The 56,024-nt window shown below is 68.7% G+C and carries 59 protein-coding genes and 1 tRNA gene (2 of these 60 cut by a window edge); 53 read left to right on the top strand and 7 right to left on the bottom strand.

Annotated elements, in window-relative coordinates; genetic code table 11:
• Nucleotides 1-444, bottom strand: partial view of a pyridoxal phosphate-dependent aminotransferase gene (locus KME66_RS12580; protein ID WP_216321907.1) — the beginning only. The gene continues 783 nt to the left of window position 1, outside the view; the window shows 444 of its 1,227 coding nt (coding positions 1-444); it begins with the start codon at nt 442-444; the stop codon falls past the left edge of the window.
• Between the two features lie 212 nt (nt 445-656).
• Here KME66_RS12580 and KME66_RS12575 point away from each other — a divergent pair.
• From KME66_RS12575 to KME66_RS12530, 10 genes are all read left to right on the top strand, one after another.
• A tRNA-Trp gene (locus tag KME66_RS12575) sits at nt 657-729 on the top strand.
• Between the two features lie 106 nt (nt 730-835).
• On the top strand, nt 836-1,123 hold the full coding sequence (secE, locus tag KME66_RS12570; protein WP_073220151.1) for a preprotein translocase subunit SecE: 288 nt from the start codon (nt 836-838) through the stop codon (nt 1,121-1,123).
• A 73-nt stretch (nt 1,124-1,196) separates the two neighbouring features.
• A complete protein-coding gene (gene nusG / locus KME66_RS12565; protein ID WP_073220154.1) occupies nt 1,197-2,033 on the top strand; it encodes a transcription termination/antitermination protein NusG in 837 nt (278 codons plus the stop codon).
• Nucleotides 2,034-2,209: 176 nt separating this feature from the next.
• A complete protein-coding gene (gene rplK / locus KME66_RS12560) occupies nt 2,210-2,644 on the top strand; it encodes a 50S ribosomal protein L11 (RefSeq protein ID WP_073220156.1) in 435 nt (144 codons plus the stop codon).
• Nucleotides 2,645-2,724: 80 nt separating this feature from the next.
• On the top strand, nt 2,725-3,447 hold the full coding sequence (gene rplA, locus KME66_RS12555) for a 50S ribosomal protein L1 (RefSeq protein WP_065485002.1): 723 nt from the start codon (nt 2,725-2,727) through the stop codon (nt 3,445-3,447).
• A gap of 172 nt (nt 3,448-3,619) precedes the next feature.
• Nucleotides 3,620-4,534, top strand: coding sequence for a hypothetical protein (locus KME66_RS12550; RefSeq protein WP_216321906.1), 915 nt, complete (start codon nt 3,620-3,622; stop codon nt 4,532-4,534).
• 274 nt (nt 4,535-4,808) lie between these two features.
• Nucleotides 4,809-5,366: a 50S ribosomal protein L10 gene (gene rplJ / locus KME66_RS12545; protein WP_073220162.1), complete on the top strand. Its 558-nt coding sequence runs from the start codon at nt 4,809-4,811 to the stop codon at nt 5,364-5,366.
• 84 nt (nt 5,367-5,450) lie between these two features.
• Nucleotides 5,451-5,834: a 50S ribosomal protein L7/L12 gene (gene rplL / locus KME66_RS12540; protein WP_006126876.1), complete on the top strand. Its 384-nt coding sequence runs from the start codon at nt 5,451-5,453 to the stop codon at nt 5,832-5,834.
• Nucleotides 5,835-6,452: 618 nt separating this feature from the next.
• On the top strand, nt 6,453-9,938 hold the full coding sequence (rpoB, locus tag KME66_RS12535) for a DNA-directed RNA polymerase subunit beta (RefSeq protein ID WP_073220166.1): 3,486 nt from the start codon (nt 6,453-6,455) through the stop codon (nt 9,936-9,938).
• Nucleotides 9,939-10,036: 98 nt separating this feature from the next.
• A complete protein-coding gene (locus KME66_RS12530; RefSeq protein WP_073220168.1) occupies nt 10,037-13,936 on the top strand; it encodes a DNA-directed RNA polymerase subunit beta' in 3,900 nt (1,299 codons plus the stop codon).
• Nucleotides 13,937-14,035: 99 nt separating this feature from the next.
• Here the strand turns inward: KME66_RS12530 and KME66_RS12525 are convergent, their stop codons facing one another.
• On the bottom strand, nt 14,036-14,308 hold the full coding sequence (locus KME66_RS12525) for a hypothetical protein (RefSeq protein ID WP_216321905.1): 273 nt from the start codon (nt 14,306-14,308) through the stop codon (nt 14,036-14,038).
• 444 nt (nt 14,309-14,752) lie between these two features.
• Between KME66_RS12525 and rpsL the strand changes: the two genes are divergently transcribed.
• The 4 genes from rpsL to tuf all read left to right on the top strand — a co-directional run bounded on the left by rpsL (nt 14,753) and on the right by tuf (nt 19,116).
• Entirely contained in the window at nt 14,753-15,124 is a 372-nt protein-coding gene (gene rpsL, locus KME66_RS12520) for a 30S ribosomal protein S12 (protein ID WP_003948652.1), read from the top strand.
• 2 nt (nt 15,125-15,126) lie between these two features.
• Nucleotides 15,127-15,597: a 30S ribosomal protein S7 gene (rpsG, locus tag KME66_RS12515; RefSeq protein ID WP_003966970.1), complete on the top strand. Its 471-nt coding sequence runs from the start codon at nt 15,127-15,129 to the stop codon at nt 15,595-15,597.
• Between the two features lie 38 nt (nt 15,598-15,635).
• A complete protein-coding gene (gene fusA / locus KME66_RS12510; protein ID WP_073220173.1) occupies nt 15,636-17,765 on the top strand; it encodes an elongation factor G in 2,130 nt (709 codons plus the stop codon).
• Between the two features lie 157 nt (nt 17,766-17,922).
• The gene (tuf, locus tag KME66_RS12505) at nt 17,923-19,116 is read left to right on the top strand and encodes an elongation factor Tu (protein ID WP_073220176.1); all 1,194 of its coding nucleotides are present in this window, start codon (nt 17,923-17,925) and stop codon (nt 19,114-19,116) included.
• 159 nt (nt 19,117-19,275) lie between these two features.
• On the opposite strand, the gene KME66_RS12500 is transcribed toward tuf, so the two are convergent.
• A complete protein-coding gene (locus KME66_RS12500; RefSeq protein ID WP_216321904.1) occupies nt 19,276-20,436 on the bottom strand; it encodes a sensor histidine kinase in 1,161 nt (386 codons plus the stop codon).
• 219 nt (nt 20,437-20,655) lie between these two features.
• Between KME66_RS12500 and KME66_RS12495 the strand changes: the two genes are divergently transcribed.
• The 4 genes from KME66_RS12495 to KME66_RS12480 all read left to right on the top strand — a co-directional run bounded on the left by KME66_RS12495 (nt 20,656) and on the right by KME66_RS12480 (nt 28,416).
• The gene (locus tag KME66_RS12495; RefSeq protein ID WP_253208582.1) at nt 20,656-26,823 is read left to right on the top strand and encodes a DNRLRE domain-containing protein; all 6,168 of its coding nucleotides are present in this window, start codon (nt 20,656-20,658) and stop codon (nt 26,821-26,823) included.
• 130 nt (nt 26,824-26,953) lie between these two features.
• Nucleotides 26,954-27,454: a hypothetical protein gene (locus KME66_RS12490; protein ID WP_216321903.1), complete on the top strand. Its 501-nt coding sequence runs from the start codon at nt 26,954-26,956 to the stop codon at nt 27,452-27,454.
• A 136-nt stretch (nt 27,455-27,590) separates the two neighbouring features.
• Entirely contained in the window at nt 27,591-27,845 is a 255-nt protein-coding gene (locus tag KME66_RS12485) for a hypothetical protein (protein WP_216321902.1), read from the top strand.
• Entirely contained in the window at nt 27,814-28,416 is a 603-nt protein-coding gene (locus tag KME66_RS12480; RefSeq protein ID WP_216321891.1) for a response regulator transcription factor, read from the top strand. Before KME66_RS12485 ends, KME66_RS12480 begins: the two co-directional genes overlap by 32 nt.
• Nucleotides 28,417-28,544: 128 nt before the next feature.
• Here the strand turns inward: KME66_RS12480 and KME66_RS12475 are convergent, their stop codons facing one another.
• Together KME66_RS12475 and KME66_RS12470 are read right to left on the bottom strand one after the other, a co-directional pair.
• On the bottom strand, nt 28,545-29,270 hold the full coding sequence (locus KME66_RS12475; RefSeq protein ID WP_073220187.1) for a trypsin-like serine protease: 726 nt from the start codon (nt 29,268-29,270) through the stop codon (nt 28,545-28,547).
• A gap of 147 nt (nt 29,271-29,417) precedes the next feature.
• Complete coding sequence (locus KME66_RS12470; RefSeq protein WP_216329283.1) at nt 29,418-31,439, bottom strand: PIG-L family deacetylase; 2,022 nt, start codon at nt 31,437-31,439, stop codon at nt 29,418-29,420.
• A gap of 669 nt (nt 31,440-32,108) precedes the next feature.
• On the opposite strand from KME66_RS12470, the gene rpsJ reads away from it, so the two are divergent.
• The 31 genes from rpsJ to truA all read left to right on the top strand — a co-directional run bounded on the left by rpsJ (nt 32,109) and on the right by truA (nt 49,589).
• Nucleotides 32,109-32,417 carry a 30S ribosomal protein S10 gene (gene rpsJ, locus KME66_RS12465; RefSeq protein WP_003948644.1) on the top strand — a complete coding sequence of 103 codons (309 nt, stop codon included), beginning with the start codon at nt 32,109-32,111 and terminating at the stop codon, nt 32,415-32,417.
• Between the two features lie 14 nt (nt 32,418-32,431).
• Nucleotides 32,432-33,076, top strand: a complete 645-nt coding sequence (gene rplC / locus KME66_RS12460) for a 50S ribosomal protein L3 (RefSeq protein ID WP_073220194.1) — start codon at nt 32,432-32,434, stop codon at nt 33,074-33,076.
• Nucleotides 33,077-33,080: 4 nt separating this feature from the next.
• A complete protein-coding gene (gene rplD, locus KME66_RS12455) occupies nt 33,081-33,731 on the top strand; it encodes a 50S ribosomal protein L4 (protein WP_073220197.1) in 651 nt (216 codons plus the stop codon).
• Nucleotides 33,731-34,054, top strand: a complete 324-nt coding sequence (rplW, locus tag KME66_RS12450) for a 50S ribosomal protein L23 (RefSeq protein ID WP_003966958.1) — start codon at nt 33,731-33,733, stop codon at nt 34,052-34,054. Before rplD ends, rplW begins: the two co-directional genes overlap by 1 nt.
• Before the next feature lie 38 nt (nt 34,055-34,092).
• The gene (gene rplB / locus KME66_RS12445; RefSeq protein WP_073220200.1) at nt 34,093-34,929 is read left to right on the top strand and encodes a 50S ribosomal protein L2; all 837 of its coding nucleotides are present in this window, start codon (nt 34,093-34,095) and stop codon (nt 34,927-34,929) included.
• 14 nt (nt 34,930-34,943) lie between these two features.
• Entirely contained in the window at nt 34,944-35,225 is a 282-nt protein-coding gene (gene rpsS / locus KME66_RS12440; protein WP_003966956.1) for a 30S ribosomal protein S19, read from the top strand.
• Nucleotides 35,226-35,268: 43 nt separating this feature from the next.
• Nucleotides 35,269-35,616: a 50S ribosomal protein L22 gene (gene rplV / locus KME66_RS12435; protein WP_004571827.1), complete on the top strand. Its 348-nt coding sequence runs from the start codon at nt 35,269-35,271 to the stop codon at nt 35,614-35,616.
• A complete protein-coding gene (rpsC, locus tag KME66_RS12430) occupies nt 35,616-36,452 on the top strand; it encodes a 30S ribosomal protein S3 (protein WP_073220204.1) in 837 nt (278 codons plus the stop codon). The genes rplV and rpsC overlap by 1 nt, the downstream gene beginning before the upstream one ends.
• A gap of 5 nt (nt 36,453-36,457) precedes the next feature.
• A complete protein-coding gene (gene rplP / locus KME66_RS12425; protein WP_073220207.1) occupies nt 36,458-36,877 on the top strand; it encodes a 50S ribosomal protein L16 in 420 nt (139 codons plus the stop codon).
• Nucleotides 36,877-37,101, top strand: coding sequence for a 50S ribosomal protein L29 (rpmC, locus tag KME66_RS12420; RefSeq protein ID WP_003966952.1), 225 nt, complete (start codon nt 36,877-36,879; stop codon nt 37,099-37,101). The genes rplP and rpmC overlap by 1 nt, the downstream gene beginning before the upstream one ends.
• Nucleotides 37,101-37,385 (top strand): 30S ribosomal protein S17, encoded by a 285-nt coding sequence (gene rpsQ, locus KME66_RS12415; RefSeq protein WP_018490820.1) that lies wholly within the window; start codon nt 37,101-37,103, stop codon nt 37,383-37,385. Before rpmC ends, rpsQ begins: the two co-directional genes overlap by 1 nt.
• Nucleotides 37,386-37,494: 109 nt before the next feature.
• A complete protein-coding gene (gene rplN / locus KME66_RS12410) occupies nt 37,495-37,863 on the top strand; it encodes a 50S ribosomal protein L14 (RefSeq protein WP_003966950.1) in 369 nt (122 codons plus the stop codon).
• Between the two features lie 2 nt (nt 37,864-37,865).
• Nucleotides 37,866-38,189 (top strand): 50S ribosomal protein L24, encoded by a 324-nt coding sequence (gene rplX / locus KME66_RS12405; RefSeq protein WP_003966949.1) that lies wholly within the window; start codon nt 37,866-37,868, stop codon nt 38,187-38,189.
• Nucleotides 38,189-38,746 carry a 50S ribosomal protein L5 gene (gene rplE / locus KME66_RS12400; RefSeq protein WP_003966948.1) on the top strand — a complete coding sequence of 186 codons (558 nt, stop codon included), beginning with the start codon at nt 38,189-38,191 and terminating at the stop codon, nt 38,744-38,746. Before rplX ends, rplE begins: the two co-directional genes overlap by 1 nt.
• Before the next feature lie 2 nt (nt 38,747-38,748).
• Nucleotides 38,749-38,934: a type Z 30S ribosomal protein S14 gene (locus KME66_RS12395; protein ID WP_003948630.1), complete on the top strand. Its 186-nt coding sequence runs from the start codon at nt 38,749-38,751 to the stop codon at nt 38,932-38,934.
• Between the two features lie 224 nt (nt 38,935-39,158).
• Nucleotides 39,159-39,557, top strand: a complete 399-nt coding sequence (gene rpsH, locus KME66_RS12390; RefSeq protein WP_003966947.1) for a 30S ribosomal protein S8 — start codon at nt 39,159-39,161, stop codon at nt 39,555-39,557.
• Between the two features lie 21 nt (nt 39,558-39,578).
• A complete protein-coding gene (rplF, locus tag KME66_RS12385; RefSeq protein ID WP_073220210.1) occupies nt 39,579-40,118 on the top strand; it encodes a 50S ribosomal protein L6 in 540 nt (179 codons plus the stop codon).
• A gap of 2 nt (nt 40,119-40,120) precedes the next feature.
• Nucleotides 40,121-40,504: a 50S ribosomal protein L18 gene (gene rplR / locus KME66_RS12380; protein WP_018490822.1), complete on the top strand. Its 384-nt coding sequence runs from the start codon at nt 40,121-40,123 to the stop codon at nt 40,502-40,504.
• A gap of 47 nt (nt 40,505-40,551) precedes the next feature.
• Nucleotides 40,552-41,154: a 30S ribosomal protein S5 gene (gene rpsE / locus KME66_RS12375; protein WP_006126891.1), complete on the top strand. Its 603-nt coding sequence runs from the start codon at nt 40,552-40,554 to the stop codon at nt 41,152-41,154.
• Nucleotides 41,154-41,336 carry a 50S ribosomal protein L30 gene (gene rpmD / locus KME66_RS12370; protein ID WP_003966943.1) on the top strand — a complete coding sequence of 61 codons (183 nt, stop codon included), beginning with the start codon at nt 41,154-41,156 and terminating at the stop codon, nt 41,334-41,336. The genes rpsE and rpmD overlap by 1 nt, the downstream gene beginning before the upstream one ends.
• Before the next feature lies 1 nt (nt 41,337).
• Complete coding sequence (gene rplO, locus KME66_RS12365) at nt 41,338-41,793, top strand: 50S ribosomal protein L15 (protein ID WP_003966942.1); 456 nt, start codon at nt 41,338-41,340, stop codon at nt 41,791-41,793.
• A gap of 391 nt (nt 41,794-42,184) precedes the next feature.
• Nucleotides 42,185-43,498: a preprotein translocase subunit SecY gene (gene secY / locus KME66_RS12360; protein WP_216321888.1), complete on the top strand. Its 1,314-nt coding sequence runs from the start codon at nt 42,185-42,187 to the stop codon at nt 43,496-43,498.
• Nucleotides 43,498-44,157: an adenylate kinase gene (locus KME66_RS12355; protein WP_216321885.1), complete on the top strand. Its 660-nt coding sequence runs from the start codon at nt 43,498-43,500 to the stop codon at nt 44,155-44,157. Before secY ends, KME66_RS12355 begins: the two co-directional genes overlap by 1 nt.
• Nucleotides 44,158-44,289: 132 nt before the next feature.
• Nucleotides 44,290-45,126, top strand: a complete 837-nt coding sequence (gene map, locus KME66_RS12350) for a type I methionyl aminopeptidase (protein ID WP_216321882.1) — start codon at nt 44,290-44,292, stop codon at nt 45,124-45,126.
• 192 nt (nt 45,127-45,318) lie between these two features.
• Nucleotides 45,319-45,540, top strand: a complete 222-nt coding sequence (gene infA / locus KME66_RS12345; protein ID WP_003956442.1) for a translation initiation factor IF-1 — start codon at nt 45,319-45,321, stop codon at nt 45,538-45,540.
• Between the two features lie 59 nt (nt 45,541-45,599).
• Nucleotides 45,600-45,713: a 50S ribosomal protein L36 gene (gene rpmJ, locus KME66_RS12340; RefSeq protein WP_003956441.1), complete on the top strand. Its 114-nt coding sequence runs from the start codon at nt 45,600-45,602 to the stop codon at nt 45,711-45,713.
• A 194-nt stretch (nt 45,714-45,907) separates the two neighbouring features.
• Nucleotides 45,908-46,288 carry a 30S ribosomal protein S13 gene (gene rpsM / locus KME66_RS12335; RefSeq protein ID WP_006126897.1) on the top strand — a complete coding sequence of 127 codons (381 nt, stop codon included), beginning with the start codon at nt 45,908-45,910 and terminating at the stop codon, nt 46,286-46,288.
• 104 nt (nt 46,289-46,392) lie between these two features.
• Entirely contained in the window at nt 46,393-46,797 is a 405-nt protein-coding gene (gene rpsK, locus KME66_RS12330; RefSeq protein ID WP_003948617.1) for a 30S ribosomal protein S11, read from the top strand.
• A gap of 137 nt (nt 46,798-46,934) precedes the next feature.
• Nucleotides 46,935-47,957 carry a DNA-directed RNA polymerase subunit alpha gene (locus KME66_RS12325; RefSeq protein WP_003966937.1) on the top strand — a complete coding sequence of 341 codons (1,023 nt, stop codon included), beginning with the start codon at nt 46,935-46,937 and terminating at the stop codon, nt 47,955-47,957.
• 181 nt (nt 47,958-48,138) lie between these two features.
• Nucleotides 48,139-48,642, top strand: coding sequence for a 50S ribosomal protein L17 (gene rplQ / locus KME66_RS12320; RefSeq protein WP_073220224.1), 504 nt, complete (start codon nt 48,139-48,141; stop codon nt 48,640-48,642).
• 92 nt (nt 48,643-48,734) lie between these two features.
• Complete coding sequence (gene truA, locus KME66_RS12315; RefSeq protein ID WP_073220226.1) at nt 48,735-49,589, top strand: tRNA pseudouridine(38-40) synthase TruA; 855 nt, start codon at nt 48,735-48,737, stop codon at nt 49,587-49,589.
• A gap of 31 nt (nt 49,590-49,620) precedes the next feature.
• Here truA and KME66_RS12310 read toward each other — a convergent pair whose 3' ends face one another.
• A complete protein-coding gene (locus KME66_RS12310; protein ID WP_073220229.1) occupies nt 49,621-50,472 on the bottom strand; it encodes a hypothetical protein in 852 nt (283 codons plus the stop codon).
• Nucleotides 50,473-50,539: 67 nt separating this feature from the next.
• Between KME66_RS12310 and KME66_RS12305 the strand changes: the two genes are divergently transcribed.
• The 4 genes from KME66_RS12305 (at nt 50,540) to glmM (ending at nt 55,151) form a co-directional block, all read left to right on the top strand.
• Complete coding sequence (locus tag KME66_RS12305; protein ID WP_216321878.1) at nt 50,540-52,159, top strand: ABC-F family ATP-binding cassette domain-containing protein; 1,620 nt, start codon at nt 50,540-50,542, stop codon at nt 52,157-52,159.
• A gap of 340 nt (nt 52,160-52,499) precedes the next feature.
• Complete coding sequence (gene rplM / locus KME66_RS12300; protein ID WP_073220235.1) at nt 52,500-52,943, top strand: 50S ribosomal protein L13; 444 nt, start codon at nt 52,500-52,502, stop codon at nt 52,941-52,943.
• A gap of 44 nt (nt 52,944-52,987) precedes the next feature.
• A complete protein-coding gene (rpsI, locus tag KME66_RS12295) occupies nt 52,988-53,515 on the top strand; it encodes a 30S ribosomal protein S9 (RefSeq protein ID WP_010058767.1) in 528 nt (175 codons plus the stop codon).
• A 277-nt stretch (nt 53,516-53,792) separates the two neighbouring features.
• On the top strand, nt 53,793-55,151 hold the full coding sequence (gene glmM / locus KME66_RS12290; protein ID WP_073220237.1) for a phosphoglucosamine mutase: 1,359 nt from the start codon (nt 53,793-53,795) through the stop codon (nt 55,149-55,151).
• Nucleotides 55,152-55,646: 495 nt separating this feature from the next.
• Here glmM and KME66_RS12285 read toward each other — a convergent pair whose 3' ends face one another.
• A protein-coding gene (locus tag KME66_RS12285; protein ID WP_216321875.1) for a PP2C family protein-serine/threonine phosphatase crosses the window boundary here: on the bottom strand, nt 55,647-56,024 show its 3' portion. The gene runs 726 nt beyond the window's last position; 378 of the gene's 1,104 nt are visible here — the last part of the coding sequence; its start codon lies off the right edge, out of view; the stop codon is at nt 55,647-55,649.

Here is a 56,024-nt window from a genome sequence, read left to right as displayed (position 1 = left end):
CGGGACACCGCCGGCGAGCCGGATCGACTCGGGGTAGGTGGTCCAGTAGGGAGCGGGCACGATGACCTCGTCGCCCGGGTCGAGGATCGCGGCGAAGGCCTCGTAGATGGCCTGCTTGCCGCCGTTGGTGACCAAAATCTGGCTGGCGTCGACCTCGTAGCCGGAGTCGCGCAGCGTCTTCTCCGCGATGGCGGTCTTGAGCTCGGGGAGCCCGCCCGCGGGGGTGTAGCGGTGGTACTTCGGGTTGCGGCAGGCCTCGACCGCGGCGTCGACGATGTAGTCGGGTGTCGGGAAGTCGGGTTCTCCGGCCCCGAAACCGATCACCGGACGCCCGGCGGCCTTGAGGGCCTTGGCCTTGGCGTCGACGGCGAGGGTCGCGGACTCGGAGATCGCGCCGATGCGGGCGGAGACCCGGCGCTCGGACGGTGAAGTTGCAGCGCTCATGGCCCCATGTTTGCAGACCGCGAAAGCCGTCGGTGCAGGGGTTTCGGAGACCGGACAGGACCGGGACAGCATCCGGACAGGACCGGTCGGCCGTTGTCTGTTCGACGCGGAGGCCCTGAGCACGTACACTCACCTGTCGTTGGCCTTCACCAGCCACACCGTTCCTGCACCCGGTCACCGGGGAAGATGCGGTAGGTTGGTGGAAACCACCAAGGGTCGTAGCTCAATTGGTAGAGCACTGGTCTCCAAAACCAGCGGTTGGGGGTTCAAGTCCCTCCGGCCCTGCTACACACTCCTTCGCCAGGATGTGTGCGCATGTACGTACTTCATTGCACAGCCGTGCGGCTCCACCGGGCGCGGCACGGCCACGACCCGGAATCAGGTGAGTAGCGTGACGGACGCCGTGGGCTCCATCGACATGCCTGATGCCGATGATGAAGCTCCCGAGTCGAAGAAGAAGACTCGGAAGGGCGGCAAGCGCGGCAAGAAGGGCCCTCTGGGCCGTCTCGCGCTGTTCTACCGCCAGATCGTCGCCGAACTCCGTAAGGTTGTCTGGCCGACGCGTAGCCAGCTCACGACGTACACCTCCGTGGTGATCGTGTTCGTCGTCGTCATGATCGGTCTTGTTACCGTTCTCGACATGGGCTTCGCCCGAATCGTCAAGTACGTCTTCGGCTGATCACGCGGAAGGCGTCGGACCCGGCGTCCCTTTCGCACGTTCCACCCTTTGTATCCAGGAAGAAGCAGCCATCGTGTCTGACCCGAACCTGAACGACGCCGTCGAGCCCGAGGCCGGCGCCTCGGAGTCCGCCAAGGACGAGCTCGACATCGTTGAGGCTGCTGACTCCGTGGACCCGGACCAGGCCGAGGCCGCCGAGGGCGAGGACGCGGCAGCCGACGAGGCGGCCGAGGCCGTCGAGACCGTCGAGGAAGAGGCCGCCGACGAGGAGGAGGCCGAGCCGGCCGCCCCCGTCGACCCCATCGCCGCCCTGCGCGACGAGCTGCGCACCCTCCCCGGCGAGTGGTACGTCATCCACACGTACGCCGGGTACGAGAAGCGCGTGAAGGCCAACCTGGAGCAGCGCGCCGTCTCGCTGAACGTGGAGGAGTTCATCTATCAGGCCGAGGTGCCTGAAGAGGAAATCGTCCAGATCAAGAACGGCGAGCGCAAGAACGTCCGGCAGAACAAGCTCCCCGGCTACGTGCTGGTGCGCATGGATCTGACGAACGAGTCCTGGGGCGTCGTGCGGAACACGCCGGGCGTCACCGGCTTCGTGGGCAACGCCTACGACCCCTACCCGCTGACCCTGGACGAGATCGTCAAGATGCTCGCCCCGGAGGCCGAGGAGAAGGCCGCCCGCGAGGCCGCTGAGGCCGAGGGCAAGCCGGCTCCGGCCCGCAAGGTCGAGGTCCAGGTGCTGGACTTCGAGGTCGGCGACTCGGTCACCGTCACCGACGGCCCGTTCGCCACGCTGCAGGCCACGATCAACGAGATCAACGCCGACTCGAAGAAGGTCAAGGGCCTCGTCGAGATCTTCGGCCGCGAGACCCCGGTCGAGCTCAGCTTCGACCAGATCCAGAAGAACTAGCGCTTCCCGCCGGTCTCTGGAACACACGCCTACCCAACAGGTCAGACGGGCTTCGCAGCCTGTCTGACCTGTTGGTTTTTGGTCGCGCAGCTATACCCGTTATCGTTGTGCGGTATGCCTCCATCCGGATGACCGGAATGGCGGCGAAACACTCTCACTAGGACCCGGAGAGAGCAATGCCTCCCAAGAAGAAGAAGGTCACGGGGCTTATCAAGCTCCAGATCAACGCCGGTGCGGCGAACCCGGCCCCGCCGGTCGGCCCCGCGCTCGGTCAGCACGGCGTCAACATCATGGAGTTCTGCAAGGCCTACAACGCCGCGACCGAGTCGCAGCGTGGCATGGTCGTGCCGGTGGAGATCACGGTCTACGAGGACCGCTCCTTCACCTTCATCACGAAGACTCCGCCGGCCGCCAAGCTGATCCTCAAGGCCGCGGGTGTGGAGAAGGGCTCCGGCGAGCCGCACAAGACCAAGGTCGCCAAGCTGACGGCCGACCAGGTCCGCGAGATCGCCACGACGAAGCTCCCCGACCTGAACGCCAATGACCTCGACGCCGCGTCGAAGATCATCGCCGGCACCGCCCGTTCCATGGGCATCACGGTCGAAGGCTGACTCAGCCCCGTCACCCCCAGTGGTAGGGCCAAGCGCTGGTCCGCACCACGACTCCACACTCGGAAACCACAGGAGTAGAAGTGAAGCGCAGCAAGAACCTCCGCGCTGCGGACGCCAAGATCGACCGGGAGCGCGTGTACGCCCCGCTCGAGGCCGTCCGTCTCGCCAAGGACACCGCCACCACGAAGTTCGACGGCACCGTCGAGGTCGCCTTCCGCCTGGGTGTCGACCCGCGCAAGGCCGACCAGATGGTCCGCGGCACCGTGAACCTCCCGCACGGCACCGGCAAGACCGCCCGGGTCCTGGTCTTCGCGACCGGTGACCGTGCTGCGGCCGCGGAAGCCGCCGGAGCCGACATCGTCGGCGCCGACGAGCTGATCGACGAGGTGGCGAAGGGCCGTCTGGACTTCGACGCCGTCGTCGCCACCCCGGACCTCATGGGCAAGGTCGGCCGCCTGGGCCGCGTGCTCGGTCCGCGTGGTCTGATGCCGAACCCGAAGACCGGCACCGTCACCCCCGATGTCGTCAAGGCTGTCAACGACATCAAGGGCGGAAAGATCGAGTTCCGCGTCGACAAGCACTCCAACCTGCACTTCATCATCGGCAAGGTCTCGTTCGACGAGACCAAGCTGGTGGAGAACTACGCAGCGGCGCTGGAGGAAGTCCTCCGTCTGAAGCCGTCCGCCGCCAAGGGCCGCTACATCAAGAAGGCCGCTCTGACGACCACGATGGGCCCCGGCATCCCGCTGGACGCCAACCGCACCCGCAACCTCCTCGTTGAGGAGGACCCGGCCGCCGTCTGAGCCCCCGCGCTCACCCGGTAGCCGCGTCGCAGGCGCGCACTGTGTGAACGGGCCCCGCAACCTTTCGAGGTGCGGGGCCCGTCCTCGTATCCGTAAGTCCTCCATGCCTGTCAGTGCCCTGTGACACTGTGGAGCGGGGGACGACGGACGAAACGAGGGGTGGACCGGCAACATGAGGACGAGCACGGCACGACGCATGGGTACGGCTCTCGCCGCCGCGGCGGCACTGACGTCGATGGCGGCCTGCAGTGGCTCCGACGGCTCGGAAGGCTCCAGCGGCTCCGGCAAGGGCGAGGCGGACGCCGTCGCCAAGGCGAGCCCCGTGGCGGCCCTGAAGCAGGTGCGGCAGAAGACCGGTGGTGCCCAGTCGGCGAAGGTCGAGGGCACCACGGAGATGGGCGGCGCGATCTCCATGAAGCAGTCCGGGGTCGTCGGCTGGGCCGACGGTCTCTCCGGCACCCTCACCATCACTTACACCGGCGGCACCATGGGCGAAGCCCTGAAGCAGGCCGGCGGAGACGGATCGGTCGAGGCGCGCTACTTCAAGGACGCGTACTACGCCAACATGGGCGCCGGCCCGGCGGCCGAAACCGGCGGCAAGAACTGGATCCGGTACGCCTTCAAGGACCTCGCCGAGCTGGGCGGGGCCGCCGGCGACGTCATGAAGGACCAGGTACAGAACAGCACGCCCGACCAGGGCGTGAAGGCGCTCCTGGCCTCCGGCGACGTCGAGAAGGTCGGCCAGGAGGAGGTCCGCGGGGTCCCGGCCACGCACTACTCCGGCACGATCGACGTGGCCGAGCTGACCGCGAAGAACAGCGACCTGGACGCTGAGCAGCTGGCCGCCTTCAAGGAGCAGCTGGCGCTCGCCGGGGTGACCACGCAGACCGTCGACATCTGGGTCGACAAGAACGACCTGCTGGTGAAGAAGACCGAGCGCGGCGAGATGAAGACCGGCACGTTCAACTCGACGCTCTTCTACAGCGACTACGGCACCGAGGTCCCCTCGGACCGGCCGGATGCCTCGGACACCGTGGACTTCACGGAACTGCTGAAGCAGGGGGTTACCCCGGGCAGCACCACCTGACACCTCTTTCACGGGACGAACAGGGACGGATTTGCCCGTCGCCCGTCCGGTCGCGTACTCTCACCAGGAAGCCAAAGACCGCTGGTCGTCGCTGTGCCTCGCAAGGGGACGGTGACCGAAGGTTCCGCTAGATCGGACGACCTGCGCAGGTGACTGTGGAATCGCTCCCGGACTTCTGTTCGGTCGAGCTGCGCCCTGGCACTTGTGCTGGGGCGTTTCGTCTTTCCCGGCCCCTTCTGAGCGGTCCTCATCACCCGGAAGGAGGCCGACGCTCATGGCAAGGCCCGACAAGGCTGCCGCGGTAGCCGAGCTGACGGACCAGTTCCGCAGCTCGAACGCCGCCGTGCTGACCGAGTACCGGGGTCTCACCGTGGCACAGCTCAAGGAGCTGCGCCGTTCGCTCGGTGAGAACGCCCAGTACGCCGTGGTGAAGAACACGCTGACCAAGATTGCGGCCAACGAGGCCGGGATCGACGCGCTGGACGACCTGTTCTCGGGTCCGACGGCGGTTGCCTTCGTCACCGGTGACCCGGTGGAGTCGGCGAAGGGTCTTCGTGACTTCGCCAAGGACAACCCCAACCTCATCATCAAGGGCGGTGTCCTTGACGGTAAGGCGCTGTCCGCCGATGAGTTCAAGAAGCTCGCGGACCTCGAGTCCCGCGAGGTTCTGCTCTCCAAGCTGGCCGGTGCTTTCAAGGGCAAGCAGACGCAGGCGGCGCAGGTCTTCCAGGCCCTGCCCTCCAAGTTCGTCCGCACCGCGGAAGCTCTTCGCGCCAAGAAGGAAGAGCAGGGCGGTGCCGGTACTCCGGCTCCCGCCGAGGCCGCCGAGTAATCACGCTCAGCGGTCCAGCGGGCTCCACGTACGCCCGCCGACATATACATCCGGCACCTGCCGAATAGTGGAAGGACGCCTGTCATGGCGAAGCTGTCCCAGGATGACCTGCTCGCGCAGTTCGAAGAGATGACCCTCATCGAGCTCTCCGAGTTCGTGAAGGCCTTCGAGGAGAAGTTCGACGTCACCGCCGCCGCGGCCGTCGCCGTCGCCGGTCCGGCCCAGGGCGGCGCCCCGGCCGAGGCCGCTGTCGAGCAGGACGAGTTCGACGTCATCCTCACCGGCGCCGGCGAGAAGAAGATCCAGGTCATCAAGGTCGTGCGTGAGCTGACCTCGCTGGGTCTGAAGGAGGCCAAGGACCTCGTCGACGGCACCCCGAAGCCGGTCCTCGAGAAGGTCGCGAAGGAGGCCGCCGAGAAGGCTGCCGAGTCCCTCAAGGCCGCCGGCGCTTCCGTCGAGGTCAAGTAACACCTCGGGAGTCCTCCGGACTCCCCGGGCACGTCAGGTGCCCGCACCAAGGGCGATCACCCATTCGGGTGGTCGCCCTTCGGCGTGCCCGGGGCGGGTGTCTTGCTCTTCCGCCGACGACGAGTAGGGTGATCTTCGCCGTGCGCCTCCTGCGGACCTCTCACGGGGGTCCTGCGGGGTTCCCGGGGGTGGCCGGTGAAGGCTCCTGGCGGGTCCGATCGGACCGGCGGGCCTTGACGAACCGGACGCGGCGCGCAATTCTCAGGACGCGTCATCACTTCGATCCGTATCCGAGGCATGGATCGAGAGTGAAGCGGGAAGTAAGGAAGCGCGCACCCCGCGCGAGGGCAAGACATAGGCGTTGAGAACAACTGTTGAGAGCAACGTGGGTCTCTGAGAACCCCGACTGGACATCAGTGTGCCGCTTGGCTACACTGACCCTTTGCGCTGCCTGTTAGCTGCCTCCTGCCCGTCACCAGGGGCATGCCCACGCTGAAGCACCGATGACCGACCCCCTCCGACCTGGTCGTTTTGACCGATTCGGGAGCGGCCTGTCTATGTGACCAGAGTGGGACCGGTACGCGCGTAGTGAGTCCGAGCCCTCGGAAGGACCCCCTCTTGGCCGCCTCGCGCAACGCCTCGACCGCGAATACGAACAACGGTGCCAGCACCGCCCCGCTGCGCATCTCTTTTGCAAAGATCAAGGAGCCCCTCGAGGTTCCGAACCTCCTCGCGCTGCAGACCGAGAGCTTTGACTGGCTCCTCGGCAACGCCGCCTGGAAGGCTCGCGTCGAGGCTGCTCTGGACAGTGGACAAGACGTCCCCACCAAGTCCGGCCTCGAGGAGATCTTCGAGGAGATCTCTCCGATCGAGGACTTCTCCGGGTCGATGTCGCTTACGTTCCGCGACCACCGTTTCGAGCCCCCGAAGAACTCGATCGACGAGTGCAAGGAGCGCGACTTCACGTTCGCCGCGCCGCTCTTCGTCACGGCCGAGTTCACCAACAACGAGACCGGCGAGATCAAGTCCCAGACGGTCTTCATGGGCGACTTCCCGCTCATGACCAACAAGGGCACCTTCGTCATCAACGGCACCGAGCGTGTCGTCGTGTCGCAGCTGGTCCGCTCGCCGGGTGTCTACTTCGACTCCTCCATCGACAAGACGTCCGACAAGGACATCTTCTCCGCCAAGATCATCCCCTCCCGGGGCGCCTGGCTGGAGATGGAGATCGACAAGCGCGACATGGTCGGTGTCCGCATCGACCGCAAGCGCAAGCAGTCCGTCACCGTCCTCCTGAAGGCTCTCGGCTGGACCACCGAGCAGATCCTGGAGGAGTTCGGCGAGTACGAGTCCATGCGCGCCACCCTGGAGAAGGACCACACCCAGGGCCAGGACGACGCGCTGCTCGACATCTACCGCAAGCTGCGTCCGGGCGAGCCGCCCACCCGCGAGGCCGCTCAGACGCTGCTCGAGAACCTCTACTTCAACCCGAAGCGCTACGACCTCGCGAAGGTCGGCCGCTACAAGGTGAACAAGAAGCTCGGCGCCGATGAGCCGCTGGACGCCGGGGTGCTCACCACCGACGACGTCATCGCGACCATCAAGTACCTGGTCAAGCTGCACGCCGGCGAGACCGAGACGATGGGTGAGTCCGGCCGGGAGATCGTCGTCGAGACCGACGACATCGACCACTTCGGCAACCGTCGTCTGCGCAACGTCGGCGAGCTCATCCAGAACCAGGTCCGCACGGGCCTGGCGCGGATGGAGCGCGTCGTGCGCGAGCGCATGACCACCCAGGACGTCGAGGCGATCACGCCGCAGACCCTGATCAACATCCGGCCGGTCGTCGCCTCCATCAAGGAGTTCTTCGGCACCAGCCAGCTGTCGCAGTTCATGGACCAGAACAACCCGCTGTCGGGTCTCACCCACAAGCGCCGTCTGTCGGCTCTTGGCCCGGGTGGTCTGTCCCGTGAGCGGGCCGGCTTCGAGGTCCGCGACGTGCACCCGTCCCACTACGGACGCATGTGCCCGATCGAGACCCCCGAAGGCCCGAACATCGGTCTGATCGGTTCGCTCGCCTCGTACGGCCGCGTCAACGCGTTCGGCTTCATCGAGACGCCGTACCGCAAGGTCGTCGACGGCCAGGTCACCGACGACGTCGACTACATCACCGCCGACGAGGAGGACCGCTTCGTCATCGCCCAGGCGAACGCGACCCTCAACGACGAGCTGCGCTTCACCGAGCCGCGCGTCCTGGTCCGCCGCCGCGGGGGAGAGGTCGACTACGTCCCCGCGTCCGAGGTCGACTACATGGACGTCTCGCCGCGCCAGATGGTGTCCGTCGCCACCGCGATGATCCCCTTCCTGGAGCACGACGACGCCAACCGTGCCCTCATGGGCGCGAACATGATGCGTCAGGCGGTGCCGCTGATTAAGTCGGAGGCCCCGCTGGTCGGCACCGGCATGGAGTACCGCTGCGCCACCGACGCCGGTGACGTCCTCAAGGCCGAGAAGGACGGTGTGGTCCAGGAGGTCTCCGCGGACTACATCACCGTCACGAACGACGACGGCACGTACACCACGTACCGCATCGCCAAGTTCATGCGCTCCAACCAGGGCACCTCGGTCAACCAGAAGGTCGTCGTCTCCGAGGGCGACCGGATCGTCACCGACCAGGTGCTCGCCGACGGACCGGCCACCGAGAACGGTGAGATGGCCCTCGGCAAGAACCTGCTCGTGGCGTTCATGCCGTGGGAGGGTCACAACTACGAGGACGCGATCATCCTGTCGCAGCGCCTCGTGCAGGACGACGTCCTCTCCTCGATCCACATCGAGGAGCACGAGGTCGACGCCCGTGACACCAAGCTCGGCCCGGAGGAGATCACCCGGGACATCCCGAACGTCTCCGAGGAGGTCCTCGCCGACCTCGACGAGCGCGGCATCATCCGGATCGGTGCCGAGGTCGTCGCCGGCGACATCCTCGTCGGCAAGGTCACGCCCAAGGGCGAGACCGAGCTGACCCCCGAGGAGCGCCTGCTCCGCGCGATCTTCGGTGAGAAGGCGCGCGAGGTCCGCGACACCTCGCTGAAGGTGCCGCACGGTGAGATCGGCAAGGTCATCGGCGTCCGCGTCTTCGACCGCGAAGAGGGCGACGAGCTGCCGCCGGGCGTGAACCAGCTGGTCCGCGTCTACGTCGCGCAGAAGCGCAAGATCACCGACGGTGACAAGCTCGCCGGCCGTCACGGCAACAAGGGCGTCATCTCCAAGATCCTGCCGATCGAGGACATGCCGTTCCTGGAGGACGGCACCCCGGTCGACATCATCCTCAACCCGCTGGGTGTCCCGTCCCGAATGAACCCGGGACAGGTCCTGGAGATCCACCTCGGCTGGCTCGCCAGCCGCGGCTGGGACGTCTCCGGCCTCGGTGACGAGTGGGCCCAGCGCCTGCAGGCCATCGGCGCCGACCAGGTCGCCCCCGGCACCAACGTCGCCACGCCCGTCTTCGACGGCGCCCGCGAGGACGAGATCTCCGGTCTCTTCGAGGCCACGATCCCCAACCGCGACGGCGACCGCCTGGTCCAGCCCTCCGGCAAGGCCCAGCTGTTCGACGGCCGCTCCGGCGAGCCGTTCCCGGACCCGGTCTCGGTCGGGTTCATGTACATCCTCAAGCTGCACCACCTGGTCGACGACAAGCTCCACGCGCGTTCGACCGGCCCGTACTCCATGATCACGCAGCAGCCGCTGGGTGGTAAGGCGCAGTTCGGTGGTCAGCGCTTCGGTGAGATGGAGGTGTGGGCCCTTGAGGCTTACGGCGCCGCGTACGCCCTCCAGGAGCTCCTGACGATCAAGTCCGACGACGTGACCGGCCGCGTGAAGGTCTACGAGGCCATCGTCAAGGGCGAGAACATCCCCGAGCCCGGCATTCCCGAGTCCTTCAAGGTGCTCATCAAGGAAATGCAGTCGCTCTGCCTCAACGTGGAGGTGCTGTCCTCGGACGGCATGTCCATCGAGATGCGTGACACGGACGAGGACGTCTTCCGCGCGGCGGAGGAACTCGGTATCGACCTGTCCCGGCGCGAGCCGAGCAGCGTCGAAGAGGTCTGACGGGCCGGCCGGCCGCCTCACCCCGAGGCGGCCGGCCCTCCCCGGACCCGTTCAGACCATTGATTGAGACGAGACCCCGAAAGAGGGATTGACGACAAGTGCTCGACGTCAACTTCTTCGACGAGCTGCGGATCGGCCTTGCCACCGCGGACGACATCCGGACCTGGTCGCACGGCGAAGTCAAGAAGCCGGAGACCATCAACTACCGCACGCTCAAGCCCGAAAAGGACGGACTCTTCTGCGAGAAGATCTTCGGTCCGACCCGGGACTGGGAGTGCTACTGCGGCAAGTACAAGCGTGTCCGCTTCAAGGGCATCATCTGCGAGCGCTGTGGCGTCGAGGTCACGCGCGCCAAGGTGCGCCGTGAGCGGATGGGCCACATCGAGCTTGCCGCTCCCGTCACCCACATCTGGTACTTCAAGGGCGTTCCCTCGCGCCTCGGATACCTGCTGGACCTCGCGCCGAAGGACCTCGAGAAGGTCATCTACTTCGCCGCGTACATGATCACGTTCGTGGACGAGGAGCGCCGCACCCGCGACCTGCCGTCCCTGGAGGCCCACGTCTCCGTCGAGCGTCAGCAGACCGAGAACCGTCGCGACGCCGACCTGGAGGCCCGCGCCAAGAAGCTCGAGACCGACCTGGCCGAGCTGGAGGCCGAGGGCGCCAAGGCCGACGTGCGCCGCAAGGTGCGCGAAGGCGCCGAGCGTGAGATGAAGCAGCTGCGCGACCGTGCGCAGCGCGAGATCGACCGCCTCGACGAGGTGTGGAGCCGCTTCAAGAACCTCAAGGTCCAGGACCTGGAGGGCGACGAGCTGCTCTACCGCGAGCTGCGTGACCGCTTCGGCACGTACTTCGACGGCTGCATGGGCGCCGCCGCGCTGCAGAAGCGCCTGGAGTCCTTCGACCTCGACGAGGAGGCCGAGCGCCTCCGCGAGATCATCCGCACCGGCAAGGGCCAGAAGAAGACCCGTGCGCTCAAGCGCCTCAAGGTCGTCTCCGCGTTCCTGCAGACCAGCAACAAGCCCAAGGGCATGGTGCTCGACTGCGTGCCGGTCATCCCGCCGGACCTGCGTCCGATGGTGCAGCTGGACGGTGGCCGCTTCGCGACCTCCGACCTGAACGACCTGTACCGCCGCGTGATCAACCGCAACAACCGCCTGAAGCGGCTTCTCGACCTCGGCGCGCCCGAGATCATCGTGAACAACGAGAAGCGCATGCTCCAGGAGGCCGTGGACGCGCTGTTCGACAACGGCCGTCGCGGCCGTCCGGTCACCGGTCCCGGCAACCGTCCGCTGAAGTCCCTGAGCGACATGCTCAAGGGCAAGCAGGGCCGTTTCCGTCAGAACCTCCTCGGCAAGCGCGTGGACTACTCCGCGCGTTCCGTGATCGTCGTCGGTCCGCAGCTCAAGCTGCACCAGTGCGGTCTGCCGAAGGCGATGGCGCTGGAGCTGTTCAAGCCGTTCGTGATGAAGCGCCTGGTGGACCTGAACCACGCGCAGAACATCAAGTCGGCCAAGCGCATGGTCGAGCGCGGCCGCACCGTCGTGTACGACGTCCTCGAAGAGGTCATCGCCGAGCACCCGGTGCTGCTGAACCGTGCGCCCACCCTGCACCGCCTGGGCATCCAGGCCTTCGAGCCGCAGCTGGTCGAGGGCAAGGCCATCCAGATCCACCCGCTCGTCTGCACCGCGTTCAACGCGGACTTCGACGGTGACCAGATGGCCGTCCACCTGCCGCTCTCCGCGGAGGCGCAGGCCGAGGCCCGCATCCTGATGCTGTCCTCGAACAACATCCTGAAGCCGGCCGACGGGCGTCCCGTCACCATGCCGACCCAGGACATGGTGCTCGGTCTCTTCTTCCTCACCACGGACGACGACGGCCGCGACGTCAAGGGCGCGGACCGCGCCTTCGGTTCCACGGCCGAGGCCACCATGGCCTTCGACGCCCGCGAGCTCTCGCTCCAGGCGAAGATCGACATCCGCTTCCCGGTCGGTACCATGCCGCCGCGCGGCTGGGTGCCGCCGGTCGCCGAGGAGGGCGAGCCGGAGTACCAGCCCGGTGACACCTTCCGGCTGCGGACGACCCTGGGCCGCGCGCTCTTCAACGAGCTGCTGCCCGAGGACTACCCGTTCGTCGACTACTCGGTGGGCAAGAAGCAGCTCTCCGAGATCGTCAACGACCTGGCCGAGCGCTACCCCAAGGTGATCGTGGCGGCGACGCTCGACAACCTGAAGGCGGCGGGCTTCCACTGGGCGACCCGTTCGGGCGTCACCGTGGCCATCTCCGACGTCGTCGTGCCCGAGGCCAAGAAGGCCATCGTCAAGGGCTACGAGGAGCAGGACGAGAAGGTCCAGAAGCAGTACGAGCGCGGTCTGATCACCAAGGACGAGCGCACGCAGGAGCTCATCGCGATCTGGACCAAGGCGACCAACGAGGTCGCCGAGGCGATGAACGCGAACTTCCCGAAGACGAACCCCATCTTCATGATGGTCGACTCGGGTGCCCGAGGAAACATGATGCAGATGCGTCAGATCGCGGGTATGCGTGGTCTGGTGTCGAACGCCAAGAACGAGACGATCCCGCGTCCCATCAAGGCGTCCTTCCGCGAGGGCCTCACCGTTCTGGAGTACTTCATCTCCACGCACGGTGCCCGTAAGGGTCTGGCGGACACCGCCCTGCGTACCGCCGACTCGGGTTACCTGACCCGTCGTCTGGTGGACGTCTCGCAGGACGTGATCATCCGCGAGGAGGACTGCGGCACCGACCGCGGCCTGAAGCTGAAGATCGCGGTCAAGGGCGCCGACGGCGTGCTCCGCAAGACGGACGACGTCGAGACCTCGGTCTACGCCCGCATGCTCGCCGAGGACGTCGTGGTGGACGGCAAGGTCATCGCGCCTGCCAACGTCGACCTCGGTGACGTCCTGATCGACGCCCTGGTGGGCGCCGGCGTCGAGGAGGTCAAGACCCGCTCGGTCCTGACCTGTGAGTCCGCGGTCGGCACCTGTGCCTTCTGCTACGGACGCTCGCTCGCCACCGGCAAGCTGGTCGACATCGGTGAGGCGGTCGGCATCATCGCCGCCCAGTCCATCGGTGAGCCCGGTACCCAGCTGACGATGCGTACCTTCCACACCGGTGGTGTGGCCGGTGACGACATCACCCAGGGTCTGCCCCGTGTCGTCGAGCTCTTCGAGGCCCGTACGCCGAAGGGTGTCGCCCCGATCTCCGAGGCCAAGGGCCGGGTGCGGATCGAGGAGACCGAGAAGACCAAGAAGCTCGTCGTCACCCCGGACGACGGCAGCGACGAGACGGCATTCCCGATCTCGAAGCGTGCCCGTCTCCTGGTGGGCGAGGGCGACGCGGTCGAGGTGGGCCAGAAGCTCACCGTCGGTGCGACCAACCCGCACGACGTGCTGCGCATCCTCGGCCAGCGTGCGGTCCAGGTCCACCTGGTCGGCGAAGTCCAGAAGGTCTACAACTCGCAGGGCGTGTCGATCCACGACAAGCACATCGAGATCATCATCCGGCAGATGCTGCGCCGCGTGACGATCATCGAGTCCGGCGACGCGGAGCTGCTTCCGGGCGAGCTGGTCGAGCGGTCGAAGTTCGAGACCGAGAACCGTCGTGTGGTCACCGAGGGCGGTCACCCCGCCTCCGGCCGTCCGCAGCTGATGGGTATCACCAAGGCCTCGCTCGCCACCGAGTCGTGGCTGTCGGCGGCGTCCTTCCAGGAGACGACCAGGGTCCTCACCGACGCGGCGATCAACGCCAAGTCGGACTCCCTGATCGGCCTCAAGGAGAACGTCATCATCGGTAAGCTCATCCCGGCCGGTACGGGCCTGTCCCGCTACCGCAACATCCGGGTCGAGCCGACCGAGGAGGCCAAGGCCGCGATGTACTCGGCCGTCGGCTACGACGACATCGACTACTCGCCGTTCGGCACGGGCTCCGGCCAGGCCGTTCCGCTGGAGGACTACGACTACGGTCCGTACAACCAGTAAGCGAGCGGTTGCCGCTTGAACGCCGGAGGGCGGTCACCCCGTACGTATCGGGGTGACCGCCCTCCGGCGTTGTGCCGCCCGCGGGCTCCGGGGCGTTCGCTATCGGCCCAGCAGGGCGTGGTGGACCCGGAGGAGGGCCCGGGTGCCCACGGCCAGCAGAGGGGGCACCTCGGGCAGCGGGACCCGGCGGGCGAGGGCCAGGACGTCCACGACGATCGCGTAGTCGTCGACGACGGACTGCGGCAGGCCGGGGGTGCTCATGGCCGGGGCGTAGGCGGAAGCGGCTTCACCGTATTCGATGACGGCCAGGCTGACGTCGGTGTCGAGTGCGCTCGGTGCCGGGGATACGGGGCGGCGGTGGTCGGCTGTCACGTGGGACCTCCTGGGGCCGGGCCGGTCGCGGGGACCGGTCGGTCTGGTCGGCTGACCGCATTGTCCGGCAGAGTGGGGCAGCGCGGTCAGGGGGCGAATGTGCTGTGTTCGCGCCGCCCGGTTGCCGGGATCCGGCAACCGCACGGCCCGCCGGCGGCCAGGCGTTCCGGCCCGTCGCCGGTGGTCCGGGGGCCGTGAGCGCGGGGGTGGACAGCATTTGTTTTGACCCAGGTCCGTGAGGTAGGTACGCTCAAGCCTTGTGCCTGGGGTGTGCCTGGGCTCGCGCGCGTGTCCTCAGCCGCACCGCGAGTCCGTCAGTGGCCGCCGCAATCTGCGCTCCTTCTGCCCCAGGGCGGGAGTCCGCAGTATTCGACACACCCGACCGCGTGGGTCGGGGATGTTCCAGGTTAGTTTCACGAACGGCACACAGAAACCGGAGAAGTAGTGCCTACGATCCAGCAGCTGGTCCGGAAGGGCCGGCAGGACAAGGTCGAAAAGAACAAGACGCCCGCGCTCGAGGGTTCGCCCCAGCGTCGCGGTGTCTGCACGCGTGTGTTCACGACCACCCCGAAGAAGCCGAACTCGGCCCTCCGTAAGGTCGCGCGTGTGCGTCTGACCTCCGGCATCGAGGTCACGGCCTACATCCCGGGTGAGGGACACAACCTGCAGGAGCACTCCATCGTGCTCGTGCGTGGTGGCCGTGTGAAGGACCTGCCGGGTGTTCGTTACAAGATCATCCGCGGTTCGCTCGACACCCAGGGTGTCAAGAACCGCAAGCAGGCCCGCAGCCGCTACGGCGCCAAGAAGGAGAAGTAAGAATGCCTCGTAAGGGCCCCGCCCCGAAGCGCCCGGTCATCATCGACCCGGTCTACAGCTCTCCTCTTGTCACCTCGCTGATCAACAAGATCCTCCTCGACGGCAAGCGTTCCACCGCCGAGCGGATCGTGTACGGCGCCATGGAAGGCCTCCGCGAGAAGACCGGCAACGACCCGGTCATCACGCTGAAGCGCGCGCTTGAGAACGTCAAGCCCTCGCTCGAGGTCAAGTCCCGCCGTGTCGGTGGCGCCACCTACCAGGTGCCGATCGAGGTCAAGCCCGGTCGCGCCTCCACCCTCGCTCTGCGCTGGCTCGTCGGTTACTCCCGCGCCCGCCGCGAGAAGACCATGACCGAGCGCCTCATGAACGAACTGCTCGACGCCTCCAACGGCCTCGGCGCTTCGGTCAAGAAGCGTGAGGACACCCACAAGATGGCCGAGTCCAACAAGGCCTTCGCGCACTACCGCTGGTAGTCGCTCCCCCCATCGAGACCGAGAGAAGACTGAGCCTTATGGCCACCACTTCGCTTGACCTGGCCAAGGTCCGCAACATTGGGATCATGGCCCACATCGACGCGGGCAAGACGACCACCACTGAGCGGATCCTCTTCTACACCGGTGTGAGCTACAAGATCGGTGAAGTCCACGACGGCGCTGCCACGATGGACTGGATGGAGCAGGAGCAGGAGCGCGGCATCACGATCACGTCCGCCGCGACGACCTGCCACTGGCCGCTCAACAATGTTGACCACACCATCAACATCATCGACACCCCGGGTCACGTCGACTTCACCGTCGAGGTGGAGCGTTCGCTCCGCGTCCTCGACGGCGCCGTCACCGTGTTCGACGGTGTCGCGGGCGTCGAGCCGCAGTCCGAGACCGTCTGGCGTCAGGCGGACCGCTACGGCGTGCCGCGTATCTGCTTCGTCAACAAGCTCGACCGCACCGGTGCGGACTTCTTCCGCTGCGTCGACATGATCGTGGACCGCCTCGGCGCGACCCCGATCGTCATGCAGCTCCCCATCGGCGCCGAATCGGACTTCACGGGCGTTGTCGACCTCGTGTCGATGAAGGCCTTCGTGTACCCCGAAGAGGCCGCCAAGGGCGAGATGTACAACGTCGTCGACATCCCGGACGACCTCAAGGAGGCCGCCGAGGAATGGCGCGGCAAGCTCCTCGAGGCCGTGGCCGAGAACGACGAGGAGATGATGGAGCTGTACCTGGAGGGCAACGAGCCCAGCCAGGAGCAGCTGCACACGGCGATCCGCCGCATCACCCTGGCGTCGAAGGGTGGCGCCGACTCCGTCACCGTCACCCCCGTGTTCTGCGGCACCGCGTTCAAGAACAAGGGCGTCCAGCCCCTGCTCGACGCGGTCGTGCGCTACCTTCCCTCCCCCCTGGACGTCGAGGCCATCGAGGGCCACGACGTCAAGGACCCGGAGACGGTCATCAAGCGCAAGCCGTCGGACGACGAGCCGTTCTCCGGCCTGGCGTTCAAGATCGCGAGCGACCCGCACCTCGGCAAGCTCACCTTCGTCCGGATCTACTCCGGTCGCCTGGAGGCCGGCACCGCGGTGCTGAACTCCGTCAAGGGCAAGAAGGAGCGCATCGGCAAGATCTACCGTATGCACGCGAACAAGCGTGAGGAGATCCAGTCGGTGGGCGCGGGCGACATCATCGCCGTCATGGGCCTGAAGCAGACCACCACCGGTGAGACGCTGTGTGACGACAAGAACCCGGTCATCCTGGAGTCCATGGACTTCCCGGCGCCGGTCATCCAGGTCGCCATCGAGCCCAAGTCCAAGGGTGACCAGGAGAAGCTGGGTGTCGCCATCCAGCGTCTCTCGGAGGAGGACCCCTCCTTCCAGGTGCACTCCGACGAGGAGACCGGCCAGACCATCATCGGTGGTATGGGCGAGCTTCACCTCGAGGTGCTCGTCGACCGCATGAAGCGCGAGTTCCGCGTCGAGGCGAACGTCGGCAAGCCCCAGGTCGCGTACCGCGAGACGATCCGCAAGGCCGTCGAGCGCATCGACTTCACGCACAAGAAGCAGACTGGTGGTACCGGCCAGTTCGCGAAGGTGCAGATCGCCATCGAGCCCATCGAGGGCGGCGACGCGTCGTACGAGTTCGTCAACAAGGTCACCGGTGGCCGCATCCCCCGTGAGTACATCCCCTCGGTGGACGCGGGCGCCCAGGAAGCCATGCAGTTCGGCATCCTGGCCGGTTACGAGATGGTCGGCGTCCGCGTCACCCTCATCGACGGTGGTTACCACGAGGTCGACTCCTCGGAGCTCGCCTTCAAGATCGCCGGTTCGCAGGCGTTCAAGGAGGGTGCCCGCAAGGCCTCTCCCGTGCTCCTGGAGCCGATGATGGCCGTCGAGGTCACCACGCCCGAGGACTACATGGGCGATGTCATCGGCGACCTCAACTCCCGCCGTGGCCAGATCCAGGCCATGGAGGAGCGCAGCGGCGCTCGCGTCGTGAAGGGCCTCGTGCCCCTCTCGGAGATGTTCGGCTACGTCGGAGACCTCCGCAGCAAGACCTCGGGTCGCGCAAGCTACTCGATGCAGTTCGACTCCTACGCCGAGGTTCCGCGGAACGTCGCCGAGGAGATCATCGCGAAGGCCAAGGGCGAGTAACTCTCCCGAGCTCACGCTTTAGGCTTGTCACCGGAGCCCGGTGGGCACGCGGCACAGCGCATCAGCACTGTGCCGCGTCCCCCGGCCCCGGCACCCCAGCAAAGATCACCCTGGCGCCGATGAAGCAAGGCGTACAGAACCACTCAGGAGGACCCCAGTGGCGAAGGCAAAGTTCGAGCGGACTAAGCCCCACGTCAACATCGGCACCATCGGTCACATCGACCACGGTAAGACGACCCTCACGGCCGCCATTACCAAGGTGCTGCACGACGCGTACCCGGACCTGAACGAGGCCTCGGCCTTCGACCAGATCGACAAGGCTCCCGAAGAGCGCCAGCGCGGTATCACCATCTCCATCGCGCACGTCGAGTACCAGACGGAGCAGCGTCACTACGCTCACGTCGACTGCCCGGGTCACGCGGACTACATCAAGAACATGATCACGGGTGCCGCGCAGATGGACGGCGCCATCCTCGTGGTCGCCGCCACCGACGGCCCGATGCCGCAGACCAAGGAGCACGTGCTCCTGGCCCGCCAGGTCGGCGTCCCCTACATCGTCGTCGCCCTGAACAAGGCCGACATGGTGGACGACGAGGAGATCCTGGAGCTCGTCGAGCTCGAGGTCCGTGAGCTCCTCTCGGAGTACGAGTTCCCGGGCGACGACGTTCCGGTCGTCAAGGTCTCGGCGCTCAAGGCGCTCGAGGGCGACAAGGAGTGGGGCGAGTCCGTCCTCAACCTGATGAAGGCTGTCGACGAGGCCATCCCGCAGCCCGAGCGTGACGTCGAGAAGCCGTTCCTCATGCCGATCGAGGACGTCTTCACGATCACCGGTCGCGGTACGGTCGTCACCGGCCGCATCGAGCGTGGTGTCCTGAAGGTCAACGAGACCGTCGACATCGTCGGTATCAAGACCGAGAAGACCACCACCACGGTCACCGGCATCGAGATGTTCCGCAAGCTGCTCGACGAGGGCCAGGCCGGTGAGAACGTCGGTCTGCTCCTCCGTGGCATCAAGCGCGAGGACGTCGAGCGCGGCCAGGTCATCATCAAGCCCGGCTCGGTCACCCCGCACACCGAGTTCCAGGCCCAGGCCTACATCCTGTCGAAGGACGAGGGTGGCCGCCACACCCCGTTCTTCAACAACTACCGCCCGCAGTTCTACTTCCGTACCACGGACGTGACGGGCGTCGTGACCCTTCCCGAGGGCACCGAGATGGTCATGCCGGGTGACAACACCCTCATGGACGTCGCGCTGATCCAGCCGGTCGCCATGGAAGAGGGCCTGAAGTTCGCCATCCGTGAGGGTGGCCGGACCGTGGGTGCCGGCCAGGTCACCAAGATCATCAAGTAGTTTCTGCTTGGTCCTTGGACCTGGTGGCTCACTGAGCTGCAAGAAGGGCCCCGCACCTCGTCAGAGGTGCGGGGCCCTTCGCCGTGTCCGGGAGCTGTGTCCGGGAGCCGTGTCCGGAAGCCGCGGGCGTACGGGAGCCGGGGCCGCGGTGCCCGTACGCTACCGGCTCGGCACGACGGCCCCCGTCCGCGGCACGGTCGCCGTCACGGTGAAGGTCCCGTCCGCTGCCGCGGCGGTGAACTCTCCGCCCAGCGCCAGGACCCGCCCGCCGAGCCCCGCCAGCCCCGTACCGTGCCGCCCGGACGCCGGCGGGGCGGCCTCGGCGCCGTCGTTGCGGATCACCAGCCGTACGGCCGTCCCGTCCGTGCTCAGGGTGATCGAGCAGTGCGTGGCCCGACTGTGCTGGAGTACGTTGCCGACGGCCTCGCGCAGAACGAAGCGCAGGCAGGCCAGGACCGCGGGTGCGGCCTCGGTCCGTGGCGGCAGCACGGTCCGCACCTCCACTCCGGACGCGGTGAGGACCCGCTGGGCGTGCGCGAGCTCCTCGGAGAGCGCGAGGTCGCCGCCGTCCGGCCGGCTGATGGAGCGCACGTCGTAGTGGAGCCGCCGCGCCAGGGCGACGATCTCGGTCAGCGCGGCCCGCTCCCGCCCGGACCCGGTCGTCGTGGAGCCGCCGCGCAGCGCCGTCTCGCCCTGGACGGTGATGGCCGCCAGCGACGACCCGACCAGGTCGTGCAGATCCTGCTGCATCCGAGCCCGCTCCCGGTGCTCGGCCGAGTGCGCCGCGTGCTCCCGGCTGTTGTGCAGCCGGGCCGCGAGCAGGGCCAGGTGGGCCACGGCGAAGACGGTGGTCGCGGTGATCGCCGTACCGAGCAGGATGCCCAGCGCGCTCCGGTCGGTGTCGATGAGCTTCGTCGCGGCCAGCAGCGGCCCGCTGGCCCCGACCGCCAGGGCGAGTGGTACCGAGGTGCCCGGCGGCAGAGTCAGCAGGACAGCCCCGGCCAGGAACCCCAGCAGGCTCAGCCACCGGTAGTGGAAGAGCAGCAGCGGCAGGTAGGTGAGCACCGCCTGGACGAGCAGCAGCCCCCACCGCCAGCGGTAGGGCAGCCGGTACGGCGGGGGCGCGTACTGGCCCAGCATGAGCGCGGGCATCAACACCAGCACGGTCAGGCCGGCGACCACCGTCCGCTTGCCGAGCGGTGAGGCCGCCACGTCCAGGGCGACCAGCGCGAGTGAGCAGACCACCAGGATGATCAGGGCCCCGAAGGCGACCCCGGAGCCCTGGGGCGCCCCTGCTCCCAGGCGTACGGGACGACGCATCGCTAGATCTTCCCTTCCGGTCCGCGCGTCCGACGTCGTGAAAGCTTCACTTCTTCACCACTGGTCCCCCTGCTTTGATCGCCTCTGTTTCATGCTCACTACAACAGAGAGTTGTCCGACGTGTCGGAGCACATGCCTCCCGCCCCCGGGTGGGAGGGCTCATCGTTGATCCTCCAGCGGCGAAGACGGCTGCTGCCGCGGATCGCCCTCGGCGCGGCCATGGTGCTCGCGGTGGAGATGGCGCTGCTGACGGAGAGCGGTCAGGCCGTGGCCCTCACTCAGCGGATACCGAAGGCCCCGGTCGAGAAGAACCCGGTACCCGAAGGACCCCGCGAAGCCGCGGACGTCCTTTCGGCGAAGGTGGCCGCCAAACTGTACGGCAAGCGGGTCGAGGCGCTGTCCGAGCGTACCGAAACCTCCACGACCTGGGTGAACAAGGACGGCTCGCTCACCACCGAGCTGACGGCCGGGCCGGTCCGCTTCGAGGAGAACGGCGCCTGGACGGACGTCGACGTCGCACTGCGTGAGACGGCCGACGGCGGCGTCGAGGCCAAGGCCCACCCGAACGGTCTGAGCCTGGCGGGCAAGGGCGGTACGCTGCCGCGCTCGGTGCGCGAGGCGGACCGCGCCCCCGCGCGCGACCTGGTCACCCTCGGCGAGGGCGACCAGCGGATCACGCTCCAGTGGAAGGGCGGACTGCCCGCTCCCGAACTGGACGGGACGCGTGCCACCTACCCGGAGGCGCTGCCGGGCGCGGACGTCGTCGTCGAGTCGACCCGTACGGGCTTCGAGCAGTACGTCGAGATCAGGAAGCGTCCGGCCGAGGGGTACTCGTACACCCTGCCGCTCAAGGCCAAGGGCCTGACGGCGAAGGAGCAGCCCGACGGCAGCGTGCTCTTCACGGACCGGAAGAACGGCAAGCGGGCCGTGATGCCCGCGCCGGTGATGTGGGACGCCACCGTCGACAAGGTCTCCGGCGAGCACACCCGCCGGGTCCCGGTGGCGATGAAGGTGGTGAAGCGGAAGGGGGCCGTGGACCTGGTCGTCACCCCGGACGCGGAGTTCCTCGCCGATCCGGAGACGACGTACCCGGTGACGGTCGACCCGTCGACCTCGTCCCTGTCCAACGTCTTCGACACGTACGTCCAGCAGGGCGAGACCCGCGACTGGTCCACCGACGTCGAGCTGGACTTCGGCAACCCCGGTACGACGAACGCGAACGGCACCCCCCGTACCGCGCAGTCCTTCATCACCTGGAACACCGCGCCCATCGCGGACGCCCTGGTCTCCAGCGCGAAACTGAGCCTGTGGAACTTCCACTCGGCCAACACCACCTGCGCCGCCCAGCCGTGGCAGGTCTGGTCCTCGCCCGCCGCGACGACGGCCAGCCGCTGGACCAACCGGCCGACGATGACCGCGCTGAAGGCGGAGTCCACCGAGACGCGGGGCAATCCCACCTGCACGACCCAGCCGGACGGCTGGATCAACGCGGACGTGACCACGCTGGCCCAGGAGTGGGCCGGAGCCAAGGCCACCCGCGGGCACCTGGGCATCCGGGCCAAGAGCGAGACCACGGTCGCCCAGTGGAAGCGGGTGAACTCCGCCAACGCCGCGAAGAACCCGCCGAAGCTGTCGGTGACGTACAACTTCCGGCCGCGGACGGGCACCCAGCAGGAGGCGGGTCCCCCGTTCTTCTCCTACTCCGGCGCCTACGTGGTCAACACCCTGACGCCGACGCTGCGCGACACCTTCGTCGACGCCGACGGCGACCAGGTCAACGGCACCTTCCAGATCTTCGACAGCGCCACGAACACGCAGGTCGGCTCACCGATCGTGTCGAAGTTCGTCGCGTCCGGACAGGCCGCGTCGGTGACCGTCCCGGCGGGGCTGCTGGCCGAGGGCAAGACGTACAAGTTCCGTACGAGCCCCTACGACGGCTCGCACTACAACACCGGATGGTCGGCGTGGAAGACCTTCACGGTCGACACCAAGGCCCCTTCCGCGCCCTCGGGTATCGCCTCCACGGACTACCCGACCGGGCAGTGGGTGAAGGGCGCCGGGCAGCCGGGCACCTTCACGGTCACCCCGCCGGGCGGGTCCGACCACACCTGGCTGGAGTGGTCCCTCGACGGCGTGACCTGGACCAAGGTCGCCACCGGTGGGGCCGCCGCGAACAAGGCGATCACTGTCACTCCGCCCAAGGACGGCAGCCATACCCTCCAGGTGCGCTCCGTCGACAAGGCGGACAACCGGTCCGAGGCGCTGGAGTACGTCTTCCACGCCGGCTCGGGCGGTTTCGTCCAGCCTTCGGAGGGTGAGCGGACCGCACGCCGGCTGCCGCTGGTCGCCGAGGCCGAGGCCGGCAAGTACACCGCCGTCGCCTTCTCCTGGCGCCGCTCCGAGGCCGACCCCTGGGTACGGATCCCGGTCGGCGACGTCACCTCCGGCGGTAGCACGCTGACGGCCTGGCCGGTCCCGCTGACGAACGGACGGAACGCCCCGCTGGTGTGGAACGCCACCAGCACCGTCGACCCCGACGGCACCGTTCAGCTCAAGGCCGACTTCACCGGTCCCGACTCCGCCTCCAGCAGCACCGCCCCGCTCACCGCGGTGGTGGACCGCAACGCGGACGGCGCGGCCACCAGCGAGGTGGGCCCGGGTTCGGTCAACCTGCTGACCGGCAACTACACGCTCTCCGAGACCGACGTGTCGCTCTTCGGCCTGTCGGTGTCGCGTACGGCCGCCTCGCGCACCCCGAACCGGGGGGCCGACCAGGAGGGCCAGGCCGCGATCTTCGGCAAGGAGTGGGTCTCGGGCACCGCAGCCGAGGCCGCCGAGTCCGACTACAGCCACGTTCGGCGCATCTCCGACACCGCGGTGGACGTGGTGCTGGAGGAGGGCGACGCGATCCACTTCACCGCGAACGCGGCGAAGACCGGGTGGATCCCGGAGCCCGGTTCCGAGGACCTGACCCTCAAGGGCAGTGTGAGCGGCACGTTCACGCTCTCCGACACCGAGGGAACGGTCACCACCTTCGCCAAGGCGGATGCCGCGGCGACCACCTGGCAGCTCTCCAGCGTCCTGGACGACGGTCTGACGAACTCCACGACCAAGGTGGTCTCCGAGACCGTCACGGTCGACGGCAGGAAGCTCGCTCGCCCGAAGCGGATCATCGCCCCGACCACGGCCGCCACCACGGCCGCGTGCGAGACGACGCCCGCCACCAAGGGCTGCAAGGTCCTGGAGTTCCTCTACGCGACCACCACCACGGCCACCGGCACCGAGACCAACGCCCAGTTCGGCGACTTCACCGGCCAGGTCCGCGAGATCCGCGTCTGGACGACCAGCCCCGGTGCCTCCGCCGCCACGGCCACCGCGGTCGCCACCTACCGGTACGACTCGGGCGGCAGCCTGCGCCAGCAGTGGGATCCGCGCCTCAGCCAGGCCTCCCAGACCCAGTACGCCTACCACGGCGGCCGGGTCACCTGGATGCAGCAGCAGAGCCGGCTGCCCCACACCTTCACCTACGGCAACGCGGGCGCGGGCACGGCGCCCGGCGACGGCATGCTGCTGAAGTCCTCCCGCCCGGCACTGAAGCAGGGCACCGTCTCCACGGTCGAGGGCAACGCGGTCAGCAGCATCGTGTACGGCGTCCCGCTCACCGGCGCCAAGGCGCCGTACGCCATGGGCACGGCCGACGTCCGCACCTGGGGCCAGAACGACGCGCCCAGCGACGCCACCGCGGTGTTCCCCGCCGACGCGGTCCCCGCCTCCCACGCGGGCACGGACCTCGCCTCCGGGGACTACCGCCGGGCCGCGCTCACCTACCTCAACGCCTCCGGGCGGACGGTGAACAGCGCCCAGCCGGGCGGGCACATCACCACCACCGAGTACGACCGGTTCGGCAACACGGTCCGTGAGCTGACCGCGGGCAACCGTGAGCTGGCGCTCGGCGCGGGGGAGGAGCACGAGGCCGTGCTCACCGATCTGGGGCTCAGCTCGATGCCGTCGGCGGAGCGGGCACAGCTGCTCTCGACCGTCTCCCTTCACGACGAGGCGGGAGTGCGCAAGACCGAGCAGTTCGGCCCGGTCCACCGGGTGGACCTCACCGAGGACCTCAAGGACGGTTCCACGGTCCTGGTGCGTGCGGGCACCTCGGTGCCGGCCCGGTCCTGGACGGTCAACGAGTACGACGAGGGCCGCCCCACCGACGGTACGGCGAAAGCCAAGAACCAGCTGACCCTGGCCGTCACCGGCGTCCGGGTCCGCGACCACTACGGCGTCATGGCGGAGAAGCGCCTCACCGAGACCCAGTACGACTGGGGCAAGGGCGTGCCCACCCTGACCATCCAGGACCCGGGCGGTCTCGGCATCACCACGAGCACCGGGTACGACGCCCAGGGCCGGGTCACCTCCCAGGTACTGCCCGGCGGCACCGGCAACGACGCGGCAAGCCGCATCACCGAGTACTGGTCGGCCACGGGCACCGGTTGGTGCAAGGGCCGGCCCGAGTGGGCGGACCAGCCGTGCTGGACCGGCCCGGCCGGTGACATCACCGGTGGCGGCTCACACCCTGCCAAGCTGCCCAACACGACGACGGAGTACGACCGCTGGGGCAACCCGGCCGTCGTGACGGACGAGGTCGGCGGGGTCACCCGGACGACCACGACGGCGTACGACGCCGCCGGGCGCAAGATCTACGAGGCGGTGACGGGCGGCCTCGGCCAGGCGGTTCCGGCGACCACCACCGAGTACGACCCGGCCACCGGGGCGACCGTCAAGGTCTCCTCGCCCACCGGCGGAACGATCACCACCGCCTACGACCTGCTGGGCCGGCAGATCTCCTACACCGACGCCGACGGAGGCGTCACGAAGACCGAGTACGACCTGCTCGACCGGAAGGTCGAGGAGAGCGACTCCGTGCCCTCCTCGGTGACGTACACCTACGACCACGCGGCCGAGCCGCGCGGTCTTGCCACCGCGAGGACCGACTCCGTCGCGGGCGCCTTCCGCCCCTCCTACGACGCCGACGGCTCGGTCGAGACGGAGAAGCTGCCCGGCGGATACACCCTGCGGATCAACGAGGACACCACCGGGACGGCGGTCAACCGCACGTACACGCGGGACAGCGACGCCACCACCGTCTTCACCGACTCGATCACACGCAACGCCCACGGGCAGGTCGCCACTCACGGCGGCTGGTCGAGCCAGGGCTACCGCTACGACCCGTCGGGGCGGCTGACACAGGTCGAGGACACCGTGAGCGGGGAGTGCGCCCGGCGTACGTACGCGTTCGATCAGCGTTCCAACCGCACGTCGCTGACCACCGCGACCGCGGCTCCGGGCGCCGACTGTCCCACGGGCGGCGGCACCACGGTGAGCCACACCTACGACAGCGCCGACCGACTGCTCGACGCCGGCTACGGCTACGACGCGTTCGGCCGGACGACGGCGCTGCCCGGAGCCACGGTCGGCTACCACGCCAATGACCTGGTCCACCGCCAGACGGCCGACGGCCGGCGGCAGACCTGGGAGCTGGACGCGAGCCTGCGCTTCCGTTCCTGGAAGGTCGAGACCGGCGCGGGGTCCACCTGGACGACGGAGGAGTCCAAGGTCAACCACTACGACAGTCAGGGCGACCAACCCCGCTGGATCGTGGAGGACACCGCCACCGGCGAAGTGACCCGCAACGTCGCGTCGGCCGCCGGGGACCTGGGGGCGACCACGGAGAAGTCCGGCTCCGGCTCCACCGTGCTCCAGCTGTCCACCCTGCACGGTGACATCGCCCTCACGCTCCCACTGGACGCGGCCCAGGCGCCCACAGCCCTGGACGCCGACGAGTACGGCAACGCCCGCGTGGACCAGGAGCCGGTCCGCTACGCCTGGCTCGGCGCGAAGCAGCGCTCGGCCGAGACTCTGACCGGCCTCACCCTCATGGGCGTCCGCCTCTACAACCCGGCCACAGGCCGCTTCCTCTCCGCGGATCCGGTCTACGGCGGCAGCGCCAACGCCTACGAGTACGGTTACGCCGACCCGGTCAACAAGTTCGACCTGGACGGGAAGTGGGTGCCGCTCGTCGTCTTCGGCGTGCGGGCCGCCGTGGCGTGCTTCCGCTACTGCAAGAAGGCGTACAAGGCCGCCAAGTACGCCTACCGTGGATACAAGTGGGGCAAGTCCATGCGCCGGGCCCGGCACCGCGCGCCCAGGGTCAACGGCCGGTCCGCGCGCCAGTGTGCCGCCTACGGCGGCGGACTGTGGGCGGTCGGGGCCACGGCCGGCTACGCGCTCTGGAAGCGCCGGAACATCAATGGCGACTTCGTCGGCGGCGCGACCCTGATCGGCGCCGGCAGATACCTCGGTCGCTACGCGCGGCGGGGGTGGTGCTGATGCCGCCGCGCCGAGGGCGGCCGAAGGACCGGTTCGCGCGATGAGCGAGTGACGAGGGTGAGGGGCCCGGACCTCCGGGCCCCTCACCCAGCAGGTCCTGTCCGTGTTCCCATGAGTGAGGAGTCGAGCAATGGGCGAAGGCCCGGGGAAAGAGTGGAACGTCCGCAACAGGATCGTCCTGAGCGGCGGCTACGTGTGGGCCGGTTTCCTGCTGAGTACGGCCGCCGCCATCGCGGACGGCGTGGGCCCGGTGCGGGCGGCGGACGACCTCCTCACCGAGAGGGGCTTCGGCTGGGCGGTGGCTTTCCTGCTCGTGCTGACCTGGACGCTGCCCGCCATGGGACCCCGGCTCGTCGCACCGGATGACGTGCTGCGGCCGGAGTCCTGGGCGGCGCGGGGACGGGCGTATCTGACCATGGCGCTGGTGAGTCTCCTGGTGGTCGGTACGCTGGCCGTGCTCTGGAGGGAGAGGCCGCTCGGCGAGGTGGGACGGTCGCTGGTGACGGATCCGGCACTGGGCCTCCTCCTGCTGGTCGCCGCCGGCTACGCGTTCTTCTCGCCCGTCGTCTGGCCGACGGGCGCGGCCCTGCGCGGGCTGTTCCTCGGAGGGAGCGGCGGCCGCCGCCGCTGAGCGTGCCGCCGCCGGGAGGGGCGGGCGTGAAGATCTCACTCCCGCGGCCCGCCCTTCCGTGGTCGGATCGACATCGACCCGCGCCATCCGCCCCACGAGGCACCCGTGGCGCGCCATGGAGTGGGGAGCGCCGGACGTGACAGGGCTGACGAGACGCGAGAGAACCGAGATCGCCGCGATCCGGGCGGTGGCGGCCCTGGTGTCCGGCCTGGCACTCCTGTGCGCGGTGCTCAAGGGCCCGCAGCTGCTCCTCCTCTTCCTGCCCGCCCTCCTCGGCTCCCTGGTCGCCGTGTGGTGTGTACAGCAGGGGGTTCTGGCCGCGGTGAGGGGGCGGCGGGCCGTCGGAGATAATCATCCCCGTGATCAGGGTGCTGGTGGTCGACGACCATGATGTGGTGCGGTCCGGCCTGGCCGCGCTCCTGTCGGCCGAACTCGGCATCGAGGTGGCGGGACAGGCGGCGGACGGCCGCGCCGCGCTCGCGGAGGCGGAGCGGCTGCGCCCGGACGTGGCCCTCCTCGACATCGATCTGCCGGACCTGGACGGGATCACGGTCGCCGCGACGCTCGCCGAGCGGGTGCCCGGCTGCCGCGCGCTGATGCTCACCGCCCTCGACCGCCCCGGCCATCTGCGTCGGGCGCTGGCTGCCGGGGCCGCCGGATACCTGCTCAAGAGTGCCACCCCGGCGCAGACCGCCGACGCGGTGCGCCGGATCGCCGCGGGCGGCCGAGTCGTCGACCCCGCCATGCGGGGCGGTGAGCGGTCCGCCCCCAGCCCGCTCACCGACAAGGAGGCCGAGGCCCTGCGGCTGGCCGCCGCGGGCGCGCACTCCCGGGAGATCGCCGCCGAGTTGTTCCTCAGCGTCGGCACCGTGCGCAACCGGCTCTCCTCTGCGGTCGGCAAGCTCCACGCCCGCACGCTCGTCGACGCCGTGCGGATCGCCACGCACCACGGCTGGCTGTAGGACGCCCGCGGCCGGCCCCCTGCATGGCTGTAGGGCCCCGGTACCTCGGGCGGTGAGGTACGGGGGCCCTACGGTTCAGGGGGACGGCGGGCCGGTCAGGTGCCCGCCGTCCCGGTCGGCGGTGTCGGTCAGACGCCCGCGATCGACTGGATCCAGGAGCGGTAGGCGGTGACGTTGGTGTACGCCGTCGTGGTCTGCCGGTCGCTGGTGGAGGCGACGCCGACCTGGATGCCGTTCAGCGTCATCGGGCCGCCCGAGTCGCCGCCGGCCGTGATGCCGTTGCCCCGGCGGGCGCAGATCGCCGAGCCGCCGTACGCGTCACCGCAGCCGTGGGTCACCGTCACGTCGGCCACCTTGAGGTAGCGGGACTGGCAGTTGGCCTCGGAACCGCACCGGGAGGTGGCGCCCCAGCCCCAGACCTGCACGTTCTGCCCGACGCGGACCGTGCCGGGCTGGCCCAGCCGGGAGTAGGTCGTCTGGACGGAGCGGTCCAGCCGCACCAGGGCCAGGTCCGAGCTGTGGGTGTACGTCTGGACGCCGCTCGCGACGACACCGCCGCTGTGCTGGTCCAGGCTGCCGATGCGGAACGACAGGCCGCCGCCGCTGACGCAGTGCTTGGCGGTGAGGATCCAGGTCGGCGCGATGATCGTCGCCGAACAGGTCTCTCTGCCGTTCGAGAAGAGCCGGGCGGCCCAGGGGGCGTTGGACGCGTAGCCGCCGCCGATGATCTGGGTGGTGGGCGGCGGCGTGTCCTGGAGCGGCGGCGCGGGTGCGGCCGTCGCGGACGGTGCGAAGAGCGAGAGGACGCAGGCCGCTGCTGCGGCGACAGCGGGCATGAGCCGGGATATGCGCATGATGCCTCGTTTCGCGCGACACGCTGGGTGGGCGTGTCTGTGGGGGATGGTGGGCAACAGGGTGCCGGAGCGCGACGAGGGCGGGGTACTAACGCTTGGCCATAACGCGGCGGTATGGGACGGGAGTTGGCGGGGCTGCGGCCGCCGCTACGGACGCCACAGCCAGGGCGTCGCGTCCGGGCCGAACGCCACCACGACGGGCCGCCCGTCCGCCGCGCCGACGTGGAGGGCGGCCCCGTCCAGCGCGACGGGGCCCCGGGACCGTACGGCCGTGGCCCCGGCGGACCGCAGCTGGACCCGGCCCTCCGCGCTACGGCCGAGCAGGACCGGGCCGCCGGGAGAGGCGGCGGCGGTCACCGGACCGTACCCCCCGAAGCGGGGCGCCGGAGCGGCTCCGGCGCGCACGGCGACGAGCCGCTCGCGCGCCGCGGGGCGGTAGTACAGCTCCACGGACCCGTCGGGCGCCGGGAGTGCGCCGGGCGCGTGCGCGGGAACGGGGAAGCCGGTGAGCTGGGTACGGGCGGTGACATCGGTGCCCGGGGCGTCCTGGGTCCAGTGGTGCACGGCATGGTGCCCGGCCGCGTACACATGGACCCGGCCCGCCGCGTCGGCCACCGCGGTCAGCCCGTCCTGGATCTCGCCGCCGCCCATGTCCCGCCAGCCGCTCCAGCGGCCGTCGGCCGCGTCGCGCACCCGGGTGCTCAGCCCCTTCTCCGCGTTCCGTACGAAGAGGTGGACGCGGCCGTCCGGCGCGGTGACGGCGACCGGTGTTCCGATGCGGCGGCCGTGACCGGTGGCCGCGTCGGGGTTGCCGAGGCCCCGCCAGGCGAGGAAGGGGCCGCCCGGTGAACGCTGCTCCAGGAGCACGATCTCCCGTTCGTTGCCCGCGCCGTGCCCCCCGAGCGCCGCGAACCGCAGCCCGAACAGCAACTGCCGCCCGTCCGCCGTCGTCGCCGCGCCCAGCACCGGGGCGAGCGGCCCGCCGCCGAGGTCGTCCGGCGCGTCCCAGGCGCCGCCGCCGGGCGCGCTCTCGCGCCACCGGACCGCGCGCAGTCCGAGCACCCCGTACGCGGTGAGCCGGCCGTCCGCCCCGGAGACGACCCGGACCCGGGGACCGGGGTAGCGGTGGTGGGTGGAGCGCACCCAGCCCTTCCGGTTGGTGAGCGGCCGGTCGCCGCCCACGTTGTAGTCCCCGCAGCCGGAGGGGTTGCCGCACGCCCAGTCCGGGGAGCCGCCGTACGGGACGAGGTGGGCGGCCTTGCGCTCCAGCACGAGGGGCGGCAGGTTCTTGGGCCAGTGCCGGTTGTAGTACCCCCGGAACGCGGTGACCACGAAGCGGGGCACCGGCTCCCCGCGCCCCGTCGCCCGCGCCACCCAGCGGATCAGGGCGGCCCAGGCGAAGGACCCGGCCGCGGTGTGGTCGGCGTGGTCGGAGTAGCCGCGCTGCTCGCTGTCCCGGCGGCGTTCGTCCTCGCTGCTGGCCTGGAGGTCCGGGTCCGGGTCGAGGGTGTGCACGACGGTCGGCCGGTACCGCTCCAGCAGCCCGACGAGGACGTCCACCAGCGACTCGTACGTGTACGAACCGGCGCGCTCCAGCGGTGAGCCGTCGGCGACGACGGTGGGCAGCACGCGCCGGCGGTCCCGCCAGAGACTGGGCAGGCCGGGGCGGCCGCGTCCGGTGTGCATCGCGGTGTTGAGGAAGATCAGCTCGACCCGGCGGACCCCGTCGGCCAGGACGTCGACCTCGGCCCGGTGGCCGCCGTGCAGGGACGCCACCGACTTCTGCCAGGGCGTGAACCGGTCGAGCCCGAGCAGTTCGGCGTACGCCTGGCGCAGGCCCTGGTGGCGGGAGGAGGAGTACGCGCCGCGGTCGGGGGCCGGGCGGGGTGCGCCGGGGATCCTGTTGACGCCGTCCGCCTCGCCCGCGGTGAGGTACACGCAGACCAGCGGGGTCCCGGCGTCCAGGGCCTGGCGGGTGTCCGGGTTCATGAAGTACAGGTCGTCGTCCGGGTGGGCCAGCAGCTGCAGGACCAGGGCCCGCCGGGTGCTCGCCAGGGCCAGACCGGGCGCCGGGTCCGCCACCGGCCCGCGCCGCCGGGGAGCGGGCACGGCGCATCCGGCGGTGGCGGACAGCGCTCCGACGGCGAGGAGGAGGGCCCGCCGGGGCATCCGTGTCCGGGACAGGACGGATCGATCCACCACACCGCGCACTGTGTCTGCTCCCGCTTCCCCCGCAGCGGGCGATCAGCCGCCCTGTCCTGCGTCACTCCTGGCTCTCGGCGCAGGTCAGCGGCGGTCGGGCCGCGCCTGCGGGGGAGGAGACGGAGGGCGGGGCGGGTGGGTTGCCCGGTCGGGGTGTGGGGTTGCGCACCGGGCGGACGGCGACGGCGTGCTCCCGCTCCGGGGTGAATCCGTACCGCCCGTGGAGCCGCCGGATGCGCGCCCGCGTTTGATCACGCGCCGGCTCGGGGTAGGATTCCCGACTCGATTGGCCAGGCCCGCGCCCCGTATGGCACACTGACCAGGTTGCTCGGTTGAGTGTCAATGCTGCGCGCCTCCCGCCGGGGGGACCGGAAGCGAGTCCCACAGTACTCGTCGGCCCAGTAGGGCCGGACGTACGGGAATCTTCCGGGAAGCAAGGCAGGGCGCCGGCCAGGCACCCGGTGGGTGTTCCGCCCCCGGTTCCGCGGTCCTCGGGCCCGCACCCCCTTGGTTGGGATCCCCTTCGGGAGATCGTGTAGAGGGAGTGCGACACGCCCGACCGCGTGGGTCGGAGGGGGAGTCCAGAGAACCCCCGGGTTCCAGAGCGTAAACAGAGAGACAGGACTACTAGTAGCCATGGCGGGACAGAAGATCCGCATCCGGCTCAAGGCCTACGACCACGAGGTCATCGACTCCTCGGCGAAGAAGATCGTCGAGACGGTGACCCGCACTGGTGCGTCGGTCGCGGGCCCGGTGCCGCTGCCCACTGAGAAGAACGTGTACTGCGTCATCAAGTCGCCGCACAAGTACAAGGACTCTCGCGAGCACTTCGAGATGCGCACCCACAAGCGCCTCATCGACATCCTCGACCCCACGCCGAAGACGGTTGACTCGCTGATGCGCCTCGACCTGCCGGCCGGCGTCGACATCGAGATCAAGCTCTGAGGGGACGGGCCGAGATGAGCAAGAACATCAAGGGCGTCCTGGGCGAGAAGCTCGGCATGACCCAGGTCTGGGACGAGAACAACCGGGTTGTCCCGGTGACCGTCGTCAAGGCCGGTCCGTGCGTCGTGACGCAGGTTCGCACCAACGACAGCGACGGCTACGAAGCGGTCCAGATCGCCTTCGGCGAGATCGACCCGCGCAAGGTGAACAAGCCCCTCAAGGGTCACTTCGCCAAGGCCGACGTCACCCCGCGCCGCCACCTGGTGGAGCTCCGCACCCCTGACGCCAGCGAGTACACGCTGGGCCAGGAGGTCACTGCCGAGGTGTTCGAGTCCGGCGTCAAGGTCGACGTCACGGGCAAGAGCAAGGGCAAGGGCTTCGCCGGTGTCATGAAGCGTCACAACTTCAAGGGCGGCAAGGCGTCCCACGGTGCCCACCGTGTGCACCGCATGCCGGGCTCCATCGGCGGCTGTGCCACCCCCGGCCGTGTCTTCAAGGGCATGCGCATGGCGGGTCGCATGGGCAACGAGCGCGTCACCACCCAGAACCTGACCATCCACGCGGTAGACGCGGAGAAGGGTCTGCTCCTCATCAAGGGCGCGGTCCCCGGTCCGAACGGCGGCCTCGTCCTGGTCCGTACCGCGGCCAAGGGGGCTTGAGGTAATGAGCACCATTGACATCCTTTCGCCGGCAGGCGACAAGGCCGGTACCGTCGAGCTCCCCGCGGAGATCTTCGACGCGAAGACCAGCGTTCCGCTGATCCACCAGGTCGTCGTCGCGCAGCTGGCGGCTGCCCGTCAGGGCACGCACAAGACCAAGACCCGCGGCGAAGTCCGCGGCGGTGGCAAGAAGCCGTACCGCCAGAAGGGCACCGGCCGCGCCCGTCAGGGCTCGACCCGCGCCCCGCAGTTCGCCGGCGGTGGCGTCGTCCACGGCCCGCAGCCGCGTGACTACTCGCAGCGGACCCCGAAGAAGATGAAGGCCGCCGCCCTGCGCGGTGCCCTCTCCGACCGGGCCCGTCACTCCCGCGTCCACGTCGTCACCGGCGTGGTCGAGAGCGAGATCTCCACCAAGGCCGCCAAGGCGCTGTTCGGCAAGATCTCGGAGCGTCAGAACCTGCTCCTGGTCGCCGAGCGCTCCGACGAGGCCGCGTGGCTGTCCGCGCGCAACCTGCCCCAGGTGCACATCCTGGAGCCGGGCCAGCTCAACACGTACGACGTGATCGTCTCTGACGACGTGGTCTTCACCCAGGCCGCCCTCGAGTCCTTCGTGTCTGGCCCCCAGACCGCTGAGACCGAAGGGAGCGCCGCCTGATGAGTGAGGCGACCGTTACCAGCAAGACGTACTCGGACCCGCGTGACGTTCTCGTCAAGCCCGTGGTCTCCGAGAAGAGCTACGCGCTGCTCGACGAGAACAAGTACACGTTCATCGTCGCGCCCGGCTCCAACAAGACCCAGATCAAGCAGGCCGTCGAGGCGGTCTTCTCGGTCAAGGTCACCGGGGTCAACACGATCAACCGGCAGGGCAAGCGCAAGCGCACCCGCACCGGTTTCGGCAAGCGCGCCGACACGAAGCGCGCCATCGTGACCCTCGCCGAGGGCGACCGTATCGACATCTTCGGCGGCCCGACCTCCTAGTGAGGTCGAGTCGTCCGGAATCGGACGAGGACTGAGAAATGGGTATCCGCAAGTACAAGCCGACGACCCCGGGCCGTCGTGGCTCCAGCGTCGCCGACTTTGTCGAGATCACGCGGTCCACGCCGGAGAAGTCGCTGGTCCGCCCCCTGCACAACAAGGGCGGCCGTAACAACGCCGGTCGTGTGACCGTTCGCCACCAGGGTGGTGGCCACAAGCGCGCCTACCGCGTGATCGACTTCCGTCGTCACGACAAGGACGGCGTGCCGGCCAAGGTCGCGCACATCGAGTACGACCCGAACCGCACCGCGCGCATCGCGCTGCTGCACTACGCGGACGGCGAGAAGCGTTACATCGTCGCTCCCCGTGGCCTGTCGCAGGGTGACCGTGTCGAGAACGGTCCGACCGCCGACATCAAGCCCGGTAACAACCTGGCGCTGCGCAACATCCCGGTCGGTACGACCATCCACGCCATCGAGCTGCGGCCCGGCGGCGGCGCGAAGTTCGCCCGTTCCGCGGGTGCCTCCGTGCAGCTGCTGGCGAAGGAGGGCACCATGGCCCACCTTCGTATGCCGTCGGGTGAGATCCGCCTGGTCGACGCGCGCTGCCGCGCGACGATCGGTGAGGTCGGCAACGCCGAGCAGTCGAACATCAACTGGGGCAAGGCCGGCCGCATGCGCTGGAAGGGCGTCCGCCCGACCGTCCGCGGTGTCGCGATGAACCCGGTTGACCACCCGCACGGTGGTGGTGAAGGCAAGACCTCCGGTGGTCGCCACCCGGTCTCGCCGTGGGGTCAGAAGGAGGGTCGTACGCGTGCTCCCAAGAAGGCGAGCAACAAGTACATCGTCCGCCGCCGCAAGACGAACAAGAAGCGCTAGGAGCGGGTTTTCAGATGCCGCGCAGTCTCAAGAAGGGGCCCTTCGTCGACGGACACCTCATCAAGAAGGTGGACGTACAGAACGAGGCAGGCACCAAGAACGTCATCAAGACCTGGTCCCGTCGCTCGATGATCGTCCCGGCCATGCTGGGTCACACCATCGCGGTGCACAACGGCAAGATCCACGTCCCGGTGTTCGTCACCGAGTCGATGGTCGGCCACAAGCTCGGCGAGTTCTCGCCGACTCGCACCTTCCGCGGCCACGTCAAGGACGACCGGAAGTCGAAGCGCCGCTAGCAGCGGGGTGGAAACGACTATGACTTACACCGAAGGGACAACCATGGAAGCCAGGGCCCAGGCGCGGTACATCCGCGTCACGCCCATGAAGGCCCGCCGCGTGGTGGACCTCATCCGTGGCATGGATGCCACGGAGGCTCAGGCGGTCCTGCGTTTCGCCCCGCAGGCCGCGAGCGTGCCGGTTGGCAAGGTGCTGGACAGCGCCATCGCCAACGCCGCACACAACTACGACCACACCGACGCCTCTTCGCTGGTCATCAGCGAGGCGTACGTGGACGAGGGCCCGACCCTGAAGCGGTTCCGTCCGCGTGCCCAGGGCCGTGCCTACCGGATCCGTAAGCGGACCAGCCACATCACCGTGGTCGTCAGCAGCAAGGAAGGAACCCGGTAATGGGCCAGAAGGTAAACCCGCACGGGTTCCGGCTCGGCATCACCACGGACTTCAAGTCCCGCTGGTACGCCGACAAGCTGTACAAGGACTACGTCAAGGAAGACGTCGCCATTCGTCGCATGATGACGAAGGGCATGGAGCGGGCCGGCATCTCGAAGGTCGAGATCGAGCGCACCCGTGACCGCGTCCGCGTTGACATCCACACCGCCCGCCCGGGCATCGTCATCGGCCGCCGCGGCGCCGAGGCCGACCGTATCCGCGGCGAGCTGGAGAAGCTGACCGGCAAGCAGGTCCAGCTGAACATCCTCGAGGTCAAGAACCCCGAGGTGGACGCTCAGCTGGTGGCCCAGGCCGTCGCCGAGCAGCTCTCCTCCCGCGTCTCCTTCCGTCGGGCCATGCGCAAGAGCATGCAGTCCTCGATGAAGGCCGGCGCCAAGGGCATCAAGATCCAGTGCGGTGGCCGCCTCGGCGGCGCCGAGATGTCCCGCTCGGAGTTCTACCGCGAGGGCCGTGTGCCCCTGCACACGCTTCGCGCGAACGTCGACTACGGCTTCTTCGAGGCCAAGACGACCTTCGGCCGCATCGGCGTGAAGGTCTGGATCTACAAGGGCGACGTCAAGAACATCGCCGAGGTTCGCGCCGAGAACGCCGCGGCCCGCGCCGGCAACCGTCCGGCTCGTGGCGGCGCTGACCGCCCGGCCGGCCGCGGTGGCCGTGGTGGCGAGCGTGGCGGTCGCGGCCGTAAGCCGCAGCAGTCGGCTCCGGCAGCCGAGGCCCCCAAGGCCGACGCCGCCGCCGCTGCTCCGGCTGCTGAGAGCACCGGAACGGAGGCCTGACCGAAATGCTGATCCCCCGTAGGGTCAAGCACCGCAAGCAGCACCACCCGAAGCGCAGCGGTATGTCCAAGGGTGGCACGCAGGTTGCGTTCGGCGAGTACGGCATCCAGGCGCTGACCCCGGCGTACGTGACGAACCGTCAGATCGAGTCCGCTCGTATCGCGATGACCCGTCACATCAAGCGTGGCGGCAAGGTCTGGATCAACATCTACCCGGACCGTCCGCTGACGAAGAAGCCCGCCGAGACCCGCATGGGTTCCGGTAAGGGTTCTCCGGAGTGGTGGATCGCGAACGTCAAGCCCGGTCGGGTGATGTTCGAGCTGTCCTACCCGAACGAGAAGATTGCTCGTGAGGCGCTCACCCGCGCTGCTCACAAGCTTCCGATGAAGTGCCGGATCGTTCGGCGCGAGGCAGGTGAGGCGTGATGTCGGCCGGTACCAAGGCGTCCGAGCTGCGCGAGCTGGGCGACGAGGAGCTCCTCAACAAGCTCCGCGAAGCCAAGGAAGAGCTGTTCAACCTCCGCTTCCAGGCGGCGACCGGTCAGCTCGAGAACCACGGCCGGCTCAAGTCCGTCCGTAAGGACATCGCCCGGATCTACACCCTGATGCGTGAGCGCGAGCTGGGCATCGAGACGGTGGAGAGCGCCTGATGAGCGAGAAGACTGTGACTGAGACGAACACCGAGCGCGGTTTCCGCAAGACCCGTGAGGGTCTGGTCGTCAGCGACAAGATGGACAAGACCGTCGTCGTCGCTGTCGAGGACCGTGTGAAGCACGCGCTGTACGGCAAGGTCATCCGCCGTACGAACAAGCTCAAGGCCCACGACGAGCAGAACTCCGCCGGCGTCGGCGACCGCGTCCTCATCATGGAGACGCGTCCGCTGTCCGCCTCGAAGCGCTGGCGCATCGTCGAGATCCTCGAGAAGGCCAAGTAATTCCTGAGGGGTTTCCCTCAGGTCAGTTCCGCCAGGCTCGGTGCGGGAGCCACGTGAGGCGACTCGCGTGGCTCCCCACCGGGAACCGGCAGACGATCAGGAGATAGACGTGATCCAGCAGGAGTCGCGACTGCGCGTCGCCGACAACACGGGTGCGAAGGAAATTCTCACCATTCGTGTTCTCGGTGGCTCGGGTCGCCGCTACGCGGGTATCGGTGACGTCATCGTCGCCACCGTCAAGGACGCGATCCCCGGTGGCAACGTGAAGAAGGGTGACGTCGTCAAGGCCGTCATCGTTCGCACCGTCAAGGAGCGTCGTCGTCAGGATGGCTCGTACATCCGCTTCGACGAGAACGCCGCCGTCATTCTGAAGAACGACGGCGACCCCCGCGGCACCCGCATCTTCGGCCCCGTGGGCCGGGAGCTGCGCGAGAAGAAGTTCATGAAGATCATCTCGCTCGCGCCGGAGGTGCTGTAAGCATGAAGATCAAGAAGGGCGACCTGGTCCAGGTCATCACCGGTAAGGACAAGGGCAAGCAGGGCAAGGTCATCGTGGCCTACCCCGCTCAGGACCGCGTCCTCGTCGAGGGTGTCAACCGGGTCAAGAAGCACACCAAGGCCGGTCAGACGGCTCGCGGTTCGCAGACGGGTGGCATTGTGACCACCGAGGCTCCGATCCACGTCAGCAACGTTCAGCTGGTCGTGGAGAAGGACGGCAACAAGGTTGTCACCCGCGTCGGCTACCGCTTTGACGACGAGGGCAACAAGATCCGCGTTGCCAAGCGGACCGGTGAGGACATCTGATGACTGCCACCACTGCGCCGCGTCTCAAGACGCGCTACCGCGAGGAAATCGCCGGCAAGCTGCGTGAGGAGTTCTCGTACGAGAACGTCATGCAGGTTCCCGGTCTGGTCAAGATCGTGGTCAACATGGGTGTGGGCGACGCCGCCCGCGACTCCAAGCTGATCGACGGTGCCGTCAAGGACCTCACCACGATCACGGGCCAGAAGCCGGCCGTCACGAAGGCCCGCAAGTCCATCGCGCAGTTCAAGCTGCGCGAGGGCCAGCCGATCGGCTGCCACGTCACCCTCCGCGGTGACCGGATGTGGGAGTTCCTGGACCGTACGCTGTCGCTCGCGCTGCCGCGTATCCGTGACTTCCGTGGCCTGTCGCCGAAGCAGTTCGACGGCCGTGGCAACTACACCTTCGGTCTCACGGAGCAGGTCATGTTCCACGAGATCGACCAGGACAAGATCGACCGGGTCCGGGGCATGGACATCACCGTGGTCACCACGGCGACCAACGACGACGAGGGTCGTGCCCTCCTTCGTCACCTCGGCTTCCCGTTCAAGGAGAACTGACCGTGGCGAAGAAGGCTCTGATCGCTAAGGCCGCCCGTAAGCCGAAGTTCGGCGTTCGCGGGTACACCCGCTGCCAGCGCTGCGGCCGGCCCCACTCCGTCTACCGCAAGTTCGGCCTGTGCCGCGTGTGCCTCCGTGAGATGGCTCACCGTGGCGAGCTGCCGGGCGTGACCAAGAGCTCCTGGTAACTCTCCCTCGCCCCCTGGGCGTTGGAAGTTCCCGGAGACTCTCGGTAAGCATCTGGTCGGCAGGAGCCCCGCCTTTCATGCCGTAGGCTTGAAGGGTTGGGCGCCTGCCGCCCAAGACCGACTTACTACGCCGTAGGTCCCCGCGCCGCACCCGTCCCGCCAGTGAGTGGGGAGAGGGATGGTGCATACAGGAAACCCCGGCGAGAGAGGCCGAAGGCCAATTCATGACCATGACTGATCCCATCGCAGACATGCTCACGCGTCTGCGTAACGCGAACTCGGCGTACCACGACTCCGTCGTGATGCCGCACAGCAAGATCAAGTCGCACATCGCGGAGATCCTCCAGCAGGAGGGCTTCATCACCGGCTGGAAGGTCGAGGACGCCGAGGTCGGCAAGAACCTCGTCCTGGAGCTGAAGTTCGGCCCGAACCGCGAGCGTTCGATCGCCGGCATCAAGCGCATCTCGAAGCCGGGTCTGCGTGTGTACGCAAAGTCCACCAACCTGCCGAAGGTCCTCGGCGGCCTGGGCGTGGCGATCATCTCCACGTCCCACGGTCTCCTGACCGGCCAGCAGGCAGGCAAGAAGGGCGTAGGTGGGGAAGTCCTCGCCTACGTCTGGTAGTCGGGAAAGGAAGGAAAGCTCATGTCGCGAATCGGCAAGCTCCCCATCCAGGTTCCCGCCGGTGTGGACGTCACCATCGATGGCCGTACGGTCGCGGTGAAGGGCCCCAAGGGTTCCCTCACGCACACCGTCGCCGCGCCGATCGAGGTCTCCAAGGGCGAGGACGGCGTTCTCAACGTCATCCGCCCGAACGACGAGCGTCAGAACAAGGCCCTCCACGGCCTGTCCCGCACGCTGGTGGCGAACATGATCACCGGCGTGACCGCGGGTTACTCCAAGGCGCTCGAGATCAGCGGTGTCGGTTACCGCGTCCAGGCGAAGGGCTCCAACCTGGAGTTCGCCCTGGGCTACAGCCACCCGATCGTCGTCGAGGCGCCGGAAGGCATCACCTTCAAGGTCGAGTCGCCCACGAAGCTCAGCGTCGAGGGCATCGACAAGCAGAAGGTCGGCGAAGTGGCCGCCAACATCCGCAAGCTGCGGAAGCCCGACCCGTACAAGGCCAAGGGCGTCAAGTACGCGGGCGAGGTCATCCGCCGCAAGGTCGGAAAGGCTGGTAAGTAGCCATGGCATACGGTGTGAAGATCGCCAAGGGCGACGCGTACAAGCGCGCCGCTCGTAAGCGGCGCCACATCCGCGTCCGCAAGCACCTGTCGGGTTCGCCGGAGCGTCCCCGTCTGGTCGTGACGCGGTCCAACCGCCACATCGTGGCCCAGGTCATCGACGACATCGCGGGCCACACGCTCGCCTCGGCGTCGACCCTGGACACCTCGATCCGTGGTGGCGAGGGCGACAAGAGCGCCCAGGCCAAGCAGGTCGGCGCCCTGGTCGCCGAGCGTGCCAAGGCTGCAGGCGTCGAGGCCGTCGTGTTTGACCGCGGTGGTAACCAGTACGCCGGGCGGATTGCCGCTCTGGCTGACGCCGCCCGTGAAGCCGGGCTGAAGTTCTGAGCCCCGGTTCCAACGCACAGCGGACGTAACAGAGAGAGGTAATTCCCATGGCTGGACCCCAGCGCCGCGGCAGCGGTGCCGGTGGCGGCGAGCGGCGGGACCGGAAGGGCCGTGACGGTGGCGCAGCCGCCGAGAAGACCGCGTACGTCGAGCGCGTCGTCGCGATCAACCGCGTCGCCAAGGTTGTGAAGGGTGGTCGTCGCTTCAGCTTTACCGCGCTGGTCGTGGTGGGCGACGGTGACGGCACGGTCGGTGTCGGATACGGCAAGGCCAAGGAAGTTCCCGCGGCCATCGCCAAGGGTGTCGAAGAGGCCAAGAAGAACTTCTTCAAGGTCCCCCGCATCCAGGGCACCATCCCTCACCCGATCACGGGCGAGAAGGCAGCGGGCGTCGTCCTGCTCAAGCCGGCTTCCCCCGGTACCGGTGTTATCGCCGGTGGCCCGGTGCGTGCCGTGCTCGAGTGCGCCGGCGTTCACGACATCCTGTCGAAGTCGCTTGGCTCGTCCAACGCGATCAACATCGTGCACGCGACCGTGGAGGCCCTGAAGGGCCTGCAGCGTCCCGAGGAGATCGCGGCCCGCCGCGGTCTGCCCCTCGAGGACGTCGCCCCCGCGGCTCTGCTCCGTGCGCGTGCGGGAGCGGGTGCGTAATGGCTCGCCTCAAGATCACGCAGACGAAGTCGTACATCGGCAGCAAGCAGAACCACCGCGACACCCTGCGTTCGCTCGGGCTCAAGCGCCTGAACGACTCGGTTGTCAAGGAGGACCGCCCCGAGTTCCGCGGCATGGTGCACACCGTCCGCCACCTCGTGACGGTTGAGGAGGTTGACTGACATGGCGGAGAACAGCCCGCTGAAGGCCCACAACCTCCGGCCTGCCCCGGGCGCCAAGACCGCCAAGACCCGTGTGGGTCGTGGTGAGGCGTCCAAGGGTAAGACCGCAGGCCGTGGTACCAAGGGTACGAAGGCTCGTTACCAGGTTCCGGAGCGCTTCGAGGGTGGCCAGATGCCCCTCCACATGCGTCTCCCGAAGCTCAAGGGCTTCAAGAACCCGTTCCGCACGGAGTACCAGGTCGTGAACCTGGACAAGCTCGCGACGCTCTACCCCGAGGGTGGAGAGGTCACGGTGGCCGACCTGGTCGCCAAGGGCGCCGTGCGCAACAACCACCTCGTCAAGGTCCTCGGACAGGGCGAGATCTCCGTGGCGCTGCAGGTTTCGGTTGACGCCGTCTCCGGCTCCGCCAAGGAGAAGATCACCGCCGCCGGCGGTACGGTCACCGAGCTCGTCTGAGTCTCGGGACGGAACTGAGCCCGGTCGGCTGCCTCCTCGGAGGCGGTCGGCCGGGTTTTTCCGTGCCCGGGGCCATTTCGCGGCGATATACGGGAACCGTAAAGGCTCGGGAAAGGTTGAACGAGTGTCCACCGCACCGGCGGTGGGGGAGCGGAGGGGCGTTCACGTCCCAAATGGTGCGGCTTGGCCGGTCTTTCGCGGCGTGGGCCGGGAGGCGGGCCGTGCACCGGTGTGCGGTGCGTGTTTCCTGCTCAGTCCTGGGCCGGGTAGGGTAGCGCCGTTCATCTTTTGTGGCCTCCTTACGATGTAGGGCTGCCTTGTATCCGATCCCGTCCAGTCCCATCCAGACCCGTCGCCTCTGACGCACAGCGCGGGGGTCGCAGGAGGCACCGTGTTCACCGCGTTCGCCCGAGCGTTCAAGACGCCCGACCTGCGCAAGAAGCTGCTCTTCACGCTCGGCATCATCGTGATCTACCGGCTCGGGGCGCACATCCCCGCCCCCGGTGTCGACTACACGAAGGTGCAGCAGTGCATCGACCAGGCCGACTCGGGTGGTCTCCTCGGTCTGATGCAGATGTTCAGCGGTGGCGCCCTGCTGCAGATCACCATCTTCGCGCTCGGCATCATGCCGTACATCACGGCGAGCATCATTCTGCAGCTGCTGACCGTGGTGATCCCGCGCCTGGAAGCCCTGAAGAAGGAAGGGCAGTCCGGCACGGCGAAGATCACGCAGTACACGCGTTACCTGACGGTCGCGCTGGCCGTCCTCCAGGGCACCGGCCTCGTCGCCACCGCGCGCAGCGGCGCGCTCTTCCAGAACTGCACCGTGGGCGACCAGATCGTCGCGGACAAGTCGGTCTTCACCACGATCATCATGGTCATCACGATGACCGCCGGTACGGCCGCCGTCATGTGGCTCGGTGAGCTGATCACCGACCGCGGCATCGGCAACGGCATGTCGATCCTCATGTTCATCTCGATCGCCGCCACGTTCCCCGGCGCCCTGTGGGCCATCAAGGAGAGCGGCAAGCTGGCCGACGGCTGGATCGAGTTCGGCACCGTCATCCTCATCGGCTTCGTGATGGTCGGGCTCGTCGTCTTCGTCGAGCAGGCCCAGCGCCGCATCCCCGTGCAGTACGCGAAGCGCATGATCGGGCGCCGTTCCTACGGCGGTACGTCCACGTACATCCCGCTGAAGGTCAACCAGGCCGGTGTGATTCCCGTCATCTTCGCCTCGTCGCTGCTCTACATCCCGGCGCTGATCGTCCAGTTCTCCAACTCCAACGCGGGCTGGGCGACCTGGATCACGGACAACTTCGTGCAGCAGAACGAGCCGTACTACATGGTGGCGTACTTCCTGCTGATCGTCTTCTTCGCCTTCTTCTACGTGGCCATCTCGTTCAACCCCGACGAGGTCGCCGACAACATGAAGAAGTATGGTGGCTTCATCCCGGGTATCCGCGCAGGTCGTCCTACTGCCGAGTACCTGAGCTACGTGCTCAACCGGATCACGTGGCCAGGCTCGCTGTACCTGGCCCTGATCGCTCTTGTGCCGACGATGGCGTTGGCGGGCTTCGGCGGTGCGAACGCGAACTTCCCGTTCGGCGGGACGAGCATCCTCATCATCGTGGGTGTGGGTCTGGAAACCGTGAAGCAGATCGAGAGTCAGCTCCAGCAGCGCAATTACGAAGGGTTCCTCCGCTGATGCGCATCGTCCTCGTCGGGCCTCCTGGTGCCGGCAAGGGAACGCAGGCTGCGTACCTTGCCCACAACCTGTCGATTCCGCACATCGCCACGGGCGACCTCTTCCGCGCCAACATCAGCCAGGGCACCGACCTTGGCAAGCAGGCCCGCGCCTACATGGACGCAGGCCAGCTGGTGCCGGACGAGGTCACCATCGGGATGGCCAAGGACCGCATGGCCCAGGAGGACGCCGTGGACGGCTTCCTGCTGGACGGCTTCCCGCGGAACGTGGGCCAGGCCGAAGCCTTGGACGTGATGCTCAAGGACGAGGGCGTGAAGCTCGACGCGGTCCTCGATCTGGAGGTCCCCGAGGACGAGGTCGTGAAGCGGATCGCGGGTCGCCGTGTCTGCCGCAACGACAGCGCGCACGTCTTCCACCTGACGTACAACCCGCCGAAGGCCGAGGGCGTCTGCGACGCCTGCGGCGGCGAGCTGTACCAGCGGGACGACGACAGCGAGGAGACGGTCCGCACCCGGCTGGAGGTCTACCACACGCAGACCGAGCCGATCATCGACTACTACCGGGCCCAGGGCCTGGTGGTGACCATCTCCGCGCTCGGCAAGGTCGAGGACGTGACCGCCCGCGCCATGGAGGCGCTGATGCCCTCCGCCGAGGGCTGAGCGTCACCCCCGCACCACCCGCTGTGCAAGCCGGCCGCGGCGCCTCTGGGCGCCGCGGCCGACTGCTTGCCCCCGTATCGTTGAACACGCCGAGCCGTACCCGTCACCGTCGATGCAGAGAGGCGCCGAGCAATGGTGCAGATCAAGACCCCCGAGCAGATCGCGAAGATGCGCGAGGCGGGCCTGGTGGTCGCTGCCATTCACGCCGCCACCCGTGAGGCGGCCGTCCCCGGGGCCACCACCCACGACCTGGACCAGGTCGCCCGCAAGGTGATCGCCGACCACGGCGCGAAGTCGAACTTCCTCGGCTACGGCGGGTTCCCCGCGACCATCTGCACCTCGGTCAACGAGGTCGTCGTCCACGGCATCCCGGACGAGAAGACGGTCCTGAAGGACGGCGACATCATCTCCATCGACGCCGGCGCGATCGTGGACGGCTGGCACGGTGACGCGGCCTACACCGCCTTCGTGGGCACCGGTCACGCACCGGAGCTGGTCGAGCTCTCCCGGGTCACCGAGGAGTCGATGTGGGCCGGGATCGCCGCGATGAAGGTGAACAACCGGCTCGTCGACATCTCCCGGGCCATCGAGACCTTCATCCGCCGCCAGCCCCGCCCCGCGACCGGGAAGTACGGCATCATCGAGGACTTCGGCGGGCACGGCATCGGCACCGAGATGCACATGGACCCGCATCTGCTGAACTACGTCTCCCGCAAGCGCGGCAAGGGCATCAAGCTGGTCCCGGGCGTCTGCCTGGCGATCGAGCCCATGGTCTCGCTCGGCACGGCGCGGACGGAGACCCTCGCCGACGACTGGACGGTCATCACGACGGACGGCACCTGGTCCTCGCACTGGGAGCACTCGATCGCGCTGACCGAGCAGGGCCCGCTGGTGCTGACCGCCCCGGACTGCGGGAAGGCGAAGCTCGCGGAGTACGGGATCACGGCGGCGCCCGACCCCCTGGGCTGAGGCGCCCCGACACAACCCGTCCGGCAGGTCTAAGGATCACCGGGAGTGGGCAAACTTGACGGATTCGTCTTTTGGGGTCCGCTGACGTAGACTGACTCGTCGGCTCTGGTGCATCCGTGTGTCCACATGCAATCGCATGGCGGACGCAGGATCGCGGGAGCCGATCAAGGTAGCCGATTCGAAAGGCGAAGCGTGGCCAAGAAGCAAGGTGCCATCGAGATTGAGGGCACCGTGATCGAGTCCCTCCCGAACGCAATGTTCAAGGTGGAGCTCCAGAACGGTCACAAGGTCCTGGCGCACATCAGCGGCAAGATGCGGATGCACTACATCCGTATCCTCCCCGATGACCGGGTTGTGGTGGAGCTCTCTCCGTACGACCTCACGCGTGGCCGGATCGTCTACCGCTACAAGTAGATCTTGCCCCCATCCCGTTTCGGCGGATGATGGCACTGACCCGGAGAACCTGACATCCCATGAAGGTCAAGCCGAGCGTCAAGAAGATCTGCGACAAGTGCAAGGTGATCCGCCGTCACGGTCGGGTCATGGTCATCTGCGACAACCTGCGCCACAAGCAGCGCCAGGGCTGACGCACGACCGCCTGCATCTCGCAGTTCTTCGCGCGACGCACGTAATACGTACATACGCAGTACCCGTCCAAGCCACGGCTGACGACACCTCCGGCGGGGGCCGGGGACCCGGACGTACCACTGCTCCTCGGGAGCGGTCGGCGGTCGGGAGTGGCACTGCGGAAGACCCCCGATCTAACAACTGGAGCCATTGAATGGCACGCGTTTCAGGTGTTGACATCCCGCGCGAAAAGCGCGTGGAGGTCGCCCTCACCTACGTCTTCGGTATCGGGCGCACCCGGTCCAAGGAGATCCTCGCCGCCACCGGCGTGAACCCGAACACCCGCGTTCGTGACCTGGCCGAGGAAGACCTCGTCAAGATCCGCGAGCACGTGGACGCCAACCTCCGCACCGAGGGTGACCTCCGCCGTGAGGTCCAGGCGAACATCCGCCGCAAGGTCGAGATCGGCTGCTACCAGGGCATCCGCCACCGTCGTGGCCTGCCCGTCCACGGTCAGCGCACCAGCACGAACGCGCGTACCCGCAAGGGCCCGCGTCGCGCCATCGCCGGTAAGAAGAAGCCGGGCAAGAAGTAGTCCTCAGCGGACGCACTGCGGACCTCCGGCCTTCCGGAGCACGCAGAAACCAGCGGTCTTCGCTGTAGGACCGATCACCTCCCCTCTCCATCTGGAGTCAAGACATGCCCCCCAAGGGTCGTCAGGGCGCAGCCAAGAAGGTGCGTCGCAAGGAAAAGAAGAACGTCGCTCACGGCCACGCGCACATCAAGAGCACGTTCAACAACACCATCGTCTCGATCACGGACCCCACGGGCAACGTGATCTCCTGGGCCTCCGCCGGCCACGTCGGCTTCAAGGGCTCGCGCAAGTCCACCCCCTTCGCCGCGCAGATGGCCGCCGAGTCGGCCGCCCGCCGCGCGCAGGAGCACGGCATGCGCAAGGTCGACGTCTTCGTCAAGGGTCCCGGCTCCGGCCGTGAGACCGCGATCCGCTCGCTCCAGGCCACCGGCCTGGAGGTCGGTTCGATCCAGGACGTCACCCCGACGCCGCACAACGGCTGCCGTCCGCCGAAGCGTCGTCGCGTCTGACCCGCTACGGCCGGTGACGGCCGTGCGTCGGTAGCGCCGGGTCCGGGCGGTACACCTCTTACGGGGCGTACCGCCCGTACCCTTGTTACATCTGTCGGGCATCAAATAGTGGGTGCCCACGACTGAAGGATCACCGCATGCTTATCGCTCAGCGTCCGTCGCTGACCGAAGAGGTCGTCGACGAGTTCCGCTCCCGGTTCGTGATCGAGCCGCTGGAGCCGGGCTTCGGCTACACCCTCGGCAACTCCCTCCGCCGCACGCTCCTCTCCTCGATCCCCGGTGCCGCTGTCACCAGCATCCGGATCGACGGTGTCCTGCACGAGTTCACCACCGTGCCGGGCGTCAAGGAGGACGTGACCGACCTCATCCTCAACATCAAGCAGCTGGTCGTCTCCTCGGAGCACGACGAGCCGGTCGTGATGTACCTGCGCAAGCAGGGCCCGGGTCTGGTCACCGCCGCCGACATCGCGCCCCCGGCCGGTGTCGAGGTGCACAACCCCGACCTCGTCCTCGCCACGCTCAACGGCAAGGGCAAGCTGGAGATGGAGCTGACCGTCGAGCGCGGTCGCGGCTACGTCTCCGCCGTCCAGAACAAGCAGGTCGGCCAGGAGATCGGCCGTATCCCGGTCGACTCCATCTACTCGCCGGTGCTCAAGGTCACGTACAAGGTCGAGGCGACCCGTGTCGAGCAGCGCACCGACTTCGACAAGCTGATCGTCGACGTCGAGACCAAGCAGGCCATGCGTCCCCGTGACGCCATGGCGTCGGCCGGCAAGACCCTGGTCGAGCTGTTCGGTCTGGCGCGCGAGCTCAACATCGACGCCGAGGGCATCGACATGGGCCCGTCCCCGACGGACGCCGCTCTCGCCGCCGATCTGGCTCTGCCGATCGAGGAGCTGGAGCTCACGGTCCGTTCGTACAACTGCCTCAAGCGCGAGGGCATCCACTCCGTGGGTGAGCTCGTGGCCCGCTCCGAGGCGGACCTGCTCGACATCCGCAACTTCGGTGCGAAGTCGATCGACGAGGTCAAGGCGAAGCTGGCCGGAATGGGCCTCGCGCTGAAGGACTCGCCTCCCGGCTTCGACCCGACCGCCGCCGCCGACGCCTTCGGCGCCGACGACGACGCGGACGCCGGTTTCGTGGAGACCGAGCAGTACTGAGTCGCCTCCCGGCTGGGGGTGCCCCGTTCCGAGGGCGCCCCGGGCCGGGCCGAGGACGCGTCCTCAACCGCCGGACGGGCGTGGATCCCGGCCGGCACGCAAGACTTCCGTGGGGCGTCCGCCGCACGGGAACTGACACCGGTACCTGATACGGCCGGTGCAGCACACAAGGAGAAACACCATGCCGCGTCCCACCAAGGGAGCCCGTTTCGGCGGTAGCGCCGCGCACGAGAAGCTGCTTCTCGCGAACCTGGCGAAGTCGCTGTTCGAGCACGGCCGCATCACGACGACCGAGGCCAAGGCCCGCCGCCTGCGCCCCGTCGCCGAGCGCCTCATCACCAAGGCGAAGAAGGGCGACATCCACAACCGTCGCCTGGTGCTCCAGTCGATCACGGACAAGGGCGTCGTCCACACGCTCTTCACCGAGATCGCTCCCCGGTACGAGAACCGCCCCGGTGGTTACACCCGTATCACCAAGATCGGCAACCGTCGCGGCGACAACGCCCCGATGGCGGTCATCGAGCTGGTCGAGGCGCTGACCGTGGCCCAGCAGGCCACCGGTGAGGCCGAGGCCGCCACGAAGCGCGCGGTCAAGGAAGACGCCCTCAAGAAGGACGAGGCCCCCGCGGCCGAGTCCGTCGAGGACGCCAAGCCGGCCGACGACGCGGAGTCCAAGGACGCCTGAGCGTTCTGACACGGACCACGGGACGGGCCCGCATCACCCTTCGGGGCGGTGCGGGCCCGTTTCGCTGACCAGGGTGTGGAGAGGGAGACGCGGTGAGTGACCAGGCCGAGCCCGGTTTCGTACGGGTACGACTGGACCTGTCCTACGACGGCAGGGACTTCTCCGGCTGGGCCAAGCAGACCAGCCGGCGCACGGTGCAGGGCGAGATCGAGGGCGCGCTGCGGACCGTGACCCGTTCGGCGGTGACGTACGACCTGACGGTGGCGGGCCGCACGGACGCCGGGGTGCACGCGCGCGGCCAGGTGGCCCACGTGGATCTGCCGGAGGAGGTCTGGGCCGAGCACGAGGAGAAGCTGCTGAGGCGGCTGGCGGGCAGGCTTCCGCTGGACGTACGGGTCTGGCGCGCGGCCCCGGCCCCCGCGGGGTTCAACGCCCGCTTCTCCGCGCTGTGGCGGCGGTACGCCTACCGCGTGGGCGACCGGCCCGGCGGGGTCGATCCGCTGACGCGCGGTCATGTGCTGTGGCACGACCGGCCGCTGGACCTGGACGCGATGAACGAGGCGGCCGCGCTGATGGTCGGGGAGCACGACTTCGCCGCGTACTGCAAGAAGCGTGAGGGCGCGACGACCATCCGTACCCTCCAGAAGCTGAGCTGGGTACGGGATCCGGAGTCCGGGGTCCTCACCGCGACCGTGCAGGCGGACGCGTTCTGCCACAACATGGTGCGGGCGCTGATCGGCGCGGCGCTGTTCGTCGGCGACGGGCGGCGTCCGGCGTCCTGGCCCGCCGAGGTGCTGGCCGCGAAGGTGCGCGACCCCGGGGTGCACGTCGTGCGCCCGCACGGGCTGACGCTGGAGGAAGTGGCCTACCCGGCGGACGACTTGCTGGCCGCGCGGGCCGAGGAGGCCCGCAACGTGCGGACCTTGCCGGGGGCGGGCTGCTGCTGATCGCCGGAGCCGTGGCGGCCGGCTCCGCGGGTCAGCCGCCGGGTTCGGCAGCGGCCTGCGAGGCCTGGAGCTGGCCGCGGCGGTGGATCTGACGGAAGGTGAAGTTCGTCAGGTCCTTGGTGACCGCGTAGACGTTCTCGTCGGCGGTGGTGACCCGCTTGCCGTCGAGGAAGCCGCCGACGGCGAAGTAGGCGTAGCGGCCGTAGGAGTTGGACGTGCGCAGGCAGACGATGCCGCCCCGGCAGAAGGTGTCGACGCCGCCGCCGCTGAGCGAGGCGAGTCCGCCGGAGGCCTGGTCGACGGCCTTCTTCGCGCGGGCCTCCGTGTCGAAGACGGCGACGCCGACCGTGACGGCCACCCCGTCCTTGCGGTAGGTGGCCCGGATGAGCTGCGTGCAGCCGTTGTTCGTGAGGACGGAGCCGAGGGCGCCCTGGGTGCCCGTCGCGCACTTCGCGGAACTGCTGGTCGCGCCCTTGAGGTGGACGCGGTCGCCCATGGTGAGCTTCCTGCCGGGGAAGAACCCGTCGACGGTGACCGGCGCCGTGTCCTTGTCGGCGCTGGATATGTAGTCCTTGGGGTCCGGCGGGGGCGGCGGTGCGACCGAGGAGAACGACGGCGCGGGCGCCGAGGTGTCCTCGGGGAGGTCGGCGGGGGCGGGGAGCTGACTCGCGTTCTTGTCGCCCTTGCCGGTGCCGCCGCCGTTCGACGTGACCACGGCGGTGGTCACGATCGCGCCGATCGCGACGGTGGCCAGCGCCCCGCCTCCGATCATCAGCAGTCTCCTGCGGCGGGCCCGCGCGGCGGACTGGTCCGCCAGCGCCGCCCAGTCCGGTGTCCCGTCACCCCCGGGCCCCCAGGAGGCCCCCCCTTGCCCAAAGCTCATGCGCGCATTTTAGGGGCTGGGGTAAACCGGTTGGGCCAGGAGTTCGCGGACCGTGACAATGCTCGGTATGGGACATCTCGAAGCGGGCCACCTTGAGTACTACCTTCCGGACGGGCGGGTGCTGCTCGGCGATGCCTCGTTCCGGGTGGCCGACGGAGCCGTCGTCGCGCTCGTCGGGGCGAACGGGGCGGGCAAGACGACCCTGCTGCGCCTCCTCGCGGGCGAGCTCCAGCCGCACGGCGGCACGGTGTCGGTGAGCGGCGGGCTCGGCGTGATGCCGCAGTTCGTGGGCTCGGTACGGGACGAGCGGACCGTGCGGGACCTGCTGGTGTCGGTGGCGCAGCCGCGCGTCCGGGAGGCGGCGAAGGCGGTCGACGCGGCCGAGGAGAGAATCCTCACCGTCGACGACGAGGCCGCGCAGATGGCGTACGCGCAGGCGCTGAGCGACTGGGCCGAGGCGCGCGGGTACGAGGCCGAGACGGTCTGGGACATGTGCACGACGGCCGCGCTGGGCGTCCCGTACGAGAAGGCGCAGTGGCGCGAGGTGCGCACGCTCAGCGGCGGCGAGCAGAAGCGGCTGGTCCTGGAGGCGCTGCTGCGCGGGCCCGACGAGGTGCTGCTGCTGGACGAGCCGGACAACTATCTGGACGTCCCCGGCAAGCGGTGGCTGGAGGAGAAGCTGAAGGAGACCCGCAAGACGGTCCTCTTCGTCTCCCACGACCGGGAGCTGCTCTCCCGGGCCGCCGAGAAGATCGTCAGCGTCGAGCCGAGCCCGGCGGGCAGCGATGTGTGGGTGCACGGCGGGAGCTTCGACACGTACCACGAGGCGCGCAAGGAGCGGTTCGCCCGGTTCGAGGAGCTGCTGCGGCGCTGGCAGGAGGAGCACGCCCGGCTGAAGGCGCTCGTCCTGCGGATGCGGCAGCAGGCGGCGAACAGCCCCGACATGGCGAACCGCTACCACGCGATGCAGACCCGCTTCAAGAAGTTCGAGGAGGCCGGGCCCCCGCCGGAGCCGCCGCGCGAGCAGGACATCCGGATGCGGCTGCGCGGCGGCCGGACCGGGGTGCGGGCGGTGACCTGCAAGGGCCTGGAGCTGACCGGGCTGATGAAGCCGTTCGACCTGGAGATCTTCTACGGGGAGCGCGTCGCGGTCCTCGGCTCCAACGGGTCCGGCAAGTCGCACTTCCTGCGGCTGCTGGCGGGGGAGCCGGTCGCGCACACGGGGGAGTGGAAGCTCGGGGCGCGGGTCGTGCCCGGACACTTCGCCCAGACGCACGCGCACCCGGAGCTGCTGGGGAAGACGCTGGTCGAGATCCTGTGGTCCGAGCACGCCAAGGACCGGGGCGGGGCGATGGGGGTGCTGCGGCGGTACGAGCTGGAGCGGCAGGGGGACCAGGCGTTCGACCGGCTCTCCGGCGGGCAGCAGGCGCGGTTCCAGATCCTGCTGCTGGAGCTGGCGGGCACGACCGCGCTGCTGCTCGACGAGCCGACGGACAACCTGGACCTGGAGTCGGCGGAAGCCTTGCAGGACGGTCTCGAGTCGTACGACGGGACGGTGATGGCCGTCACGCACGACCGGTGGTTCGCGAAGTCCTTCGACCGGTATCTGGTCTTCGGCTCGGACGGGGTGGTGCGGGAGACGTCGGAGCCGGTGTGGGACGAGCGGCGGGTGCAGCGGGAGCGCTGACCTCCGGCGGCCGGCCGCGGGGCGGTCACGGGTGCGGTTCTGCGGCGCCGATGCGGCGGGCGCCGCGCCCGGAACGCGGGTGGGGCCGGATGCGTGCGGCCGGTCCGGCCGGCCCGGGGGCGTTTTGACCCGTGTCGGGGGTCGACGGTAGGCTGCCTCTTTGTTATGCGTATCGGCCGCGCCCTCGTGGCGCTCAGGGCCCTTACGTAGGTTCTCTGGAGCAGTTACCAGTGGCTCGCATACGGGCGGATCGTCCCGGCACTGTGAGCCCCAGCTGCATGATCGCTTCAGGGGTGCCATGTGTCTGGACCTCATCCACTGAAGAAGCGAAGGCTACGAAGTGCGTACGTACAGCCCCAAGCCCGGCGATGTCACTCGCCAGTGGCACATCATCGACGCGCAGGACATCGTCCTGGGCCGTCTGGCCACCACGGCTGCCAACCTCCTCCGTGGTAAGCACAAGGCGATCTACGCCCCCCACATGGACATGGGCGACTTCGTCATCATCATCAACGCCGACAAGGTGCACCTGTCCGGCAACAAGAAGACCCAGAAGATGGCGTACCGCCACTCGGGCTTCCCGGGCGGTCTCCGTTCGGTGCGCTACGACGAGCTGCTGGAGAAGAACCCCGAGAAGGCCGTCGAGAAGGCCATCAAGGGCATGATCCCCAAGAACACCCTGGGCCGTCAGATGCTCTCGAAGCTCAAGGTCTACGCGGGCGACCAGCACCCGCACGCTGCTCAGCAGCCGGTCCCGTTCGAGATCACCCAGGTCGCGCAGTAGTTCCGGCCACCCCCTAAGACGTACAGAAAGATCTGAGGAGAATCGTGGCCGAGACCACTGTTGAGAACCCCGTCGAGGGCACCGAGGGCGAGGAGACCTTCGCCGAGGTGACCACCTTCGAGTCCGAGGTTCCCGTCGAGGGCGAGTACACCAGCGAGTCCCTCGCGGGCCGCTTCGGTGACCCGCAGCCCGCCGCCGGCCTGGGCCGTCGCAAGAACGCCATCGCCCGCGTCCGGATCGTTCCGGGCACCGGCAAGTGGAAGATCAACGGTCGCACCCTTGAGGACTACTTCCCCAACAAGGTGCACCAGCAGGAAGTCAACGAGCCCTTCAAGGTGCTCGAGCTCGACGGCCGCTACGACGTCATCGCCCGCATCTCGGGTGGCGGCGTCTCCGGTCAGGCCGGCGCCCTGCGCCTCGGCGTGGCCCGCGCGCTGAACGAGGCGGACGTGGACAACAACCGCGCCACGCTGAAGAAGGCCGGCTTCCTCTCCCGCGACGACCGTGCGGTCGAGCGCAAGAAGGCCGGTCTCAAGAAGGCCCGTAAGGCCCCGCAGTACAGCAAGCGCTAAATATCGCCTGCTCACTGCCACGTTCGCCCCGGCGGCACACTCCGTGCTGCCGGGGCGTTCGTTTATCGACGCTCGCGGGCGTATAACGGCATGAGACGTTCATCGGACCGGATGCGCCGTACGTGTGCCCTGTCTGCCGCCATGCCGGAGCGAGGGCCCGAGGGATGCCGCCCGGCGCACCCTTCTGTCGTTTTTTCGCCGCTTTCGTTGTTTGGTTTCTCAGTTCGTTTGCTGTGCAGTAGTGGTTTGTGGTTTCGGAGCACTTCGGAGGACACCAGTGGGACGACTCTTCGGTACGGATGGGGTACGGGGTGTCGCCAATGCCGACCTGACGGCCGAGCTGGCGCTCGGTCTCTCGGTCGCGGCGGCGCACGTACTCGCCGAGGCAGGCACCTTCGCGGGCCATCGCCCGACCGCCGTGGTCGGACGTGATCCGCGGGCTTCCGGAGAGTTCCTGGAGGCCGCCGTCGTGGCGGGTCTGGCCAGCGCCGGGGTGGACGTGCTGCGCGTCGGCGTGCTGCCGACGCCCGCGGTCGCCCACCTCACCGGCGTGCTCGACGCCGACCTCGGGGTGATGCTCTCCGCCAGCCACAACGCGATGCCCGACAACGGCATCAAGTTCTTCGCGCGCGGCGGCCACAAGCTCGCCGACGACCTGGAGGACCGGATCGAGACGGTCTACGAGCAGCACCGCACCGGTGAGCCGTGGGACCGTCCGACCGGCGCCGGTGTCGGCCGGGTCAGCGACTACGCGGAGGGCTTCGACCGGTACGTCGCCCACCTCGTCGGTGTCCTCCCCAACCGCCTCGACGGACTGAAGGTCGTCCTGGACGAGGCGCACGGCGCCGCCGCCCGCGTCTCGCCCGCCGCGTTCGCGCGGGCCGGAGCGGAGGTCGTCACCATCGGGGCCGAGCCGGACGGCCTGAACATCAACGACGGCTGCGGCTCCACCCACCTGGACCTGCTGCGCGCCGCCGTCGTCGAGCACGGGGCCGACCTCGGCATCGCGCACGACGGGGACGCCGACCGCTGCCTGGCCGTGGACGCGGCGGGCGAGGAGATCGACGGCGACCAGATCCTCGCCGTGCTGGCCCTCGCCATGCGGGAGGCCGGGCAGCTGCGCAAGGACACCGTGGTCGGCACGGTGATGTCGAACCTCGGCTTCAAGCTGGCCATGGAGCGCGAGGGCATCCGGCTCGTGCAGACGGCGGTCGGCGACCGGTACGTCCTGGAGTCGATGAAGGCCGAGGGCTTCGCGCTGGGCGGCGAGCAGTCCGGGCACGTCATCGTCCTCGACCACGCCACGACGGGCGACGGCACGCTGACCGGCCTGATGCTGGCGGCCCGCGTCGCCGCCACCGGCCGGAGCCTCACCGAGCTGGCCGGGGTCATGCAGCGCCTGCCCCAGGTCCTCATCAACGTCCCCGACGTCGACAAGACCCGGGTGAACACCTCGGCCGAGCTGGCCGCGGCGGTCGTCGAGGCGGAGCGCGAGCTCGGCGAGAGCGGGCGTGTGCTGCTGCGCCAGTCGGGTACGGAGCCGCTGGTGCGGGTCATGGTCGAGGCCGCCGACATCGAGCAGGCGCGCGCCGTCGCGAGCCGGCTGGCCGATGTGGTGAAGTCCGCGCTGGGCTGAGCGGACGCCGCACCCGGAGCGGGCCACCCGGGCTCCGTCTCGGCTACCCGGGGACTCGTGGGCCACCCGCCCGGGACTCGTGCGGGCCACCCGGGACTCGTGCGGGCCACCCACTCGGGACCCGTCTGGGGCACCCGGGACCCCTGACCGGGCCACCCGGGGACTCGTGCGGGCCACCTGGGGATGTGTGCGGGTCTCCCGGGACTCGTGCGGGGCCCGCGTGTCCGTACGGGCCACCCGTGGACGGCCTGCCCCCGGCGACCCTGTGCTGCCCCGTGCCGCCAGGTACTCGCCGGGGGCTTTCGCGTGCCCGGGACCGCGGTGGCGGGGCCACGGGGGTGCGGCGTCCGGCGGTCACGCAGGGGGAAGCGCCGGGGCCTCGTCCGTGGGCCCGGGGGAGTGCCGCGTGGGGAGCGCGCGGTCTCGCGGTGGACGTGCGGTGGCGGTGTCACGTGGTGGGGCGGGCGGTGCCTTCCGGCGGGGCGGCGGTGCCCGTCAGGCGGAGGAGGCGGAGGTCCGCGTGACGGCGATCATGGCGGCGTCGTCGTCCAGGCGCCCGCCGACGTGGTCGAGCAGATCGCGCCGGAAGCGGTCGAGGAAGGCGGCGGGGTCGCGCTCGTTCCAGCCGAGGACGCGGTCGGCGAGCGGGTAGAAGACCCCGGCGACGTCGCGGGCCTCGGTGACGCCGTCCGTGTACAGCAGCAGGAGGCTTCCCGGCTCGAACGGGAAGCTGTCGACGTGGTACCGCGGATGAACCAGTTCGCCCAGGCCCAGAGGTGGCGCGGGGCGGGCGGCCTGCATCGTCGTCGGCCGTCCGTCGCGGAGCACCACGGGCGGCGGATGCCCGCAGGAGACCATCCGGACCGGACCGTC

This window comes from Streptomyces sp. YPW6, assembly GCF_018866325.1.
Lineage (GTDB): Bacteria > Actinomycetota > Actinomycetes > Streptomycetales > Streptomycetaceae > Streptomyces.
The sequence above is the reverse complement of the archived record's forward strand: the minus strand, read 5'-3'. Positions and strand labels throughout refer to the sequence as shown.

What these genes read in the sequence shown, in the direction of transcription:
- rplK (WP_073220156.1), top strand. Translation starts at nt 2,210, where the DNA reads ATGCCTCCCAAGAAGAAGAAGGTCACGGGGCTTATCAAGCTCCAGATC.
- KME66_RS12550 (WP_216321906.1), top strand. Translation starts at nt 3,620, where the DNA reads ATGAGGACGAGCACGGCACGACGCATGGGTACGGCTCTCGCCGCCGCG.
- rplJ (WP_073220162.1), top strand. Translation starts at nt 4,809, where the DNA reads ATGGCAAGGCCCGACAAGGCTGCCGCGGTAGCCGAGCTGACGGACCAG.
- rplL (WP_006126876.1), top strand. Translation starts at nt 5,451, where the DNA reads ATGGCGAAGCTGTCCCAGGATGACCTGCTCGCGCAGTTCGAAGAGATG.
- rpsG (WP_003966970.1), top strand. Translation starts at nt 15,127, where the DNA reads ATGCCTCGTAAGGGCCCCGCCCCGAAGCGCCCGGTCATCATCGACCCG.
- fusA (WP_073220173.1), top strand. Translation starts at nt 15,636, where the DNA reads ATGGCCACCACTTCGCTTGACCTGGCCAAGGTCCGCAACATTGGGATC.
- KME66_RS12500 (WP_216321904.1), bottom strand. Translation starts at nt 20,436, where the DNA reads ATGCGTCGTCCCGTACGCCTGGGAGCAGGGGCGCCCCAGGGCTCCGGG.
- KME66_RS12495 (WP_253208582.1), top strand. Translation starts at nt 20,656, where the DNA reads ATGGTGCTCGCGGTGGAGATGGCGCTGCTGACGGAGAGCGGTCAGGCC.
- KME66_RS12490 (WP_216321903.1), top strand. Translation starts at nt 26,954, where the DNA reads ATGGGCGAAGGCCCGGGGAAAGAGTGGAACGTCCGCAACAGGATCGTC.
- KME66_RS12475 (WP_073220187.1), bottom strand. Translation starts at nt 29,270, where the DNA reads ATGCGCATATCCCGGCTCATGCCCGCTGTCGCCGCAGCAGCGGCCTGC.
- KME66_RS12470 (WP_216329283.1), bottom strand. Translation starts at nt 31,439, where the DNA reads ATGCCCCGGCGGGCCCTCCTCCTCGCCGTCGGAGCGCTGTCCGCCACC.
- rpsJ (WP_003948644.1), top strand. Translation starts at nt 32,109, where the DNA reads ATGGCGGGACAGAAGATCCGCATCCGGCTCAAGGCCTACGACCACGAG.
- rplC (WP_073220194.1), top strand. Translation starts at nt 32,432, where the DNA reads ATGAGCAAGAACATCAAGGGCGTCCTGGGCGAGAAGCTCGGCATGACC.
- rplD (WP_073220197.1), top strand. Translation starts at nt 33,081, where the DNA reads ATGAGCACCATTGACATCCTTTCGCCGGCAGGCGACAAGGCCGGTACC.
- rplW (WP_003966958.1), top strand. Translation starts at nt 33,731, where the DNA reads ATGAGTGAGGCGACCGTTACCAGCAAGACGTACTCGGACCCGCGTGAC.
- rplB (WP_073220200.1), top strand. Translation starts at nt 34,093, where the DNA reads ATGGGTATCCGCAAGTACAAGCCGACGACCCCGGGCCGTCGTGGCTCC.
- rpsS (WP_003966956.1), top strand. Translation starts at nt 34,944, where the DNA reads ATGCCGCGCAGTCTCAAGAAGGGGCCCTTCGTCGACGGACACCTCATC.
- rplV (WP_004571827.1), top strand. Translation starts at nt 35,269, where the DNA reads ATGGAAGCCAGGGCCCAGGCGCGGTACATCCGCGTCACGCCCATGAAG.
- rpsC (WP_073220204.1), top strand. Translation starts at nt 35,616, where the DNA reads ATGGGCCAGAAGGTAAACCCGCACGGGTTCCGGCTCGGCATCACCACG.
- rplP (WP_073220207.1), top strand. Translation starts at nt 36,458, where the DNA reads ATGCTGATCCCCCGTAGGGTCAAGCACCGCAAGCAGCACCACCCGAAG.
- rpmC (WP_003966952.1), top strand. Translation starts at nt 36,877, where the DNA reads ATGTCGGCCGGTACCAAGGCGTCCGAGCTGCGCGAGCTGGGCGACGAG.
- rpsQ (WP_018490820.1), top strand. Translation starts at nt 37,101, where the DNA reads ATGAGCGAGAAGACTGTGACTGAGACGAACACCGAGCGCGGTTTCCGC.
- rplX (WP_003966949.1), top strand. Translation starts at nt 37,866, where the DNA reads ATGAAGATCAAGAAGGGCGACCTGGTCCAGGTCATCACCGGTAAGGAC.
- rplE (WP_003966948.1), top strand. Translation starts at nt 38,189, where the DNA reads ATGACTGCCACCACTGCGCCGCGTCTCAAGACGCGCTACCGCGAGGAA.
- rpsH (WP_003966947.1), top strand. Translation starts at nt 39,159, where the DNA reads ATGACCATGACTGATCCCATCGCAGACATGCTCACGCGTCTGCGTAAC.
- rplF (WP_073220210.1), top strand. Translation starts at nt 39,579, where the DNA reads ATGTCGCGAATCGGCAAGCTCCCCATCCAGGTTCCCGCCGGTGTGGAC.
- rplR (WP_018490822.1), top strand. Translation starts at nt 40,121, where the DNA reads ATGGCATACGGTGTGAAGATCGCCAAGGGCGACGCGTACAAGCGCGCC.
- rpsE (WP_006126891.1), top strand. Translation starts at nt 40,552, where the DNA reads ATGGCTGGACCCCAGCGCCGCGGCAGCGGTGCCGGTGGCGGCGAGCGG.
- rpmD (WP_003966943.1), top strand. Translation starts at nt 41,154, where the DNA reads ATGGCTCGCCTCAAGATCACGCAGACGAAGTCGTACATCGGCAGCAAG.
- rplO (WP_003966942.1), top strand. Translation starts at nt 41,338, where the DNA reads ATGGCGGAGAACAGCCCGCTGAAGGCCCACAACCTCCGGCCTGCCCCG.
- KME66_RS12355 (WP_216321885.1), top strand. Translation starts at nt 43,498, where the DNA reads ATGCGCATCGTCCTCGTCGGGCCTCCTGGTGCCGGCAAGGGAACGCAG.
- map (WP_216321882.1), top strand. Translation starts at nt 44,290, where the DNA reads ATGGTGCAGATCAAGACCCCCGAGCAGATCGCGAAGATGCGCGAGGCG.
- rpmJ (WP_003956441.1), top strand. Translation starts at nt 45,600, where the DNA reads ATGAAGGTCAAGCCGAGCGTCAAGAAGATCTGCGACAAGTGCAAGGTG.
- rpsM (WP_006126897.1), top strand. Translation starts at nt 45,908, where the DNA reads ATGGCACGCGTTTCAGGTGTTGACATCCCGCGCGAAAAGCGCGTGGAG.
- rpsK (WP_003948617.1), top strand. Translation starts at nt 46,393, where the DNA reads ATGCCCCCCAAGGGTCGTCAGGGCGCAGCCAAGAAGGTGCGTCGCAAG.
- KME66_RS12325 (WP_003966937.1), top strand. Translation starts at nt 46,935, where the DNA reads ATGCTTATCGCTCAGCGTCCGTCGCTGACCGAAGAGGTCGTCGACGAG.
- rplQ (WP_073220224.1), top strand. Translation starts at nt 48,139, where the DNA reads ATGCCGCGTCCCACCAAGGGAGCCCGTTTCGGCGGTAGCGCCGCGCAC.
- KME66_RS12310 (WP_073220229.1), bottom strand. Translation starts at nt 50,472, where the DNA reads ATGAGCTTTGGGCAAGGGGGGGCCTCCTGGGGGCCCGGGGGTGACGGG.
- KME66_RS12305 (WP_216321878.1), top strand. Translation starts at nt 50,540, where the DNA reads ATGGGACATCTCGAAGCGGGCCACCTTGAGTACTACCTTCCGGACGGG.